The sequence below is a fragment of the Photobacterium piscicola genome (assembly GCF_900166965.1).
Classification (GTDB): domain Bacteria; phylum Pseudomonadota; class Gammaproteobacteria; order Enterobacterales; family Vibrionaceae; genus Photobacterium; species Photobacterium piscicola.
The window spans coordinates 1-57,671 of sequence record NZ_FUZI01000015.1 but is presented as its reverse complement, the minus strand read 5'-3'; the positions used below and the strand labels follow the sequence as shown (position 1 = coordinate 57,671).

The following is a 57,671-nucleotide window of genomic DNA, read 5'->3' as shown; positions in this document are numbered from 1 at the left end:
ATTATTTTCTGGGGCGGATTTAATACGGCCCTTGAAAAAACGAATACTGAAGAATTCTGTGTAAGCTGTCATGCCGATAATGTCGTGCCTGAATACGTTAATACTATTCATGATAAGAACCGTTCAGGTGTTCGAGCAACCTGCCCTGATTGCCATGTCCCTCATGATTGGACTGATAAAATTTCACGTAAAATTCAAGCAAGCAAAGAAGTCTTTGCCCATTTTGCTGGATTCATTGATACCCCTGAAAAATTTGAAGATCGCCGAATTGTGCTAGCACAGCATGAATGGGAACGCTTTAAAGCCAATGGCTCACAAGAATGTCGTGATTGCCATGATTACAAAGGTATGGACTTCGAAAAAATGTCCCCTGTTGCACGCGTTCAAATGAAAAATGCAGCAGAGCGAGATCAAAGCTGTGTTGATTGTCATAAAGGTATTGCTCACCACTTACCAAAAGATATGGATACCAGTGGTGGCATGGTGTCAGAGCTAGTCCAACTTTCTCATGGTACTGATTACAGCAAAGGTGAAGAGATTTATAGCGTTCGCTTCTTACCTGTTTATGAAGATAAAGCAATGACTGTTGAAGCGGGTATTCTAAATCCAGCATCTGGCGTTAAAGTCATTGATGAAACAGATAATGCAGTAGAAGTTGAGATTGCAGGTTGGCGTAAAGATAAAGGCTATGGTCGTGTGATTCAGGAAGATTTCGGAATGAATATTCCGGTTGCATCTCTACTTAAAGAATCAGCTCAAAATGATAAAGTTGTTGATAAATATGAAGAGAAAGTCGATGACCTAACAGGCCTTCCTTGGCAGCGTGTTACCGCTAAAGTATGGATGCCTAAAGACTCATTAGTGAATGACATCACACCAGTATGGGCACAAGCAAAAACAGCTTACACCACCAACTGTTCTGTATGTCACACCCAACCGGCTGAAGCGCATTTTGATGCAAACACATGGCCGGGCATGTTTAACGGTATGCTAGCATTTGTAAACTTTGACCGTGATAGCGAAGCTATTGTGTTGAAGTACCTACAGAAGCATTCATCTGATTTTTCTGATGCACAGCACTAAGTTTTGATGGAGTTAAAATAAATATGTCAGTATCAAGAAGAAGTTTTCTTAAAGGCCTTGCTACAACAAGTGCAGCGACAGTTATAGGCCCAAGCCTACTCGCATCATCAAAAGTGTTTGCAGACGATCAAATAGGTCAAGGAACATGGCGTTATTCTGGATCTCACTGGGGTGCTTTTCGTGCACAAATTTATGCAGGTAAAGTGCAACAAATTGAAGCGATTGAAATAGATAAAAACCCAACTGAAATGCTAAAAGGCATCAAGGGGATTATTTATAATCCATCACGCGTTCGTTACCCAATGGTACGTCTAGACTGGCTTAAAAAGCACAAGTTTAGTGGCGAAACACGCGGTAATAATCGTTTTGTACGTGTGACATGGGATGAAGCCTTAGATTTGTTCTACCGTGAATTAGAGCGTATTCAAAAAGATTACGGTCCATGGGCGCTCCACGCAGGTCAAACAGGCTGGCGTCAAACGGGTCAATTCCATAGCTGTACCAGTCACATGCAACGTGCTGTCGGTATGCACGGTAATTACATCACCAAAGTTGGCGACTACTCAACAGGTGCAGGCCAAACCATAATGCCTTATGTGCTAGGTTCGACTGAAGTATATGCTCAAGGTACGTCATGGTCTGAAATTTTAGACAACAGTAAGAACATTATTTTATGGGCTAACGATCCGGTTAAAAACCTCCAAGTAGGTTGGAACTGTGAAACGCATGAGTCTTACCCTTACCTTGCGCAACTAAAAGAAAAAGTAGCTAAAGGTGAGATCAATGTTATTTCGGTTGATCCGGTTAAAAACAAGACCCAGCGTTACTTAGAAAACACGCATCTTTACCTTCACCCGCAGACAGATGTACCGTTTATGTTGGGTGTAGCACACACGCTTTACACTGAGAATCTTTATGATAAAGAATTCATCAAAATGTATTGTTTGGGCTTTGATGAGTTTATTGGTTATGTCAAAGGTGACACTAAAGATAACATTGAGAAAACACCAGAATGGGCAGCTGAAATTTGTGGCGTACCCGCTGATCAAATCCGTGAATTTGCTCGCATGCTGGTTAAAGAGCGTACTCAAATTCTATTTGGTTGGTGTATTCAACGTCAAGAACACGGCGAGCAACCTTACTGGATGGGTGCCGTTATTGCTGCGATGGTAGGACAAATTGGCTTACCTGGCGGCGGTATTTCTTATGGCCATCATTACTCCGGTATTGGTGTCCCATCAACAGGCTTTGCAGCACCAGGCGGTTTTCCTCGTAACGTGGATGAGGGGCAAAAACCCAAATGGGATAACAACGACTTCAATGGTTATAGTCGTACTATCCCTGTCGCACGCTTCGTTGATTGTATTTTAGAACCGGGTAAAGAAATTAAATACAATGGTTCTAAAGTGATTCTGCCTGATTACAAAATGATGGTGATCAGCGGTAACAACCCTTGGCATCACCACCAAGATCGTAACCGCATGAAACAAGCGTTCCAAAAATTACAAACCGTGGTAACGATTGATTTTGCATGGACGGCGACCTGTCGTTTCTCTGATATTGTACTCCCTGCATGTACTCAGTTTGAACGTAACGATATTGACGTTATGGGCTCATACAGTGGCCGTGGCTTAATCGCAATGCAAAAGTTAGTTGACCCACTGTACCAATCAAAAACTGACTTTGATATTTTCACTGAATTATCACGTCGTTTTGGTAAAAATAAAGAATACACCCGTGGTATGGATGAAATGCAATGGGTTCAAATGCTGTATAACGATTGCCGAAAAGCTAATGCAGGCAAATTCGACATGCCAGAATTTGATGTTTTCTGGGAGCAAGGATTCCTAGATTTTGGCACCGGTAAGCCCTGGGTTCGACATGCCGATTTCCGTCAAGATCCAGAAATAAATGCGCTAGGCACACCGTCAGGTTTCATTGAAATATCCAGCCGTAAAATTGCTCGTTATGGCTATGAACACTGTCAAGGTCACCCAATGTGGTTTGAAAAGACAGAACGTTCACATGGTGGTCCGGGCTCAGATAAACATCCGTTCTGGATGCAATCTTGTCACCCTGACAAACGCTTGCACTCACAAATGTGTGAATCCGATGAATTCCGCGCGACGTATACCGTCCAAGGCCGTGAACCTGTCTACATCAACCCAAAAGATGCTACAGCTAAAGGCATCAAAGACGGTGACGTTGTACGTGTGTTTAACGATCGCGGTCAACTACTTGCAGGTGCTGTTATCACAGACAGCTACCCACAAGGCGTCGTTCGTATAGAAGAAGGTGCATGGTACGGGCCATTAAATGAGAAGATTGGTGCGATTGATACCTATGGCGATCCAAATACTCTAACCATGGATATACCAACATCCGAATTGGCGCAAGCGACCAGTGCCCAAACGTGTTTAGTCAATATTGAGAAATTCAAAGGTGAATTACCACCAGTAACCGCCTTTGGTGGCCCGATTGAAGTAAGTTAATTATTTGATTTTAGTGTGATATTTAAGCCCTCGTACTCTTAATCGATACGAGGGTTTATTTTTACCAACAAATCACCGTAATTAGCACTCATCAACATAGATTAATGCTTCACCCAACAGCATTATTACTGACTAATTTGTATCAAAAAAGAGACGTTTGTTTGTTTTTTGTCAAACTTATTGTGCATATATTGATCAATTTAAAAATGTAAGCGAAAATTATCTCATAGGCACGGAGGTTTATAACAATTATCTTTTATGGATATTTGACTTTAAAGGTACAAAATATGTCAGGTTTCTCCTACCCTCACACTTGCCCATTAATTGACAAAGAAATTGGTCGCGCCAAAGGTGACTTAACCACTTATGCTCGTGATTTATTACGTTCTTATAATATTGAAATTAGCGGCAAAGAAATGCTGCTTGCTGGAGAAGAATTGTTTAGTGCCCTGAGCGATATTTTTGAAAAAACACGAAAAACAAATGAAGATATGCGCACAGAAGCTCATAAACAAATAGTGGCGCTTGAAGCTGAAAATATGGAATTACGCGCATTACTCTATTGCCAACGTATAGCAAGTTAAATCTAGATTCATCACAATACATCATGCATAAAAAAAGCCACCGTAAAAACGATGGCTTAATTATATCGATTACTTAGACATTATACGTCGTAAGTAGTAGATGCTGTATTACCGCCAGTACCCGTCCAGTTCGTATGGAAGAACTGACCACGAGGCTGATCAATACGCTCATAGGTGTGAGCACCGAAGTAGTCACGCTGCGCTTGAATCATGTTCGCAGGTAAGCTTGCTGTTGTGTAGCCATCAAGGAAGGTTAATGCTGATGTCATTGTTGGCATTGGTAGGCCAATTTCCATCGCTTTTGATGCTACTTTACGCCATGCTGGCATGCTGTTTAATAGAATATCTTTAAAGTAAGTATCTGAACCTAGGAATTTGATTTCTGGGTTTGTATCGTATGCATCACGAATATTACCTAGGAATGCACTACGGATAATACAACCACCACGCCACATAAGTGCCACGTTGCCGTAGTTTAGATCCCAGTTAAACTCTTCTGATGCTTCACGGATTAACATAAAGCCTTGTGCATAAGAAATGATCTTTGATGCAAGTAGTGCTTGACGTAATGCATCAACCCACTCTTTCTTATCGCCATCAATTTTAGCAATTGTTTTACCAAATAAGCTTTCTGCTTCAACACGTTGCTCTTTCATTGAAGAAACACAACGCGCAAATACTGCTTCAGTAATAAGTGTTAGTGGAATGCCTAAATCTAGTGCATTAATACCTGTCCACTTACCTGTACCTTTTTGGCCCGCAGTATCAAGAATTTTTTCAACAAGAGGCTGACCATCTTCATCTTTATAACCAAGAATTTCAGCTGTAATTTCAACTAAGTAGCTATCTAGCTCAGTCTTATTCCATTCTTGAAGAATAGCTTGCATTTCATCATGAGACAGCTCTAAACCAGACTTCATGAAGTGGTATGCTTCGCTAATTAACTGCATGTCGCCGTATTCGATGCCATTGTGAACCATCTTAACGAAGTGACCAGCACCGTCTTTACCCACCCAATCACAACAAGGCTCACCTGCTGCTGTTTTTGCAGAGATTGCTTGAAAGATAGGTTTGATTGCAGGCCATGCTGCTTCAGAACCACCAGGCATGATTGAAGGACCAAAACGAGCACCTTCTTCACCACCAGAAACACCAGAACCTACGTATAGTAAGCCTTTTGCTTCAAGGGCTGCAACACGACGGTTAGTGTCTGGATAGTTTGAGTTACCACCATCAATAATGATGTCGCCTTTATCTAGTAGCGGTACAAGTTGGTCAATAAATGCATCGACAACATCACCAGCACGAACCATTAACATGATTTTACGTGGTGATTCTAGTTTAGAGACCAAGTCTTCTAATGATGTCGCACCGATAATGTTAGTGTCCTTTGCAGGACCTTCAAGGAATTCTTCTACTTTAGAAACGGTACGGTTAAACGCAACAACTTTAAAACCATGGTCGTTCATATTAAGGATCAAGTTTTGACCCATAACAGCTAAACCAATAACACCAATATCGCCTTTCATATTATTCTCCTTGTGCTAGCAACTTTGCAGCTGCTGCATCTAAATACCATTCTGTTTCGCCATGAGAGGCTTTAATTTTTGCGGCAGGATAAGCTAACATCTCTGCCGGCGTACTATTTATTTCAAATAAGACTTCAGCCTTACTTTCACCCAATACCAAATAAGTAATACGGTCAGCATTTTCAAGTAAACGCGCTGTTTTTGAAATACGTTGCTGGCCACTTTGTGGTTGAGTGGCAATCACTGCTAATGCAAGATCATCAAAATTGGTCTGATGTGGAAATAAAGAAGCAGTATGGCCATCACCACCCATGCCTAATAAAATCCAATCAAATGCTGGTAATCCCTGTTTATGTGGAATCACTGCATCCATCTCTGCTGCAAAACGTGCACATTCAGCAATAGGCTCTGCTTCACCACGAATACGGTGAATATTTGCTGCTGGAATTGTAACGTGCTTAAATAACAAGTCATTTGCTTCGCCAAAATTACTTTCAGCATCGGTTGGAGCAACACAACGCTCATCACCCCACCAGAAATGAAGATTATTCCATTGAATACTGTCAGCAAAAGGCGCTTGCGCTAATACTTTGAATAACAATTTAGGCGTACTGCCACCGGATAAGGAAATATGTACCGCTTGAGATTGTAAACTCATCGCTTGCATGGTTTCAGCAAGAGAAATCACTACATCTTGTGGCGTCGCAAATACTTTATAATTCATCATGCTTATAACTCACAATAATCAGTATTAGCTAAATTCTTACATGGGAAGCGCCATTGACGACCATCATTAATTAACAGTTCATCGGCTTCTTTTGGTCCCCATGTTCCTGCTGCGTAACCAAATAAATGCTCAGGTTGTTCTTTATGATCAAGAATAGGTTGAACAAATTTCCAACAAGCTTTTACTGCATCAGTACGGGCAAATAAGGTTGCATCTTGTTTCATGCAATCTAACAATAAACGCTCATAAGCTGTTAGCATATTCATTGATTCAAGTTTATCGTAATGGAAATCCATCGATACTTCTTGCGTCTCAAAACCTGCACCTGGTTTTTTCAAACCAAAACTCATTAAGATGCCTTCATCGGGTTGAATACGAATAATCAACTTATTTTCAGCTGATTTAGCTGCAAATACTGGATGCGGTGTTTTCTTAAAATGAATAACAACCTCTGTTACACGTGTCGGTAAACGCTTACCTGTACGAACGTAGAATGGTACGCCATTCCAACGCCAGTTCTCAATAAACATCTTCATACCAACATACGTTTCTGTGCGTGAATCAGTATTAACGCCATGCTCTTGACGGTAACCTGGTAGATGCTTACCACGAACATCAGATTCAGTGTATTGACCTAAGACTAAATTGTTAGTCAAATCATCTTCTGATAAAGGCTTAAAGCTTTGCATCACTTTAACCACTTCATCACGAATCGAATCAGCATTAATAGCTGCTGGAGATTCCATACCTACCATTGCTAGAACTTGCAATAGGTGGTTTTGGAACATATCACGTACCGCACCCGCACCATCATAATAACCACCACGATCTTCAACGCCTAAGGCTTCAGATGCAGTAATTTCAACGTAATCAATAAAATTACGGTTCCATAATGGTTCAAACATGCCATTAGCAAAACGGAAGACAAGTAAGTTTTGTACTGTCTCTTTACCTAAGTAGTGGTCAATGCGGTAAATTTGATGTTCTTGGAAACATGCGTGAATTTGTTTATCAAGAGAAATAGCCGATTCAAGATCATAACCAAATGGCTTTTCTACAATAAGATTTTTCCAGCCATCCGCTTCATCATTAAGACCATGAGCAGCAAGACACTCAGGAATTACACCATAAAGACTCGGTGGCGTTGCGAGATAAAAGACAGCATTGCCATGTGTATGGTGAGTATCTTTAAAGACATCTAAGCGCTGCTTTAATACGCTATATTGTTCAGCATCAGAAGTATTCAATGCCTGATAATATAAATGCTCACAAAACTTCGTTAATATCGCCGCATCTGTTTTTTCATTTTCTTCTAATGCAGAACGAAGCTTATCACGAAATTCCTGATCACTATATGCCGTACGACTAACACCTAAAATAGCGAAATCTTCTGGCAATAAACCATTAGCGTATAAATGATAGAACGCAGGGATTAGTTTTCGATGAGTCAAATCGCCTGACGCACCAAAAATTACAATTGCGTTATTTTCTGGTTTAACCATGTAATGTTCCCATTTATTTACAGATCATTCGATCTGGTACAGCAATCAATTGCTTGGTATAACGGGCGTTATTATGCCGTAATTTTCAATTTTTTATGCATTTTTCGTGATAAAAATTGAAAAATTTTGTTATACATTAATAATCTTATCAGTCAATATGTTACATCTAATCATTGTATTTATCGCTAATACACTAACATATCAGACAATTTATCATTATTTACTCTTTTATATATTGAGTATATTAACAATTATTATCAGCAGTGATAGACGAAAAAACCTATTAATTTAATAGGTTTTTTCGTCTATATAATAAGTGTAAGCAACACACCGTTTCACAGCGGTGTTTGATTAAAACCGTTTAAGTGTAGAAGAGATGATAATAACAATGCAATCGTTTACTTCAACAAAGACCAATGAAAAAACACCATATATCCTATTTTTGATCAGAACACCCACCGACTTTTATTACTGAAGCGCTTGCTCAACGCTTGATAACACACACAATGGCGGTTATTATGCCCGCAATTTCAGCCACCTTAACTTTGGTGGCTTTTTAGTTATTAAGCGTACCCATTCACGAATGATGCGCGAATATTTCATAGCAAGCAGGTTATCCCATGTCTAAATTTTTCTATAAAGGTCGCATCGAAAAGAAGCCAAAACACAGCAGCTGTGGCTACAACACGAAGCGCGAAACTAAACTTGGCACGGAAACCAATCCGCTCACATTGATAGTGAATACTGAAGAACGCCAACAAGAATTAGAAGTAGAGCTTGCAGAGCAACAGCTTTTTGCAACATTTACAATTAATGCTAACGTTGAAGAAGATATTGCGGATCTTACTGCAACATTAAACAAACCTACGACAACAGTGTTTGATAAAACACCTAACCGTAACGATCCTTGCTCATGTGGCAGTGGTCAGAAATATAAAAAATGTTGCGGTAAATAAAACGTCACTTAAAAACAGGGACCCTAAGTTCCTGTTTTGTTCTCTTCTAAATAATGGTACCTACTGCAAAAATATCGTCTTTAGGTATACAATCCCGCCACAATTTCTAAAGTAGATGTACATATGAGCAAAAAAAGTCAGGGTTACTCTTGCGTAGGCCTTTTTAACCCCAAAACACCTGAAAACGTCGGTTCGGTTATGCGAGCAGCGGGTTGTTATGGTGTCAACTCTGTCTTTTATACTGGCACTCGTTATGATCACGCTGCACAGTTTTGTACTGATACCAAAAATGTTGCGCTTGATATTCCATTAATTGGTGTTGAAGATCTAAAAGCAATTATTCCTGTCGGCTGTGTACCTGTTGCCGTTGATTTAATTGATGATGCAAAACCATTACCTGAATATAAACATCCAAAACGTGCATTTTATATTTTTGGTCCTGAAGACGGCACATTAAAAAAAGAAATTACTGACTTTTGTCGTGAAACTATTTACGTCCCAACAAAAGGCTGTATGAATCTGGCAGCAGCAGTTAATGTGATTTTATATGATCGCATGGCGAAGGGTGATAACTTCTCAAATCATAAATAAGTATTTTACTTATAAAAAACCACTGCAATAATCCATATTATCGCAGTGGTTATGTTTATTATCGTCCAATTCCTGTTTGTTCATAAAAATGACGTTTATCTTTATACATTGCTTTATCTGCAACTAAACAAACCTGCTCTGCTGAGTATTGATCAGTACTGGCATACCCAACAGCAAAATGTATTTCAACCTGTTTTCCATTTGGTAAACTAGCATAGTTAATTTGATCGCGTACTGTTTCTAATCGACGCCATAAAATGTCACAGCTGTCACAATCACCGGCCTCTAAAATAATGGCAAATTCATCACCACCAAGACGATAAACCTTATCTGTCAATCGACAGGTTTCAACTAATAACTTACTGGTTTCAATTAATAACGCATCACCCATACTATGACCATGTTGATCATTTGCTCGTTTCAGTCCATTAACATCAAGCATGAACAAACCAAAATGACGATCAGGATACCGATTAATTAATTGTATATGCTCTTCTAAGTCTTTATCAAAAGCTTTTCTATTTGCAAGTCCGGTCAATGAATCAGTAATCGCAATACGCGCTAATTCTTCATTTAATAGTCGACCTTCTAATTCAGTAGCTAATTGACGAATAAATAGAGAAATAACTTCAAAATCATCATGTTCTAATTGTATATATTGCATCACTATCATGCCAACAATGTCGTTCTGACTGTTTTTAACTTTAAAACAATGCAAATACTTACCGTTATTTGGTACACAATAATAATCACTATAATGACTTTCAGGCTGTATATCTTGATTTTCTAAGCGAGATTGGTCTATGTTTTCACAAGCCCATATTCCCTTATTCCCAGTATAGCTTTTCATTGCCCAACCAGCCATCGGGTATAGAGCAACCACTTGTGTCATTACTGTTTCTATAATATCGCCAGATTGAAGTTCATGGCTAAATGATAATAATGATTGCAACATCGATCGGCGATTTTCTTCTCGCAATAATGATCGACTCAACGCTAAGGTCTTTTCTTCAACTTTTCGTTCTAACTCATCATTGAAATTAACCAATTGCAAGTTAGCTTGTTCTTTTTCTAAATAAGCAGCATTTAACTCTTTATTCGTCGCGGCTAAATCGGCCATTTGAGCTCGAATCGTTTTTGCCATATTTCGAATAAGTCGCTCAACCATAAAAAATTCAGCAAAGCGTAATTGTTTATTTGAGCTTTTGTATTCACCTCGAGAATAAGCCCTCACAACATCCATTAGCCCACCCAATGGACGCGCAATCCAACGATAGGTCAAACCCGCACTAAAAAGTGACAAAAGAATAATAATCACACCAAATAATGATATATATTTTAAAGAATTTATATAAGGATTCTCACCTAGATATTTATCCATATATACTTTCATTGTGTATTGGATCGGCTCTGAAATATATTTATTTTCTAATTTTATATTGATTGTTTTATGTATTGTTGGTGTGTTTTGATCTATTTTTCCTTGAGCAATAACAATCTCACTCATATCACCATCATGATCCATCAAATCAGAGCGATGATTTTGAAAGACAACACGTTCCCCATCTTTTAAATAAGGTCGTAATACCTTAACGATATTTTCAATTGGGACAACTATTATTAAATACCCCAAAGGAATACGCTTTAAGCCATTCGTCATCGATTGAAAAATAGGAACGCCAATGATAATTCCTCGCCGTGTTGGATTAAACTTTTTCGGCATCAAATCTTCATCGTTATAATAAAATACCCACTGGCGACCTTTACCATTGTTAGTTGATAAACGATACGTAAGAAGATCTTTTAATTTTAAAAAAGAAGATAAACCATGAATCCCATTGTAGCTTTCAACTTCCGACCATTGATCATCAACTAAGTAAGCAGCTTGAATTAATGGTGTATTTTTAACCAATGTCCCCAGCGAAGAACTTACATGGCCCGCAAGAAAGAAATTATCAATCGCCTGCACAAATAGTCTATCTCGTGATAGCACATCTAAACTTGTCGACAATAAAGAAAAACGATAATCAAATTCTTGTTCAATAGTATTAGATAGTCGATCTAACATGCCAATACGGTAATTCGCTTCCACATCGGATTGCTGCTTTAGAAGTAATCCTCCAACAATTGCAGCAGGTACAACAGCAATTATTAACATTAACAATGCTAATGATGATTTTAAGCGTAACTTCATCAATTATAATCCAAGTGCTGAATCTGTTTTATTGCCATTTTCTGCATATGTGCCGCAGCATATTCAGCTGTTGCACCTGCTTGATAACGCTGAAAACCTATAGCGATAGCCTGCCATGAAATAGCCATATTCAACGTTGATGGCATAAGCTTTGTTAGTGCCATTTGATGAAACATAACTAAATTATCTCCGGTCGCTTTCTGTCTAAGTTGCCTATAATACGTCATTGAGATTGGTAATAACTTGGTTTTTTCATATACCGCATGCTGATTTTTGGGTTGTTGAACAAATGCAGCAAAATCTTTAATTAATTCCTGTTTTTCTTTTGAGTGTTGTGAATTGCTAGGTACGGCCAATACAAATGTGCTAGACATAGGATGCATCGTTTTACCATTTACTTTAGGTAATACGGCTACACCAAGATTATCACCAAGCATCACTTTTAAATCATGATATGCCCAATCACCATTAATAGAATATGCACTTTTTCCTTTGATAAAATCTAGCTGCGAACAACGGTAATCACAGTTACGATTAACAATCCCTTGCACAGCCAAAGAACGATAATATTTTAGCGCTTCAACCATAGCTGGCGTATTCAGCTCAATTTTCCCATCAATGATAGGCCAACCATTAAATGCAGATAAGAAAGGAATAAAATAATACATATCATTATAATTCCATCCTATTGGCATAATATTTTTATCTAGAAATTGTTTTTTTTCTGAAATAATATTTCTAAAATCTGTGGCTGGCTTTGTCACATATTTTTTATTGTAATACAAGAGTAAAAAATTACCCTGAATAAGAGGAATACCCCAATATTTACCATCTAATTCTACAGTAGCCTTCACTCTTGGAGTCAACGATTCTGTATACCAATCACGAGGGATTGTCGATAAATCCATCAGATTATGCAACCCTAAGAAATCTGAAGGGATAACAATAAGATCGGGTAAACCGCCATCTTGGGCACTTAATAAAATTTCCGCTTTTATTTCTGATGGATCAAGCTGTATAATTGTTATATTAACATCATGATTTTTTTTATATTTATCCGTCATTACTGTTAAAAAATCACGATTCTGATGTGAAGACCAAATAGTTAAACTCGGTGTCGCTAATACTGTTTTTGTAAATAATAATATTACCAACAAAAAAGAAAAATGAACAGTGTTTAATAAATTATTTGACATTATATTAATAGTACCCAAACACATCTTGTGACATTTATATATGTCATATAAAATTTCATAGTAAATAACTTTCACTTAGATAAAAGTTATACTAAACAATTATCAATCAATGTACGTTAATAATGATTATAGATTATACCTAACACTAAAATCTAATTTGATATTAATCAATAATAATAATAATGTTTAATATCTATTGTCAGCAACAAATAAATCTTTATTATCAAACTAATCACACATCAATCTTATAAATATAGAAACTATAATTACCATGAATAAATATTTCAAAATCATGTTACCTTTATCGTTATTACTCACTCTATCTTGCGAGTCAAATGTAAGAGCAAGTCCTCATATTATAAAAGAAATCAGTGTATTACCTAACAAAAACACAAACCAAGTGAAACCTATTACAACAATAGAACAACAAAAAATGATTAATTTCGCCAAGAAATATATTGGTACTCGTTATGTTTGGGGGGGAACGACACCCAAAGGATTCGATTGTTCAGGCTTCATTCAATATGTATACAAACACTCTCACATTTCAATTCCAAGAACCACCGCAGCATACACACAGTTATTCAATAAATCGATACCCTTAAAAAATGCACAAATAGGCGATCTTATTGTTTTTACTGGCACTAATTTAAAAATAAGAAAACCAGGTCATGCGGGAATTATTACAGAAGTAAAACCCGGATTAATTAAATTTATTCATAGTTCATCGTCTAAAAAGCACTTTGGTGTCACTGAAACGAGTTATTATCATAGCGGTTACCCAAAACGTTTCTTAGCTGTGATACAAATGCCTAAACCATAAAAAGGGAGTAATAATACTCCCTAAATAGCCTTTATGGCGCTACACATTCAGTTAATAGCCGTAAACAACCATAATCAGTTAACCAGTCATATTGCTGCTGATCTTTAACTAAAAAACATCCAGAGTAGTTAAGTGCATTAGCAAAAATATCACCAATATGATTCGTTAATCGAGGGATCACTAACATCCAATGCTCAGTTAATAGAATATTATAAGGCAAGCATTCTATCGGCTCATTAATATTCACAGTCACATTATTGGGCGTTAGTCCTAAATCATGCATTGCCGCCAGGTAACAAAAATACGCTTTCTCACTATTAATACGATCAAAAGTAAATAATTTATGCCTAAATGGTAGCTTACCAGACAGAATCATCTCTTCTAACGGTACTGCAGTCTTCATTAACTGCATATGTCGATGGCGCTGACTAGCACCAGCTTCTGATGCTGAGTTAAAAAAACCCAGTACATTGGGATATGTTACCCCTTGTATCCAAGCAGAAAAGTCATAAAGATCGAGTAGAGAAGATTGACTAACAAACGCCTTACTACAAATGAGTAAGTGTGGTTCTCCTATTGGGTATTTATTCAAGAGGCACACATGCTCATGCCCAACATTATCGACAAACATTTGCTCTTCATACGGCAGAAATGGATTATGTCCTGTCTGTCCTTGTTGTATTTTTTTAGTAAGATTACCATTCATGATCTTAATAAAAAAATCTATTCCCTGCTCAGAAACCACTGAGCTCATGGTCGCAATAGGCAGCAATACTTGTGCTTCTCTCGCATCTTTAGCAACTGTTAAAGCTTTATCCCATAACATCTACAACTACCTGCAACCATTCTAATTTATTAGAAAATAAAACAACCCTAATCACTCACCTAATAAAAAAACAGTAAGATTAGATCCCAAACATAGATTGTGTAATTTAATCTTTACACTTTTAGCAAAAAATCCACGTTGCTAAAAACGTCTTGATGATAGCCCTCATTACTGAAACTTTGTATGATTGCAGCAGCTAATTCTATCATCGTTTACGATATTACATCGTACTCCAAGCGGTTCATATAAATTAGTGATTTAACTTTATACTGGTCATATAAAGTGCTTTAAAGGGTATTTCAGATCGGTCAATCTATTACCCTACTCTCCTCATATTTCCAATTTTTATTTTAAAGATAAAAAACGCCCATTTATAACATCATGAGCGTTTCATGTCTGTTGCTCACTCACTAAATCAGTTGAGCGCCAATTAAGAAACAACCAAAGAGTAAACTCATCAACATTGCCAGTGAACCACCAGCAACTTGGTAGTCAGAGCTTTGCTCTACTGGTGTCGCTTGGCGAATATTGTGAATCATCAACATCGGTATGAAGACAGCGATAAAAACAAGAATCAGCCCTGCATAATTTAAGACAGCTAAAAATTGATTCGCGGCAAAGATCGCGCCAAGTAACGGCAAAATAAACGTCAAAACATAGGTTACAGCACGATTCTGTCTGAATAGATCCACATTCTGATCAAACAATGACATTGCCACACCTAAAAATGAAGTTAGTAAGGCTAAGCCAGTAAATACCGATAAAATGATATGTATACCAGAGAATCGCGTGCTTAATGCATCAATTAATACCGAAACATTATCAAATTTAACCAGTTGTTCTGCTGATAAACTACCAACAACCGCATATAACCACAGTAAATAGCAACTTAGAGGAATCAATGAGCCTAGTAACACCATATTTCTTAATTGCTTATGGCTTGCTTTATCATTGTATGACACTAATGACGGTATAACGGGAAAGAAACCAAAACTAGTGAACAATACTGCACTGGTCTTAATTAAATCAATATTACTATTATTACTCGCTTCAAAAAAATGATTAAAACTCATACCGGGAATCAAAGCGCATAAGGTAATGATTAATACTGCAACCATGATTAAAAATAAAACACGATTCAGCTTATCAACGACGCCAGTTCCTGCGGCAACAATAAAACCAGCAAGTACAGTAAAAGTGATCTGGCTTTGTAGCATTGACAGATCAAAACCAAAACCAGTCGCTAACTTTTGAACTAAATCACCAGCGCCAATAATGTAAGCCATTAATAAACAAACTAATAATGCATACAACAATCCATTAGTGACTAATTGACCACCTTTACCCAATGTTTTTCGGGCAATAGTGTTCATCCCTAAGCCACCACCCACTTTAATACTGGCTTCTAATAATAATAAAGCAGCGTAAGTCGTGCCACTCCATATAAGTAACATTAATAAGGAACCAGATAACAAACCAAACTGTGCTAATACCATCGGTATAGCAAGCATACCAGCACCTAGCGCTGTGCCCGCAATAATCAGCGAACTTCCTAATAATTTAGTATTCATATTTTTCTCTCTTCTTATTGTTAGATATAGCAATCCATATATCTATAATCAGATACATGAGTCATAACCTGTGATTTTTAATCAATAACAAGTGCGGTTACAGAGAACCGTTACTAAATCGGAAACTAAAATAAGAGGCAGAAAAAAAGGCCATTACAGTACATACCGCATTAAAAGAAGACATATGCGATATCGATGATAAGGGGGGTTCATATTGGTGGTATTGCGTCATTATCGTACTCCTAAACGATGAAACTCAGTTTATTAGCCATATTCGGTCAGAATATAATCGCTGTTTCGGTCAAAACAGTGTGGTCAGCTAATAGCATCATACTAAAGCACATTGTTCAGGAATGGAATGAATGATTCTATTTCTGTTTCTATTCAACAAAAAAACCCAATCCGAAGACTGGGTCATGTTCATTTAATTAAGATATCAACGAATTTAGACGCTTAGTGTTGAATTATCATTCTGTTTTGGATTACTACCAAAACGGTTACTGCCTTCGGCACTGTTTTGCACCATAAAATAAAGCAGAACCAAAATACCAACAATTGGGATTAACATAATTAACGCCCACCAGCCGGTACGATCTTGATCATGCAAACGACGAACAGTAACAGCTACTGTCGGAATAAAGGCAAAAACTGCATATAACGCGGCTAACACCCCATAGCCTTCCATCAAGGTTGGTAGCTGTAATGTTGTATCAACGAGACTGCATGCCATACTTATCAATGCGTTAATTAAGGTAAAAAACCAAAATTCTTTTCTGCGGGAACGCCCTTGAAATTGAGCATATTTACTAAGAACTAAAAAATACCAATTCATTCTTTTTCCTTGTTAATATTAATAACGCTTAATGCGAACAACTTTCATTATTTCAAATTCTAAGCCAGCAACAACAATGATGTCAGCGTAATAAGTCATATTGACTTTTGCACCAGTCAGCGTTTTATATTTTGACTTACGCTTAAATTTAAAAGGCACATTATAACCGTCTATCATCAACGAATGCTGTATCCATTCACCATCATCCCGTTGAGTATGAGAAGACACGGTTAAACCATCACTATGAATTAATTGTTCATGCTTAGCAATGAGCTTATCGCTTTCCGATTTCATTGATCTTCTCCCATTATTGGTGCTTTATTAGATGCAAAAACAGAGAGCTAGGCTCTCTGTTTATTTTAATTGCTTAGCGTGAATATATTACTCTTAAAGAGGAAGAAATAAACCTGCTAACGTTGCACTCATTAAATTTGCTAAGGTTGCGGCAAAAATAGCCTTCATACCTAAACGAGCGATTTCAGGGCGACGTTTCGGTACAATGCCGCCTAACCCACCCATTAACATCGCAATAGAGGTTAAGTTAGCAAACCCACATAATGCAAAAGTAACTATCGCTTGAGAATGCTCACTCAGTTTAGCAATCGTTTCTGGTTTCATTAGCTCAGCAAAGGCAATAAACTCATTAACAGCAATTTTAGTACCAATAAGGCTAGCTGCCGTTGTCGCTTCTGACCAAGGTACCCCAATTAACCAAGCAACAGGTGCAAACAGGTAACCAAAAATCAGATTTAAACTTAGATCATCAATACCAACCCAGTGACCAATATGACCAAGACCACCATTCACCATGGCAATTAAGCTGATAACAGCCAATAAACTTGCACCCACAGCCATTGCAATCTGTAAACCACTCAAAGCACCACGAGAAGCTGCATCGACTAAGTTAACGGGTTCATCTTCTTCACCGTCATCTTCTTCTTCCATGCTGTGTACACCTTCAGTTTGTGGCACGATCAGTTTTGCCATCATCAATCCTGCGGGAGCTGACATGAAGCTTGCTGCAATAAGATACTTTAATTGCACCCCTAACCCAGCGTAACCGACCATGGTGCCACCAGCAACAGAGGCTAATCCACCTACCATTACTGCAAATAATTCAGAACGTGTCATTCGCGCAAGGAATGGACGTACAACCAATGGAGCCTCTACAGAACCGACAAAAATATTCGCCGTCGCAGACATTGACTCAGTACGAGTAGTACCTAGTAAGCGTTGTAACAAACCACCAATACCACGAATCACCCATTTCATGATGCCAACGTAATATAATACGGAAATTAATGCCGAAAAGAAGACAATAGAAGGTAAGACATTAACCGCAAAAATAAAGCCTAATTTAAATTGGGCTAGTTGACCAAATAAGAAAGATGTCCCTTCATGGCCATAATCAATCACGCCAGAAACTGCGCCAGACACACTGTTTAGTACCACTCGACCAATGGGTACATAAAGAATAAAAGCTGCAAAGACAACTTGGATGCAAAAAGCACCGAGTACACTGCGCCAGTTCACTGCTGAGCGGTTTTCAGAAAATAAAAAACCAACTGTAAAAATAGTAATTATACCGAGTAGGCCGACGAGATAATGCAAAGTCATTCCCCAATGTTTGGTGTAGTAAACGATTGCGGAAAGAGTGTATTCATAAAAAAAAGTGTGACAAGGATCAAATTGTTATTACAAGCAACAGTAAATTAACAAAACACAGCTGAATTGCATTATTTTTAAGCTAAGCAAACGAAATTCATTAGATTAGTTCCTATGAGGGATACTATTACCCTCAATGTTTACAATTTGAAACATTCAAAGGTAAGTTTTAGCCAACCGTTTGCGCGTAATCGCTGTTTTTTACATCATTACCATTTACACAAAATATTACCCACATCGATATGGCGTCGAATAAATTCAATGAATAGATTTACTTTATTCGGTAAAAATTTATGCCTTGGATAAACAGCATATAAAGGCATATGTTGGGTTAATTGCCAATCTGGCATCAACCGAATCAACTTACCTTGGCGAATTTCATCAGTTAACAAATAGGTTGCTAAGTACCCAACCCCATTACCTGCAATTGTCGCATCTCGAATAGCATCAGCAGAGTCAACACGGTAATTCCCCGTCACTTTAATATCCTGATTATCATTTTGTTGACTAAAGCTCCAAACATTATCTTTACGCTCACGACTAAAATAAATAATGCAATTATGCTCAATTAAGTCACTAGGGTGATAAGGCACACCGTGAGTCGCTAAATATTCAGGACTTGCCACCAATACAAAGTCACAATTACTTAAATGCCGCGCCACAAACCCTTCTGGTGGAGAATCCATAAACCCAATCCAAAGATCGAGCTGCTCTGCAATTAAATCAACACGATGATCAAATAAACTCAACTCTAAGTTTAATAATGGATGTTGTTCATGGAACTCATTAATATAGGGTGCTACGTGGTTAGATGCGAAAGACTGCGCAATACCTACGCGTAATAAACCTTGGGAATTGTCTTCATTTCCTAATAATTCACTTTCAGCTTCATTTATTTCTTCTACTACTTTTTCACAATGCTTAGCAAACAAACGTCCCGCCTCTGTTAATGCAAAAGAGCGCGTTGTTCGTTGCACTAATTGTACTCCAAGTCGTTGTTCTAGTTGCTGGATAAGTTTACTCACTTGAGTGCGAGATATATCAAGTAACTGTGCTGCTTTAGTAAAGCTTTGTTGTTTAGTAAGTGCATTAAAAACAATCATTTGCTGTGCTTTTTTTAACATCTACAACCTTTATCTTTAAATAAAAAATCTAATAACACCTATACGGGAAGATTCATTTAATCCGTAATTCTGTTGTCATTGATAGTATATGTCAGCCCTTTATTAACTGAATATTAATTCCTACTTGTTATACATAGAAAATAACACGTAATAACAGCGAACATCGCTACATACCTCATCGTATTTTATTACAACATTCATCGAGTGTTCAAACTTCTGAAACATTACTGTCACATAACTTTCCTACTCTTTGTCATGTTCATTCAAACCTATTGGCATTTTGCCCAACAAGAAAGGATTAGGAAAATGAAAACAAAGATTATCGGCGCAGTTGTTGTTGCAAGTTCACTTATAACGAGTTCTGCAGTGTTTGCTGGCGAGACTATCTCTGTTGTAGGTTCTAGCTCTGTTTCTCCCCTCATGGAAGTTTTGGGTGAGACTTATGCAAAATCTAACGATGTTACGGTAGAAGTTCAAGGACCAGGATCATCAGCGGGTATTCGTGTTGCTCACGATGGCTCGGCAGATCTTGGCATGTCATCACGTAGCTTGAAAAAATCAGAAGAATCACCACAACTTAAAGAAGTTGTTATTGCACGAGACGGTATTGCCGTGGTGGTGAATAACAGTAACTCGGTCACCGATCTAACCAAAGAACAAATCACTGAGATCTACAAAGGCAATGTCACTAACTGGAAACAAGTGGGTGGTGAAGATAAACCTATCGTTGTCGCAACTCGCGATACAGCATCAGGTACCCGTGGTGCATTTGAAGACATTATGTCACTAAAGAAAAAAATTAACGGAATCAAAGTCTCTGCCATTTCACAAAAAGCACAAGTGGCAAGTGGCAATGGTCAGCTAAAAACAACGGTTGCGAATAATCCTTTTGCTATCGGTTACATTTCACTAGGTTCAGTTGATAACACAGTAAAAGCACTTACCATTGATGGCCATAAACCATCGGTTGCTTCAATTAAAGCCGGTGATTATAGCGTTCAACGCCCATTCATTGTGGTTTATAAAGAAGGTCGTCCATCAGCTGAAGCATTACAATTCCTTACATGGACACAATCGCCAGCAGCACAAAAGATTGTTGCAGATAAAGGCTTTATCTCAGTTAACTAATTTTTTTTAACGCTCAACATTTGAGTTGAGCGTTTTTGACTTCTCAGAAATAGACAATTATTGGTCTTGTTTCTGGAGTGTAGATTATGACCATCGCAAATATTGAAAAATCGATCAAGGATACACCGTTGCTAAAGTCGAAGAAACGTATTGACTGGCGAGAATTGTTCTTTAAATACCTATTTATGCTCAGCGCAGCTATCGGTATTTTATCCCTCGTAACCATTGGCTATTTTATTTTCCGTGAAGGCTATGCGGCTTTTGCCTATTCAGGCGTTACTGGCATTATCTTTGGTACGGATTGGTTACCTCCAGCTCTCTATGGTATCGCACCGATGATTGTTGCTTCATTAGTCTCAACGGCTGGAGCAGTGATGATTGGCGTGCCTATTGGCGTATTAACCGCAATTTTTATTGCTGAAGTCGCCCCAAGATCACTCGCTAACTTTATTCGCCCAATGATTGAGCTTTTAGCGGGTATCCCCTCTGTTGTGTATGGCTTTTTTGGACTGGTTATTATTGTACCGCTGATTCAAGAAATATTTAACGTGCCAGCGGGTAACACCATCTTAGCGGGAATTATTGTACTTGCAGTGATGATCCTTCCAACTGTGATTACGATTTCTGAAACCTCAATTCGTGCAGTACCTCGTGCTTATAAAGAAGGCTCTTTAGCACTAGGGGCTTCATCAATGTTTACTATTTTTAAACTGATCGTCCCAGCTGCGCGTTCTGGCATTATGACAGGTGTTATTTTAGGCGTAGCGCGTGCACTTGGTGAAACCATGGCCATTATTATGGTAATGGGTAATTCCCCTGCTATGCCTGAGGGGTTACTTGAATCTGCACGAACGTTAACAGCAAATATTGCCATTGAGATGTCTTACGCAACAGGAATTCACGCTAGCGCATTATACGCAACAGGTATTGTATTACTGGTATTTATTATGACGCTAAACGGTGCCCTCCTTTATCTTAACCGTGAGCGAGCAAGGTAATTTCTAATGACTAATAATCACTCATTATCATCTCAACACTGCCGATTAGAAAATGCTAATCCTGCAGCCCAAAAACTAAAAGATCGTCTGTCGCTCGCCATCATCTGGTTATCGGCAAGCATTACTGTTGGCTTTTTATTATGGGTAATGTGGTACATTCTTAGCAATGGCCTCGCTCATGTTGATTGGTCTTTCATTAGCTCTAACTACACCACTATAGGTAAAGAATCCGGTATTTGGCCGATGATCATTTCAACACTATATATGGTCATTGCCTCTATTTCGGTAGCGGCTCCATTAGGAATCATGACAGCCATTTATCTTACTGAATATGCCAAAGTGGGGAGCCGTTTAGTTAAAGTCATTCGTTTTTGTACTGAATCTTTAGCCGGTATTCCCTCTATTATTTATGGCCTTTTTGGTATGACCTTTTTTGTGGTTATTCTTGGATTTGGTTATTCCATTTTATCAGGAGCATTAACATTAAGTATCTTAATTCTCCCAGTGATTATTCGTACCACTGAAGAAGCATTAATGGCTGTACCACAAACTTACCGTGAAGGCTCATACGGTTTGGGTGCCTCTAAAATTTATACTATTTGGCGACTTATTCTTCCTAGTGCAATGCCAGGAATTGTAACCGCTATTATCCTCAGCGTCGGTCGTGTTATTGGTGAATCAGCACCGGTATTTATGACAGCAGGCATGGTAGCGCGTATCCCTGAAAGTGTGTTTGACTCAGGACGTACGCTTACTGTTCACCTGTACAAGCTAACGCAAGAGCTCTACACCGTACATGAATGGAACCAAGCTTATGGTACCGCTACCGTACTCATTATTGTTGTTCTTGTTATCAACCTGATTACCAAGCTTATCGCTAGCCGTTTTAACACTGCGACTTACTAAATTCTGAGGATATGAACATGAACAAATTTAATATTGAAAATCTTGATCTTTTCTATGGTCAAAACCAAGCACTGAAAAAAATCAATTTACCTATTCCTAATCGCCAAGTTACCGCACTTATTGGGCCTTCTGGCTGTGGAAAATCAACCTTATTACGTTGTCTCAACCGTATGAACGACTTAATTGAAGGTGTGTCGATTAAAGGCTTAGTGACTATTGATAATGAAAATGTCTATGGCAATATCGACGTTGCTCAGTTACGTATTAAAGTCGGCATGGTATTTCAAAAACCCAATCCATTTCCGATGAGTATTTATGAAAATGTTGCTTATGGTTTACGCGCACAAGGCATCAAAGATAAAAAAACTTTAGACACCATCGTTGAACAATCATTGCGTGGTGCTGCCTTATGGGATGAAGTAAAAGATCGCTTAAAGTCACATGCATTTGGCCTCTCTGGCGGTCAGCAACAGCGATTATGTATTGCGCGTACTATTGCGATGAAGCCTGAAGTAATATTAATGGACGAACCGACATCAGCGCTTGATCCTATCGCAACCAAAAAAATTGAAGATTTAATGGAAACCCTAAAGAAAGAATTCACAATTGTGATTGTTACCCACTCAATGCAGCAAGCACGTCGTATATCAGATCGTACCGCATTTTTCTTAATGGGTGAATTAGTTGAACATGATGAAACACAAAATCTCTTTAATAACCCAGCAGACGACCGTACTCGTGGTTATGTAAATGGTGATTTTGGTTAAAGCACTATGTAACGGATAATAATAGCGATGGTACAACTTGCCTCTTCTTTTTACGAAGGGGCTTTTTTTATTTAAAACTAAACGCATTGTATAAAAGTGATCATCACAACAATAATAAAGCCATTGCAACCTTAATATTAAAGATGTATTTTATAGTTATGTTTTATAGCATCACTACTGTTAATCAAAGGAGATTCCCATGACTACAATTCCAAGTGATTATGTTAATTATAAATCTACACCTATTTTTACCCCTGAAAATATCCCCAAAATGTTTCTGCACCTTCATAATACCCGTGCTGGTGTCTATGGCAAAATCTGTGTTTTACAAGGCCAATTGAAATTTTATGGTTTTAAAGATCAGCGTGGCGATATTGAGCAAGAAATTGTTGTCAATGCCGGAGATATGGCGATTAGTCCACCACAATATTGGCATAAAGTGGAATTTTTAACTGAAGATACCCAGTTCCAAGTGCGCTTTTACGCACAACAAAACAGCCAGATTGTACGTGATAATCTTAATGAACGTGCAACTCAAGCATAATGATGTAATAGCACAGGCTTACAATTGTTATCACTTCAATGTGAAATTAACCCTATAATGACAGTGCCTTAAAAATTATAAGCTAATCTTATCTATACCGACCAATCACTCAAGAGTGATGTATATTATAAGGTGTAAGAATGTGCTATAAGCTACCCATAAAACAAGTAACATCGTGGATAAACGTACTAACATCAACCAATATCCCAATAAAATCAGTCGCGTTATTGATCAATAATTCGCCAGTGCAAAATTTATTTATTGAACAGTTTAGTCATTTAAACATTAAAACATATCAATTAATAAAAGAAGCAGATCCTAACCAATTGCTCAAACAGATCCTTAATAGTGACTGTAATATTCTTATGGTCGATAGATCTAGCTACCCGCTATTGCGACAAGTCATGTCCGCTGATACACAACACAATATTATTATTGCCCTCACACAAGAATCTTGGATGCCAGATTGGACGTGGACTTTCACTCAATGCCATTTTTTAAGTCAGCAAGATCTTCCATAAACAAGCTCGAAATCTATATCGTCATTTAGAGGTCATCTATTTTAGTCTCATTTTTTTGATATAACATTGAATATCTATAGCCGTAAGCGCCGATTTAGCTATAATCTGCTCATATTTGTTTAACGACAATAAATAGCCTGTTATCAGTTATTGATAACGCCATATTTTTAATATCACCAGCAGGAGTTTATCGCAACATGCGCTTACTGGTACTAATGCTTCTCTTTGTTTCAACGCTAAGTTTTGCGAATACAAAACCACAGCCTGAAACTCCACAACAAGAAAATGTGGAATATCAACAGCTTCAAAAACTTAATGCTGAATTAAGCATATTAGCAAAAGAAGCAACATCAACCACAGGTTCATCACTTGATGTGGTTCGCTTACAATTACTTAATAAAAACAAAGAATTAAGACAAACATTAACTGATTTAATTGACGATAAACAAGCGGATAAAAAACGACTACTAAAACAAGTAGAACAACAAATAAAGTTTGCAGCCGAAGCTGAAAAATTTTTACAAACTAAAGTTGAACGCGATCAAAAAGATCTCGATAAAGCAAAAGATACGGATAAATTAGTTGCATTAAAAGCCCTCACTGAAAGCCGTGATTTTATCATTCTGGTGCTTAATGAAGAGTGGGAAAACTATCAGTGGATGGATCGTTTAGGTAAACCACAACCTAACTCGATTAAAGCACTTAAGAAAAATATTGAACATCGCCTAGACTTTATGTCGGCCTCACTAACTTTTGGTAGTCAAGCGTTAGAATTAAACGATAACCAAATAAAGACAGCAACGGGTGATGAACTAAAGACATTACAAGTTACTCAAATTTTGTCACAACGCCAAGTTGATAGTGATACTAAAAACTTAACAGATTTAGTTAAACTTGCTGACAATATGGGTATTGATACTGCTGAATATAAGCGATTATTGTTTGAACAAACAGGTAATGTGACCGATGACTTACTAAATAGTAAAGTTATGTGGTCAATCGTTACTGCATGGACGTCTGATTTTAGCTCATGGTTATTTGAAAACTTGCCACAGATGATCTTTAAAGTATTTATCTTTATTTTTATCATCTTCGCATTTAAAACATTAAAAAATATTGTCCGTAAAATGGTGACACGAGCGGTATCGACAAAGAACTTAAAAATGTCGATGCTTATGCAAGAGTTCTTTATTTCAATGTCGGGCAAAATTGTATTTGCTATCGGTATTTTGATTGCGCTTTCACAAGTAGGTTTAAACCTTGCACCAATTCTAACTGGTTTTGGTGTGGCAGGTATTATTATTGGTTTTGCCCTACAAGATACATTGTCTAACTTTGCCTCAGGTATGATGCTATTAATTTACCGCCCATTTGATGTCGGTGATTTAGTAGAAGCAGGTAGTATCACAGGTAAAGTAAGCCACATGAGCTTAGTCAATACCACCATTAAAACATTCAGTAACGAAATTATTATCGTACCAAACAGTAAAATTTGGGGTGATATTATCAAGAACGTTACTCATGAAAAAGTACGTCGTATTGATATGGTTTTTGGGATTGGATACAGCGATGATATTGAAAAAACAGAACGTGTTTTACAAGAAATTGTTGAATCTCATCCTTCTGTTTTACGTAGCCCAGAACCAAACATTAAGTTACATACATTAAATTCATCATCGGTTGATTTTATTGTGCGCCCTTGGGTTAAAACAGATGATTACTGGGATGTATATTGGGATATCACACGAGAAGTGAAAATGCGCTTTGATCGTGAAAGCATTTCAATTCCATTCCCACAGCAAGATGTACATTTGCACATGGTTGAAAAAGCAATTGAATCAAAAACTGCATAATCATTAGCAGTACATCATTAAATAGAAGGGCTCGTACTTACTGGCCCTTTTCTTTTTCTAATAACTCGTAAAAATATTTTATTTACTTATCTGTTTTTTAAACAAGTCACAAATATACCTTTAGTAACAAATAAATCGGCGTTATTAAGTCAAAAAATAGGTATAATCACGACGAGCAAGTATTGAACTAATCTAAATTTTTATTCAATATTCCCACAATTAGCATGAACGTTAACGAACATGCGTTAAAAATAAGTGTCCATTATTTGGTTAAGCAGATTTTTTTATATCTGTACTTTTGCTCACTCATACACATTACTGTTCAGGAATAACTATAATGAAAAAGCGTCTATTATCTGCACTGGTACTCCCAATGATGTTAGCTGCATGTTCTACAACGGGTATTACCAAAACACCACAACCAGTAACTAGCAATGATCTTGCTAATGGCAACTGGTCTTTAGTGCAGATTGATAATCAGGATCTTGCTCAACCAGAAGCCGCTCAAGCACCAACTCTAACACTAGCAGCAGATCTTGCAGCTAATGGTCATGCTGGTTGTAACCGTTACTTTGGTCAAGCTGAAGTAAAAGATGGTCAGTTCCGCATTGAAAAAATGGGAATGACAATGATGTTATGCCCAGATAGTGAAATGAAGGTTGAACAAACATTCACACAATCACTTTCTGATTGGAATAAAGTTAGCATTTCAGGCGACACAATGACGATGACTAACGCAAAGCATACATTAACATTTGCTCGTGACATGGCTGCAGCAACAGCAAAATAATCGCCTCTCAATAAAAATAAAAGCCGTTTACACACTTTCGATAACAAAGAAAGCTGTGTAAACGGCTTTTTTATTATTCACAGATTATGCAGCATTAACCTTGTGATATTTTTCACGCAGAATATGTGCCGCAGTCACCATATTGGTTAAGGCCGCTTCAGTTTCCGTCCAATTCCGCGTTTTTAAACCACAATCAGGATTGATCCATAAACGCTCAATCGGAATGAATGTCGCGGCTTTATCAATTAATGCCGTTATCGTATCGACGTCTGGAATATTAGGTGAATGAATATCATACACGCCAGGACCGATTTCATTAGGGTAAGCAAACACTTCAAACGCCTTGAGTAGGTCCATATCTGATCGTGATGTTTCAATCGTTATCACATCAGCATCTAATGCTGCAACAGACGCAATAATCTGGTTAAACTCGCTATAACACATATGAGTATGAATTTGTGTTTGTGGTGCAGCCCCTGCGGCTGAGATCTTAAACGCCTTGACTGCCCAATCGAGATACTCTTGCCATTGACTTTGTTTTAGCGGTAACCCTTCTCTTATTGCTGGCTCATCAATTTGAATAATTTTAATTCCAGCGGCCTGCAAATCAGTAACTTCATCCCGTAACGCTAAAGCAATTTGATTTGCTATCGCTTCTCGTGATAAATCTTCACGCGCAAACGTCCAACCTAATATCGTTACAGGACCAGTTAGCATACCTTTCACCAGTTGAGTCGTTAATGATTGGGCATAACGGATCCATTCAACGGTCATTGGCTGGGCGCGATAAATATCCGACACAATAATTGCAGGTTTTACACAACGCGAGCCATAGCTTTGCACCCATCCATATTGCGTCACTACAAAGCCCTCTAGTTGCTCTGCAAAATACTCCACCATATCATTGCGTTCGGCTTCACCATGAACGAGAACATCAAGCCCCAAACGATGCTGGCGAGTAATTGCCTCTTGAATATGTACTTGTAGCGCTTGATTATAATCAGACTCAGTGAGACGCCCTGCTTTAAAATCACTACGTTGACTACGAATCGTCGTTGTTTGCGGAAATGAACCAATGGTCGTAGTCGGTAATAATGGCAACTGTAACGCGTGTTGCTGTTGAATCGCCCGTTCAGAATAAGGAAGATCACGCTCAGCCCATTGAGGCGTAATTGCCGCTGTCCGTTGTTGTACTTGCAGATTATTCACTCGCTCACAGCTCAGACGATCTTTTATACTAGCGCTATAAGCTGCACATTCAGCAATCGCATTCTGATCACCATCAAGCGCTTGGGCTAATAACGTAATTTCACCACATTTTTGTTTCGCAAAAGCGAGCCATTGACGAACATCGGCATCGAGATCTGTTTCACTATCGACATCTAGCGGGCTATGTAATAACGAGCAAGAGCTTGCCAGCCATAAATTCGCTCCCAATTGTTGTTTAATTGGTTGTAAACACGTTAGCCATTCAACGAGATCAGCTCGCCACACATTACGCCCATTGATCACTCCAGCAGATAATACCCAATGATCAGGGATGGCCTCAGAAACAGCCGTTAATTGTGCAGGTGCTGCTGATAAATCAATATGTAAACCATCAACACTGAGCTGCGAAATTACAGCTAATTGGTGACTAATATCATCAAAATACGTGGTCAATAATAACTTAGGCCCACCATGTAACACTTGATAAGCTAGTTTAAAACTCGCCGCCCATTCATGCGGCAATTCAAGGGTGAGTGCTGGTTCGTCAATCTGTACCCACTCGACACCTAATGCCGCTAATTTAGTCAATATTTGCTGATAGGCCGTCAACAATCGTGGCAGTAATGTTAAGCGATCGAACCCTTGTTGTTTTTCTTTTCCTAACCATAAATAAGACACAGGGCCTAATAATACGGGTTTGACATTATGACCCGCTTTTTTTGCCTCAGCGACTTCTTCAAACAACTGTTGCCAACTGACATTAAAGCTATCTTCCGCTGTAAATTCAGGCACGATATAATGATAGTTAGTGTTAAACCATTTCGTCATATCAGCGGCAGCACAGGAGCATCCTGTTGGTGCTTTGCCACGTGCAACACTGAACAACGTATCTAAATCAGGAAAACCTTGTTGATGACGTGTTGGAATATGTCCAAGCAACATGCTGGTTCCTAATACATGGTCATACCAAGCAAAATCCCCAACCGCAACATAATCAAGTCCGGCTTTAATTTGATCATTCCAATGACGATGACGTAAGTCTTTTCCAACCTGTTTCAGTTGTACTTGATCACTCTCACCACGCCAATAACACTCTTGAGCAAACTTTAATTCACGTTGACTTCCAACCCGTGGATAACCAAGTATATGAGTAACTGTTTTTGCTGCTGTGGTCGTTTCATTTAATGCTATTGTCATTGTTACATCCCTATAATTCAATATTTTACCAACCATAAAACCATATAAAAACAATGGCTAAGATGACATCGATTGATTAACACAGTGACGGACAACAACACTGACAACAAGGTAATTTATCTCATAATGATCATGAATTTATTTCACATTTGAATACTGGTAATTCATCTAATCAACCATTAAAGTGGACATTTAGACGTCTAGATGTTTACAATCTCAAATTAACAGCGTAGATTAAAAAACAATCAATTTATGTCACAAAGATCCAAGGATGGAACATGATTGAACTTAAACATCTAAAAACATTAACAGTATTAAGAACAACGGGCTCTCTCACCGCAACAGCCAATAATTTATGCCTAACGCAATCAGCGCTCTCTCATCAATTAAAAGATCTGGAACAACGTTTAGGTAATCCGCTTTTTTTACGCAAAACACGCCCAGTATGCTTTACAGCAGAAGGAAAAGTACTATTGGCTTTAGCGGATAACGTTTTACCTACAATACAAGCAGCAGAACAAGAATTAGTTAGCTGTAGACACCAAACAGCCGGTCGATTACAGATAGCAATTGAGTGCCATTCTTGTTTTCAATGGCTAATGCCAGCATTAAAACAGTACCAAGTCTTGTGGCCAGATGTGGATATTGATTTTTCATCAGGGTTTAGTTTTGAGCCAATCCCTGCCCTTGCAAAAGGTGAATTAGATTTAGTCATCACATCCGATATTCAACCTCGTCATGAAATTCATTATGAGCCATTGTTTGATTTTGAAATGTGTTTAATCGTTGCGCCACAATCAGCATTAGCTTTTAAATCACATATTGTGGCGGCTGATCTTGCAGATCAAACCCTACTCAGTTATCCCATCCAGCGTAACCGACTAGATATAGTAAAACACTTTCTACAACCCGCAGGCATTGATCCATTAGCATGGAAACAAGCAGATAATAGTTTAATGTTAATTCAGATGGTATCAGCAGGAATGGGAGTCGCAGCGTTACCGAATTGGGCGGTTGATAATTTTGTGCATCAAGGATTAATTGTTAGTAAACCATTAGGTAAGGGATTATGGCGGCGTTTATTTGCAGGGGTACGAGCTTCAGAACAAAAACATCATTATTTAGAGGCTTTTTTTGCAACGGCGAAACAACAATGTCAGCAACATTTACAAGGCATTAAAACGGTTTAACACCTTGTATAATGCCATCGCTATTTACTTAAACTGATTATTCAACGGATCGTAGTGATAACCTTGTTGAGCCAGTTTTTCAGAAAGCTCGGTCTCACTTAATTCATAACGAGATGCTAATTCTGCCATTGAATGACACTCTAATCGTAAACGCTCATTAACGATACCAATCACAATATGGGTATCCATACCAAGTAAATTATTGATTTCCATTATTCCCCCTTACTGCTTAATGATCACAGCCAACCTTTGTTTTATTAAGCATAGACGACTTATTACTGTTTCTCCTTTCCATCAATAACAGATAAAAAAAAGCCCTTATCTCAACCAAGATAAAGGCTCATAACACTGATAAATATTTAGTATTAAAATAACGTTAATTGCATTACCGCAGAAAATGTAAGTAGCGCAGCCGCCACTAATAACTGCCATTTATTTACTGTCTTATGCAATAAAATATGCCCCGCCCACACCAATAATGCGGCAACCAAACACAATAATGCAACAACAATTTCAACAGTATAAGGGGCTGTTGCTGCCTCACCCATGAAGATAATTTTCCAAACTAAGAGTAATACCGACACTATCGCACTGATAAAACCAACAAATGGCAATATACGGTGAAAAGCCTGTAAACGTGTACGTGAGAACGTCAATAAAACATGAGCAAGTAAACTACCATATAAAGCCATCGCCACTAAACTTAGCAATACTTCCGGCATATCCATTATAGGAAATAGAAAAATCCAACTAATAAAACCTAGTAAATTAGATCCATAAAGTACCTTTAACGGTCCTGAATCTCGCGTTTTACTGGTTTTCACTTTGACAGTAAAGAATAACAAACTCAATAAAGGCAGTACTGCCCATACTTGGCTAATGGCAGCCAATAACCAACCAATAAGCAGTACTGGCAGCATTTTATGCACTCGACCTCGTTGGCCAGGGCAAATCTCCCCTTTAGTGAGTACTAACGTAAGAATACATTGCGCACCAAGCAGTGCTGGAATTAAAAATGCGAGATAGCCGATCATAATAAGCATCAATTAAAAATAAAAGGAGCACAATTATACTCAAGTCACAGCAAGATGCGAATGAGAGCTTTCTATTAACAATTAACCTCCACGAATTGATTCGCAACTTATGCCAACCAAGACTTTATATTATCTAAACGACACTTCAACGAACAAAAAGGAACGTATAAAATGTTCGTTCGCTCATTTGTGTGCGATGGCTCACCAAACGTTATGTAATTTAGTGGCATATTAACCCTATTAAAATAGTGGGCGTTATCAACGCTAATAATATATTCAATAACGATAAGCGAAACGAACATGACGACTTGGTTAGAAACAGAGGTTGTGATCATCGGTGGTGGCGCAACAGGAACAGGAATTATGCGTGACTGCGCCCTGCGCGGTATCAAATGTATCTTGATTGAAAAAGACGATTTAGCCTCTGGTACAACCGGCCGTAATCATGGCTTACTTCATTCTGGTGCTCGCTATGCGGTTACTGATCCAGAATCAGCCAAAGAGTGCATCATTGAAAACCGTATTCTTAAAAATATTGCCCGCCATTGTGTGGAAGATACGCAGGGATTATTTATTTCCCTTCCCGATGACGATCTGCAATTTCAACAACAATTTATCAGTTCCTGTCAAAGTGCTGATATTGACGTTGAACAATTAACACCACAGCAGGCATTACGATTAGAGCCTAATTGTAATCCACAGCTTATAGGTGCAGTAAAGGTCCCCGACGGTACAATTGACCCTTTTCGCCTTGCTTCTTCCAACGCGCTTGATGCGATCGAACACGGTGCACAACTTTTTAATCACACTTTTGTCACCGCGCTTATTCAACACAATGGCGTCGTTAAAGGGGTTAAATGTTTAAATTTAAAAACCAATACCCACTTTGAAATTAGAGCTCAACAAGTTATCAATGCCGCCGGGATCTGGGGACAACAAATCTGTGAGTATGGCGATCTTAATATCACTATGTTCCCAGCCAAAGGATCATTATTGATCTTAGATTATCGAATTAACAACTTAGTGATCAACCGTTGCCGTAAACCTTCTGATGCCGATATTTTAGTTCCTGGTGATACCATCTCATTAATTGGTACAACATCTGAACGTATTGATTATAAAGATATTGATGATTTGCATGTCACTAGCAGAGAAATTGATATTCTCTTAAAAGAAGGTGCCAAACTAGCACCTATCATGGCTAATACTCGGGTATTACGAGCTTATGCTGGCGTACGTCCATTAGTTGCTGTAGATGGCGATACTAGTGGGCGTAATATCAGCCGCGGGATCGTGCTATTAGATCATGCTGAACGCGATAGCATGGACGGTTTTATTACTATCACGGGCGGTAAGTTAATGACTTACCGCATGATGGCTGAATGGACAACCGATCTTATCGCTAAAAAGCTGGGTAACACCACCCCTTGCACCACTCATCAACAACCATTACCCGGTTCTGAACAACCCAAAGCCATTAAGCATACCGCTAGTTTAGCTAAACCTGTTTATCAATCAGCTTACTATCGTCATGGTGAACGTGCTGAGCAATTTTTAACTGACAGCAAAAAAAGCCAAGCCATTATTTGTGAATGTGAAATGGTGACCTGTGGTGAAGTTGAGTATGCCATCAAGCAACTGGATGTGCATAATTTAGTCGATTTACGCCGCCGTACCCGTGTTGGAATGGGGCCTTGTCAAGGTGAATTATGTTCTTACCGTGCCGCAGGTTTATTTGCTGAATATGGTAATACTGATGGCAACCACGCTAGTCATATTCTCAGTGATTTTCTTGAAGAACGCTGGAAAGGTATTAAACCTGTTTTTTGGGGTGATGCGCTGCGCGAAGGTGAATTCTCTTATTGGATCTATGAGGGTTTATTTGGTGTGAGTGATATTCCACCAGCATCTACATCTACATCTACATCTACCAACACTATCAATCCAAGCTGTGAGGAAAAATAATGAAATTTGATAATATAATTATTGGTGGTGGTGTTGCTGGCTTAACCTGCGCTATTCGTTGTGCTCAAGCTGGACTCAAAACAGCCGTTATTGCAGCTGGTCAAAGTGCACTGCATTTTTCTTCAGGCTCAATTGATGTCTTAAGCCGTTTACCTAACGGCACAACAACACATTACCCTTTTGATGAATTTGATACTTTATCTCATCAATCACCACTGCATCCTTACAGTAAGTTAGGACTTGATGTTACTCGTCAAGCAATTGATTGGTATCAACAAACAATGGCAAATATTGGTATTAAACTGCACCATCAAGCAGATGATTGTAACCATTTACGCATTACACCAATGGGGACATTTAAAGCAACGTGGTTATCACAAGCAACGGTACACCCTTTTCCGATGTTTGAACCCGCTAAATCATTACGTAAATTAGCATTAGTTACAATTGATGGTTTCCGTGATTTTCAACCCCAATTAGCAGCCGATAATTTACGTCTACTGCCCCACTTTGCTAACGTGGACATTACCACTGCCGCTATTGCATTGCCTGAAGCGGAATTAATGCAACGTAATCCGTGTGAATATCGTTCAATTGATATTTCTCGTGTTTTAGCTGATGACAATAAACTACAACGTTTTGCCTTAGCCATGAAGAATACTATTGGTGAAGCTGATTTAGTCGTTCTTCCTGCCGTGTTTGGTAATGGGACTGGTCTTAAAGTTATTAGCAAACTGGAACAATTAACAGGTTACACATTATGTGAAATTCCAACGATGCCGCCATCATTACTGGGTATACGTTTGGAAGATGCAATGAAAGGTTATTATAAATCATTAGGTGGACTTATTCTGGCGGGTGATGAAGTCACTCATGGCGAATTTGAAAATAACCAACTCCAACGTATTTTTACGCGTCATCATGGTGATATGCCGTTAATTGCTAATCATTATTTATTAGCCAGTGGTAGCTTCTTTAGTCGAGGTTTACACGCTGAACGTCATCATATTGAAGAAGCTATTTTTGGATTAGACACTGCGACATTAGCATCAACGAACCACCAGCACTGGTATCAACCACAATTTTTCAGTGATCAACCACATCAATTTCTAGGAATGGGTGTTGAAACGAATCAACAATTACAACCAAGCCTTAATGGCAATGTGATTACTAACCTTTATTGTGCTGGTGCTATTTTAGCCCATTACAACCCTGTTTTTGAAGGTAGTGGCAGTGGTGTTGCTATCAGCACAGGGTTTCATGCTGCACAATCAATGATCGCGTTACACGACAAACACACATCCACAGCAATTTTTCCATCATTAGCAGAGGGCAATATCTAATGCTCAAGCAAGATACCAGTTTTGACCAATGCATTAAATGCACCGTATGTACCGTTTATTGCCCTGTTGCTAAAGCAAACCCTAATTACCCCGGCCCTAAACAATGTGGTCCAGATGGTGAACGATTACGGATTAAAAGTGCTGAGTTTTATGATGATATGCTTAAGCTTTGCACTAACTGTAAACGCTGTGAAACCGCTTGCCCTTCAGGAGTAAAGATCGGTGACATGATTGCCGTTGCACGTAGTAAACACGCTAAACATGACCTCAATATTAAAACAATTCGAGATTTCGTGTTAAGTCATACTGATTTAATGGGTTCTGTGGCAACCCCTTTTGCGCCTATTGTTAATGCGATTACAGGCATGAAACCCGTTAAAAAGATCATGCATAAAACCATCGGCGTTCATGATCATAAAACATTACCTAAATATTCTCATGGCACATTCCGCCAATGGTATAAAAAGCACTGTTCGAATCAAACCCACTATCCACAACAAGTACATTACTTTCACGGTTGTTATGTCAATTATAATAATCCACTGTTAGGCCAAGATTTTGTAAAAGTCATGAATGCAATGAATATTGGGGTACAGTTATTGGATAAAGAAAAATGCTGCGGCGTACCATTAATTGCCAATGGCTTCTTTGATAAAGCAAAGAAAAATGCATTACTTAACACGCAAAGTTTTGAAGCGGTTATTGAAAAATATAATTCAACCATTGTTTCAACCTCTTCAACCTGTGCCTTTACTTTACGTGAAGAATATCCGCATGTATTAAAAATTGATAATGCAAAAGTTGCCGATCGAATTGAATATGTCACCCGTTTTTTACTCAAAGCATTTATGAACGGCAAGACTCCTAAACTAAAACCCGTTAATAAAAAAGTGGTTTATCACACACCTTGTCACCTTGAACGTACTGGCGGTAGTTTATATACCATTGAACTACTTAAAATGATTCCAGGGCTAGAGCTTGAAGTTTTAGACAGTCAATGCTGTGGCCTAGCGGGTACTTATGGTTTTAAAACTGAAAACTACGATACTTCAATGAGAATTGGTGAAGATTTATTCCAAAAAATACGCAGTGCTAACGCTGATTATGCGATAACTGATTGTGAAACCTGCAAATGGCAAATTGAAGAAAATGCAAATTTAACCACGATCCACCCAATCAGTTTACTCGCAATGGCACTCGCTGATTAAACATGACTTTACCAATCTTCTATTTTTGATAATACTCATCATATACGCAGTATTTCCCCCCGATTAAATACTGCGTTCTTTTAACTCGTGCAATAGCTAACACGAGATCGGTTCATCAAAGATATAAGAAGTCATATTATGTTATACATCAAACAATTAGGTTTGCTCTTTGTCACCCTCATTTTAAGTAGCTGCTCGTTTATGGCCATTGCTGCAGATAGCCATGAAACGATCCACTTTAAAACAGGGGCCACCAGCGGTGAATATGTCGCAACAACAGCGGGCTATGATGTCAATAACTATGTTTTTTATGCCCAAAAAGGCCAGCATTTAAACGTTACTCTTGATACTAAAAGCACAAAATTATGGGTCGTGCTCTTAGACGAAAAACTTGAGAGACTTGCCGATTTAACTCCATTTTCAGCAGATCTAAATGATAAAGGTGATTATGTATTACCTTATAGCGGTAAATACAGTGTTCGTATTGGTCAATACCGTGCCTTTGCTCGTCGAGGCGAAAGCAGCCATTATAAATTGATTATCAGTATTGATTGATCGTTATTAATTCGGCTGTAATTCTAAAACGGACTGCTGTTTCGCTTTAATTAATAGTCCACAACAAACAAACATCAGCATATATAACAAAGAGCCACCAATCACAACGGTATCCCAACCACCATGTAGCCAACAATATATCAAGAAGAAACCGCCTAAACTGCCACCAATGTAATAGTGGACTAAATACAACGCAGTGGCGGTTGCCTTCGCAACTTTAGCATGCTGACTTACCCAAGCATACGCTAATGAATGAGTAAAAAATGCGCCAGAGCTTAACAATAATAAGCTAATAAATATTGTAATACGCGATTCAACTAACCCTAGCCACATTCCAACTAAACTTAAAACACCCCCTAAAATCATGCCTGATAATGGGCTATATTTACTCGCCCAACGCCCACTCAAACGCGATGTTATGGTACCAGTGAGGTAACAAAGGAAGATTAATGACGCCCAACTTAAAGGTAAATTAAACGGTGCAGCAACCAATCTAAATCCTGTCACTGAATAAAGGTTAACAAATAAAGCAAAATTAACCCCACCAATCAACATTGCTAACCATAATATCGGTTGTTTAATATGCGCAACCACTTGATAAGCATGAATACTAAGACGGTGATGATGATGAATAAAGTGTTGTTGTGGCGGTAGTAATTTAATCACAATAAGCGCCCCAATGAGACTCATTACAGCCATACCCAACACAGCCCAATGCCAACCTAATTGTTCCCCTATAATACCGCCATATAATCGTCCTGCTATTCCACCTAATGAATTAGCGCTGATATAACCACCAACCGCGAGCATTAATGCTTTAGGACTAAATTCTTCTGCCATATAAGCAACAGCAACAGCAACATAACCAGCGACTGATATTCCCATTACCGCACGAGCTAAGGTCAGTGCAAACAAATCATGAGTAAACATCATTGCAATACCAACGATGGGCATCAGCAATAAACTGATCACCATAATAATGCGTCGTCCAACAATTTCTGATGCAATTGCCCACGGAATAAGACATACCGCTAACATTAATGTTGTTGCCGCCAATACCCAATTAATCTGAGTAGCAGACACTGCAAATTCCGTCGCCATTAATGGCAACAACGGCTGGAACAAATACAAATTACAAAAAACGATAAAAGAGCCTAATGCCAATGCAAAACTGGTTTTCTTATAAGCTAATGTATTTGTTTCTATCATGATTTCACCACTAAAAAAGATCCATGTTTAGTGTGCACATTATTAAGCGCACAATGTTGCATTTGATAAGACTAAACATAACGTGACAAAACGATAACAACAGCAGCATAATAAAGAAAATATATAATTAATATCACGGCAATAACTAAAGACTATAGCTATGGATACTCGTTTACTGACTTATTTTACGCAATTAGCGGTGACTAAAAACTTTACTCGTGCCGCTGAACAATTACATATTGCGCAGCCTGCTCTAAGCGTTGCTATAAAAAAATTAGAGCAACAATTAGATCTAACATTATTTTATCGAAATGAGCGTAAAGTCACACTGACTCAAGAAGGTGAAGTATTACTGGTACATGCGAAACAAATTCTACAAAAAATAGATGATGCGACACTCGCAATGAAAGAGTTGCGCGGCTTAGAAAAAGGAGAAGTAAGACTAGGTGTACCTAGCATGTTGGGATCGTATTTTTTCCCTCAAATATTAATGGGGTTTAAAAGCCACTATCCTAATTTAAAATTGACCATTGTCGAAGCGGGAACGCAATCTATTCGGCAAATGCTTATTGATGGTGAACTAGATTTAGGCGTTATTATTAATCATAACGTTCCCTCGACGTTACATATCGAACATCTTTTACGTTCACAGATGGTCGCTGTAGTCAGTGAACAACACGACTTTTCTACAAAAAAAAGCCTAAGTTTTGATGATTTTTTTGGACAAGAGTTAGTTGCATTTAAGTCAGGTTATTTCCATCGTGAAATGTTAGATCATGTCTGTGAACAACATAACTTAACGCCTAAAATTTCATTTGAAACCAACTTATTACCAATGATTTTGCAAATTGTTCGTCATGATTTTGCCATTACAGCACTGCTTGAATTAGTCACCGATCATGAACCACATCTGACCCCCATCCCTTTTTCAGATCCGATCCAATTAGACCTTGCTATGGCATGGCGTAAACAAGGTTATTTATCACTAGCCGATAAAGCTTTCATTGAATATGTAAAACAACAATGCCAACAATAAAGGAATGAATGTAAAAAACACATTTCACAAGGCTAAATTTAACAGATAAAAAACAGTTAACTGCTAGTTTTTATTTAAAAACAAAACCAAACCATTAACATTATCAATAAAAATATGGATGAGATCATATATTGATCGGTTAACAGTCGTTCATAAGCTTTTTTTTCGCTACATTACTCACGTAATTTATGAAAAACAAACTGAAAAACGTCATAAATACACATATTTTTATTTTTAAGGAGAGGAGTTTCCATGACGGAATTGTTAATTGGGCTGGTGATCACCATTGCCGTTGGCTATTACATAGTAAAAGGATATAAAGCCGCAGGTGTACTGCTTGTTGCTGGTATTCTTTTATTAATTTTAGCAGGATTTTTAGGACACACGGTATTACCAAAAGGCATCACATCGACAGGAAATCTACTAACAGATTCGCTTGAGTATGTTAAATATATGCTCCAATACCGTAATGGTGGCCTTGGTTTACAAATTATGTTGCTATGTGGTTTCGCTACATATATGACCCATATTGGCGCTAACAATGTTGTAGTAAAACAATTTTCAAAACCTCTTTCTTTTATTAAATCACCTTATGTTTTATTAGTTGCGGCTTATATTGTTGCCTGTCTAATGTCATTAGCAGTAAGCTCGGCAACAGGTCTTGGGGTGCTATTAATGGCAACCTTATTCCCAATGATGACCGCAATGGGTATTTCTCGCCCAGCAGCCGCTGCTGTATGTGCCTCACCTGCCGCAATCATTCTTTCACCAACCTCTGGTGATGTAATTGTGGCCGCTGAAAAATCAGGCTTACCATTACATGTTTTTGCAGTAGAAACCGTATTACCAGTTTCTATCTGTGCCATTATCGTGATGTCAGTCGCGGCTTTTTTCTGGAACAAATACCTTGATAAGAAAAATAATACGCCAATGGAAAAGTTGGATATTTCTGAAATAGAAGTCAAAGCACCAGCTTATTACGCTATTTTGCCCTTCTTACCTATTGTTGGTGTTTTTCTGTTCAACGGTGAAACCATTCCAGGTCTAACTCTTGATATTTATACTATTGTAGTACTTTCTATTGTCATTGGTGCCGTGGTTGATTTCCTAACAAGTCGTTTCAATGGTAAAGAAACCCTTGAAAACCTTGAAGCTTGTTACGCCGGTATGGGTGATGCTTTTAAAGGCGTTGTGATGTTATTGGTCGCTGCAGGTGTATTTGCGCAAGGCTTAATGTCAATTGGAGCAATTGATAACCTACTCGCTCTTGCTGATAAAGCAGGCGCTGGCGGCGTGGCACTGATGCTATTACTAACAGCGTTAACGGTTGCTGCTGCAATTGCAACAGGTTCAGGTAATGCACCTTTCTATGCTTTTGTTGAGTTAGCGCCACAGTTGGCGGTTAAGCTTGGTTTAAGTCCTGCATTCTTGATTATTCCAATGCTACAAGCATCAAACTTAGGTCGTACTATTTCACCGGTATCAGGTGTTATTGTTGCAACATCGGGTATGGCACAAATCAGTCCATTTGAAGTCGTTAAGCGTACTGTGGTTCCGGTGCTCTGTGGCCTCGTTACCGTTATTATCGGCACGATGATATTAGTACCTATGTACGCTTAATAATTATTACAGCGTAATTTAACGAACGAAGCCCACTGATAATATATTCTCAGTGGGCTTTTTATATGGCATCACTCACAACCGACAGCCGTTATAACAATATTTTTCTTTTCTGTTATTACACACTATTTTATTGCACGCATTAGTTGAACAATATCATTTACAATGCAAATTGCGTAAATTTTAATTGATATAAAGACTGTTCCATTACTTGCTTAGAGACATTATCAAGAGACGCAATAAAGAGCAAAAGAGATGTAATTAATTGATACGTTTTATCCATTTCATCTTGAGTAAACTGACCATACAACGATGGTAATTTCCCTCGATAGTCTGTTAATTTAACCTGCAATACGGTTAATTTAGAGGCGTGTATTGTTGAAATGTTTTCACAGATCATTGTAATCCCTGTGATCGTAATAAGTTCTTGAACACACTCAACAATAAATATATCAATATTTTCATTATATTGCGTTGCTTGCCATTGTTCATAGCTATCTGTAAATGAACGATAATAAAAACACGACCGATAACCCAAATTAAGTAATGTAGTTACCTGCGCTTTATCAATCTGTTCATAATTTACCCAATTAATCTTCGTGCTTGCCATTTCTGCAAGCGATACCGCTTGTACTGGTGCAGAAATACTTAATGAAAAGAATTTATTGGTATTTTTATTAACCAGTTTTTTTAATCCGAAATGTAATCGAATTCGAAATTGACTAAGCTGACGTAAAAACACATATTCAGGCTGACTTGAATAGATACCATTATAAACCCAAAAAATAACCAACAAACCGATAAATAGTAGCAGTATTGTTAACAGTGATGTTTCAACACTGTATGTTGGCACTAATTGAATCGCGCTGGTTGTCATCAACATCAAATTTTGACAACCTAATAACCGATGGAAGACTTGTTGAGGTTGGTTAAAATAAAACCAAAGTACAAAGACATTAATAAAATAAAATAACCCTAATTGCCAAATCTGACTTAAATGAGGCAGAATAAAAATATATTGCAATAATGCTAATACTGACCAAACGATCATATGCATTAATATATAGCGAGGGCTCACAAAGGGTAACGATAAAGCAACACTACCAAAAATAAGGCTTAACATAACTACCATTACTCCCCCTTGCATGGGAATAAAAAGCCACAAACCAACGCTGATCCAAAAAATCACTAATATCTTAAAAACGTTAATAAGCCGTTCTGAATCTAAAGATATATTAAACAAAGCAGATGATGCTTTCTTGGTTGTTTTTATCTTTGATGGACTTTCACTCAAAATTGCTTGAGTTAAATGTTGGTATATCGACGCTTGTAGCGTATCCATCTTCACTAAATTTTGTGCCAACATCATAAAAGCGCCATGATGTAATTCTTTATGATGAAGTAATGATGGCAATGAAAACTGATCCACTGATAAAGTATTCTCTACCATATGCTGACGAATACAATTATTGGTCGCTTGTGGATTTTCAACGACATAACTTAATAATGTGATTGTATTTACATATCTATTTTTGAGCGCTGTTAATGCCACTATTAACTGCTGCTTTTGTTCTGTAGTAAACCGTTCTTCAATAAGATTAATCGCTTCAGATAAATGCCCACCAAGTAGAACCCATTGATTTTGTTCATCTCTGATGGTTTCCCATATAGGAAATTCACTGTTTATTTGATAACTATCCGTTTTTGCAGCTTGTAGTAAATCATCAATACGGGCTAAATATTTTAAGCTATCACTCCAAGAAACATTACGGCTTAACATTTCATTAGATTGAATATCTATAATCGCTTGTTCTATCTTTTCTTGCTTAGTTCTAGCATTACTTAATAATGTGTTAAGCAATACTACGCGACTAGATACAGGGCTAAAAAGACTAAAAACAAAACTAAAACAAATAACACCAAGAATAGTTTCTTGTAGTCTCAGCGCTGCAATATCAAAGGTTTGTTCTGCTGATAATTTCCCCATCACAATAATGACGCATGACACCATCAACCCGATAGTCCACGCATAGCCATTTTTAGGATTCGTCTGTTGATAGATGCACACAGCAATAATCAAAGAATAAGCCAGCAATAAAGCTAATGGATGCTGCGCAAATAAATCAACTAAAACAAAAGCAATAATAACGCCAGCAAACGTACCAATAATTCGGTGGCGACCTTTTTTTAAAGAATGACCATTGGTTTCTGTTGCAGCCATTACAATCACCGCAAAAGCAGCCCAATAAGGCTTATTCCACCCCAAAGCTAAAGCAATGACGATGGATAGCGTTAAAGCTGTAGCAACTTTTAATGGCATTACCCAGCGTCTTGTAGTCATATCATTCCCTTAACCATTTTAATTAAGCTCTGATTTTTTTGTTTTTTATGAATAACAATAGAAGCAGAAGAACCAATACGGAATTGAATACCATCAGGGATATGATCTAAATGAATTTGAACGGGAATACGTTGAGCTAAACGGATCCATTGAAATGTTGGGCTCACATTAGGCAACAAAGAAAGCCCTGTACTCCCATTTTTATGAGAAATACCGTAACCAATACTCTCAACTAAGCCTTTTAACGGTTGATCGCCATATGCCATTAACGTTACTGTTGCTTTATCACCTGAGGCAACATCTTTAATATCCGTTTCTTTAAAAAAGCCCTCAACCCAAAAACTATGCTTATCAATAAGAGCGACTACTGGCTGGTTAGCGACAACTTGAGAGCCGATATTTAAATTTAGATTAGTAATATAGCCATCAACAGGAGCGATCACTTGGGTAAAACTTAAATCTAATTTACTTTGATCATATGCTGCTTGAGCTGCTTCAACGCCCGCTTGAGCTAATGTCACTGAAATTTTCTGTTGTACTAATGTCATTTCAGAAATAGCACCAGGTTGGCGTTGTATTAATTCGCGCTCTCTCGTTGCTTCATCTTGTGCTCGTTGTAATTGTGCTTTTGTTTGATCTAGATTTCCCTTCGCTTTTTCTACAGCGATTTTATAAGGTCGAGGATCAACAACAAAGAGGACTTGGCCTGCTTTTACTTCACTATTATCTTTTATATTTAAGCTAATAATTGGACCGGTAACACGCGGAGTAATTTGTACTATTTGCGCACGAACTAAGCCATCTCGTGTCCACGGATTTATAATATATTGTTGATATTTCCAGCCAATTGCAGCAAGCGCAATAATGACGAAACTACTAGTAATAAATAAGCGTTTAAACATGGTTATCTCTATTATATTCAAATTACCACAGAGTATTAGAACGATCTCTTAACATAGTTTGAAATCATTATGACGGAAAAATAAACGTACTAATGAGCACGGTATAAATAACTGCAATCGATAACTCAACTAACGGCGGGTTTGATACATATCGATACCATTTAACCGTATTAAAAAGACGGACAGTTAAAGAGGTACAAATAATTGCGATAAAACCTGAAATCAGAAGAGGCGGGAAGTAAATTTCTCCGATAGCAATCTCTTTAGGTACGAGATTTAGCATGGTTGTTGTCCGCTACTGTGAGTTTATATATAAGTAATAAAAATTTTATTTACAATAAAACGTGATGATAGTCATATTATTGGCTTAGATAAATATCCGAATAGGGAATACAATCACAACTGTGAGTTTCTAATAATAGAAATTATCATTGATTTTGGTTAGGAATCATTCAATGGATCGTATAACAAGTATTGAGATTTTTGTAAGAGCGGTTGAGTTAGGTTCATTTGCGGCAGTAGCAGAAGAGCGTGATATTAGTGCACAAATGGTAGGCAAGCATATTCATGGCTTAGAAACATCATTAGGTGTTAAATTACTCGCTAAATCAACACGTTTTCAAGCATTAACCACTGCTGGCGAACAATTTCACCTACGGTGTATTAATATTCTATCGGAGCTAAAAGCAGCTCAAGAAGACATCTATCTAGATCTCAATGAACCGATGGGTAAACTAAAAATATATTGCGGTGTCAATTTAGGTATTAGCCTACTCTCCCCTTTATTAGGTAAATTTATTCAACAATATCCGCAATTAGAGATTGATTTAACATTAGATAATAATCCACCAGATATTTATCGTGATGGTTATGATCTTATTTTCCATGATCGAATTGAGGGATATGAATTTTTAGTCGGCCACCAAATTTGTAGCTACGATATGGTCGCATGTGCGACACCTGAATATTTACAGCAACATGGCATACCACTAGAACCCAAAGCATTAGAGCATCACCAATGTTTAAGACACACAACGGCTTATCATGCCCATCGTTGGTGCTTTAAAAACGCAGCTGGTGATTATTTTTCACCACGTATTTCATCTCGATTTACGATCAATAGTGGACAAGCGATGCTAGCGGCGGCAATGGAAGGTACAGGAATTACAATACAGCCCTACTTTCAAGTTCAAGCTGCGTTAGATTCAGGGGAATTAGTACAAGTGTTAACAGATTATCAATTGCCAAAAATTGAGTTGTTTATGCTTTATAAGCCGTCATTACGACAAACGTCTCGACTAACGTTATTAAATGATTTTCTACAAAGAGAAATAAACAACCAATTAAATATTAAATAGTTATCTACGTTAATAAAAATAACTCAATTACAAATTATTCCGTTAACACTACGATTAATTTATAACTGAGCAATAAATATTCCAACGCTTAATTAACCTGCACGAAGTGCAAGTAAAGTAGGTAAATCATAAGGTGGTTGATATAAACAAAAATCAATAACTTTAGTATCGACGGCTAAAATTGACATTCGATCTGCAAGTTCATTGCCTTCAATACCAACATGACCATTAACATGGTAGATCACAAGCTGTGATTTTAGTGCTTGGTAACGGGCAAACATTTGTTGAATTAATGCTAAGTTTTTGATTTCCCCTCCCGCTTTTTTCCAACCATTTTTTTTCCATGTTATCGCCCATTGAGTAATACATTGAATCGAATATTTTGAATCACAAAAAATCGCTACTGTAGGCCCTTGTGTCAAAGCTTGTTCGGCTAAAATCAGAGCTTGATTAAGTGCATTTAACTCAGCGGTATTATTAGTTCCCATTGGCTCATATAGGCCATACCATAACTCACTTAGTTGATTATTAAGGTATAACGCCAATCCTGATCCCGCTTTACCAGGATTAGGATCACAACCACCATCTGTGAAAATTTTAATTTCCGCGGTTAATGCATGAACTTGTTCACTGGTTAATGACCCTTTACTTACGGTGGTGCGTTTTGCTGATGCTTTTTTAACTTGTGGTGATGAACCAGAGATCTGTGCAGGTTTTCCAAAAGCCGCGACTGCTTCAGCTTGGGTTGGAAATGATTTATATCGTGCCCCTGCAAATTTATCCACTTGCTGCTTACAACTTACCCAATCACTGTAAATTCCTGGTTCACGACCGCTCCAAACAACATAATATTTTTTGGCCACCATTTTCTCCACACTCTCTTTAATATCGTACTGCTTGTTCAAGCGAACATACAGACTTGGTATTCTAAGATTCTACCACTAATGTACCTTTCTGATTATGCTAAGATAAACATCACTATAAAAAAGTACTCGTATTCACCGTCGATTGTGTTCCCAAACCAATGACGATATCGAGCCATGTATATTTTTATTCACAGGTGAGTTTGGAGTTCCATTTTGAGTCATAAAATACGCTTGGACATTGCCAATGGCATGTCACAGCTTGGGATTAATGTTCAACCACAAGACAGCATTTCAACAGCCATCTTCATGGTGCTTTGTTGTGTGGTTGCCTTTTTAGCTTATGTCTTTGTTCGCTGGGGATTACTCGCGATATTACGTTCCGCTATTAAACGTTCCCAAGCGACATGGGGGCACGTTATGGTGCGGCACAAAGTCTTTGAAAAGCTATCATTAACCATCCCTGCAATGGTGCTCAATCTGGTTATACCGCTGGTCTTAGATAAACATGCGATCCTGAGTAGTTTTATTGACAGAACATTAAGTCTATGGCTTATTATTGTATTAGTAAGAAGTACTTATGCCTTCCTTGATGCCACTAATGATATGGCAGATATTAATCAAATAAGTCGAAATTTACCGGTAAAAAGCTTTGTGCAACTATCAAAACTCATTATCTTTTTTATCGGGTTTATTATTGCGATTTCAGTGCTGACTAATCGCTCACCAATTTACTTTTTAAGTGGCCTTGGTGTTGCGACAGGTTTAGTGTTATTAGTCTTCCGCGATACTATTTTAGGTTTTGTTGCAGGTATTCAGCTATCAGCCAACCAAATGGTCAAGGTCGGTGATTGGATTCAAATGGATAAATATGGTGCAAATGGCAGTATTGATGAGGTTTCTTTAACAACCGTTAAAGTAAAAAACTGGGATAATACCGTAACCAATATTCCTGCTTATGCCCTCGTACAAGATTCATTTATTAACTGGCGTCAGATGCAAGAATCTGGTGGACGTCGCATTAAGCGTTCAATTTTAATTGATATCGAAACCATTAAATTCATTGATGAGCAGCAACAGCAACAATTATCAACTATCCCTTATGTGGCGGATTTTATCGCAAAAAGAAACGCAGAAATTGTGACAGGTGATGCTCATGCACTTCAATTAACCAACATCACTGTCTTTCGAGCTTATTTAGAAGCTTACTTAAAACAAAATAATAAAATTCGCCAAGATATGACTTTTCTCGTACGCGAATTAGAGCCAAGTGCTCAAGGATTACCCGTTCAAATTTATGTTTTTGTTAATGATACACGTTGGGCTTTTTATGAAGCGGTTCAATCCGATATTTTTGATCACGTATTAGCTATTTTACCTCAATTTAATCTCGCGGTTTATCAAAGCCCTGACGGCTCAGATGTACGTAGTTTACTATCGCCGATAACATCAGCGTAATGCATCATTTATGACGTATTGAACGACTATATCCCTTAACGTCAATACGTCATTTATAACAAATAAAATCATTTTTTAACGACACCTATCACACAATAAACCGCTATAGTTAAGCGTCAGAATAGAGATTTATTAAAAACTTTGTTTAACATCAAGATTTATAATCACTAGCCAGCCTTTTTATGAGCCGCTATAATTCCCGCCTCAAAATATAGAGGTCAAAACATGCACACGAAAGTAACACCTATTGATAGCTATCCTAAGTATTGGGCTGAATGCTATGGCACAGCTCCATTCTTGCCAACATCTAGAAAAGAGATGGATGCTCTTGGCTGGGACAGCTGTGACATTATCATTGTTACTGGTGATGCCTATGTTGACCATCCTAGCTTTGGTATGGCCGTGATTGGTCGCCTACTTGAATCTCAAGGTTTTCGTGTTGGTATTATTGCGCAGCCTAAATGGGACAATAAAGATGACTTTATGGCGCTGGGTAAACCCAATCTTTATTTTGGTATAACCTCTGGCAACATGGATTCAATGATCAACCGTTATACCGCTGATCGTAAACTACGTAAAGATGATGCTTACACGCCTAATAATGAAGGCGGTAAACGTCCCGATCGTGCAGTATTAGTTTATTCTCAACGTTGTCGTGAAGCTTATAAAGAATCACCTATCGTTTTAGGCGGCATTGAAGCTAGCTTACGTCGTCTTGCTCACTATGATTACTGGTCAGACAAAGTTCGTCGTTCAGTATTAATGGATGCTAAAGCGGATATTTTATTATTTGGTAACGCTGAACGTGCGCTAGTTGAAGTATCGCACCGTATTGCCAATGGCGAAGATATTAAGTCATTAACTGATATTGCAGGCACTGCGGTAATGATCAAAGATATTCCTGAACGCTATCAGGAAATTGATTCATCACGCATTGAAAAACCTGGCCGTCCGATGGTAATGCAAAATCCATACGCTACCGAAGAAACATGTGCGTCTAATAAAGAAGAAAAAGAAAAACAGCCACAAGTTATTCATGTTCGCCCATCACGCCATGACGCTGAAAATACAGTAGTACGGTTGCCATCATATGAAAAATTAGCAAATGACCGTATTTTATATGCACATGCTAGTCGAGTAATGCACCTAGAAACTAACCCCTACTCTGGACGTGCATTAATTCAAAAACACGCTGATCGTGAATTATGGATCAACCGCGCACCGATTCCATTGTCGACTGAAGAAATGGACTTTGTATTTGGATTACCTTTCGCTCGTGTACCTCATCCAAGTTACGGCAAAGCAAAAATTCCTGCTTATGACATGATCAAAACCTCGGTTAATATCATGCGCGGCTGCTTTGGTGGCTGTTCATTCTGTTCAATTACCGAACACGAAGGCCGTATTATTCAAAACCGTTCTCAAGAATCAATTCTTAATGAACTAGAAGAAATTCGCGATAAAGTCCCTGGCTTTACTGGTACTATTTCTGATCTAGGTGGCCCAACGGCGAACATGTATCGTCTTGGTTGTTCAGATCCTAAAGCTGAAGCTAACTGTCGCCGACCATCATGTATTTTCCCTAAAATCTGTGAAAAACTAAACACTGATCATAAACATTTAATTGATTTATATCGTAATGCTCGCAATGTTAAAGGCATTAAAAAGATCATGATAGCTTCAGGTGTCCGTTATGATTTAGCGGTAGAATCACCAGAATATGTACGTGAACTTGTGACTCACCATGTGGGTGGCTACCTTAAAATTGCACCAGAACATACAGAGAAAGGTACACTTGATCTGATGATGAAGCCTGGTATGGGCACCTATGATCGCTTCAAATCGATGTTTGAGCAGTACAGCCAAGAAGCAGGGAAAAAACAATACCTTATTCCTTACTTTATTTCAGCGCACCCAGGTTCAACTGATGAAGACATGTTGAACTTAGCGTTATGGCTTAAACAAAACGATTATCAGTGTGATCAGGTCCAAAACTTCTACCCATCACCAATGTGTAATGCAACGGCAATGTACCACTCAGAAACAAACCCGTTGAAGAAAGTGAAATACAAAGGCCGTGAAGATTTATTTGTCGCTAAAGGTGAACGTCAACGCCGCCTTCATAAAGCGCTATTACGTTACCACGATCCACTCAACTGGCCTCTTATCCGTGATGCGTTAATTACCATGGGTAAAAAATATCTGATCGGTAATCGTCCTAACTGTTTAGTCCCAGACGCTGGCAGTGAAGCAGAAATGACACCAGCTGAACGTCGTGGTTCAGGTCGTCACGGTTCTAAACGTTTTGCAACCAAGAACCCGAATCAACCTGATATTCGCACTGATGGTAAACGCCCTCAGAGTAATCGTAATGGTAAGCCCGTTAATAATGGAAAACCACAGGCGAACAGCTCTCGTAATGGTAGTACGGCTAAAGCAGGCACTAACAGTAACCGTGGTGGCAGCAATAATAACACGACCAATACGAGTAATAATCGCAATGGTAAACCAGCTCAAGCAAGTGGCCGCCCAGCAAATCGTAATGGCAAACCTAGTGGTCAACGACCTAATGGAAAGCCAACACGTAGTCGTACAGGTGCCTAATTTACACTGAATATAAAACGCTAATGATTTAATAATAAACGCCGTCTTTTTTAAGACGGCGTTTTTGTTTTACAAATTTCTAACTTAATGTTATTCCTTTGGAAGATTTATTAGGTACACTAATGGAAACAAAAAAAACACACAGAATTAGTAACGTCTTATTTTCCATTTTTTAGGGATAACCCATCATTGTGAGATGCATTTATACCGTTTGCTTTACTTCTTCATTATTCATAGCAAGTACAGCTATTGCTAGTACATCTCCAGATTATGATGCTTGCCTGCTAAATGCCGTGAAAACACAAAATGGCACACTAACATTGAGTGACATTCGCTCTCATTGCTCTGACAATATAGCTAAAGCCGCGCCTGTCACGATTACAGCCCCTTCACAATCATCACCATCTCTTATGGCTCAACGATTACAAGATGAGCGAGATACTGCTTTAAATCGTTTTGTTATTACGCCACACCGTATGAATTATTTTCTTCCTATTGTAATGACAGACAACATTAATAACGCTGCATATAAAAACAGTGAATGGGCGGGGAAAATGAAAAATGCAGAAGCCGAATTTCAAATAAGTTTTAAAACACCGTTAAGTTATGATGACTTACTTATTCATAATGATGGTTTATTTGCCGCTTTTACATTGAAATCATATTGGCAAGTGTATGCCGAAGATATTTCACGTCCTTTTAGAGAAACCAACTATCGCCCTGAATTATTTTACCTCGCACCAACACCTTGGACACCTTTTGAAGCAAGCACATGGGTAACATTAGGCATCGAACACCAATCCAATGGTCGAACTCAAGGGTTATCTCGTAGTTGGAACCGTATTTACACCGATTTAATTGTTGAAAAAGGAAATTTTGTCTTCTCACTGCGTCCTTGGTGGCGTATACCTGAAGATAAAAAAGAAGATCCTTTATCGCCTAAAGGTGACGATAACCCAGATATCAGTGATTATATGGGGCACTATGAACTCAATGCTGTCTACAAATGGCAGGATTACGAATTTAGTTTTACTGGACGTCAAAACTTTGCAACTCATAAAGGTTATGGTGAATTTGGTCTAACTTTCCCTCTATGGGGTAAGTTACGAGGGTATACTAAATATTCGACGGGGTATGGTGAGAACCTAATTGATTATAATCATAAACAACAACGGTTAGGTATCGGTGTTGCATTAACGGATGTGCTCTAACGAAATAATTCAAATCCAATAAAAATGATCGCAGCAGAGCCTAATACGGCCACTAATCCCGTTACTATCTGGTTTTGCTGCGATTTAGATAGATACCGAATAACCCAATACGCGAAAGCTAGTAATCCAAAAATAACCAATAACTTGAACATTTTGCACTCCTTTAGCTTGAACTGACACTTTTATATACATTGATACAATAATGATTTACAGCTATTACTTTTTGATCTTATCTATAAAGTGTAGGTGCTTATCCCAATAAAAATAGCACCCTTAAGTGCTATTTTTATTATGGTTAAGCTTTGGTCGCAATTACATTTTAAACATAGGTATATTTTGCAACTGTGGAATTATTTGCTGAAGTTGTTGTTCTTGCTTTGCTAACCCTTCAATTGAACCACACAAATCATTGGCTTTAACTTTCATTTCACCACTATGCTGAGCCACAGTATCGGTGATCTGAGTCTTTAACTGTGAAAATTTTGTCTGCATCTGGCTAAAATCTACATCGCCATTTTTCATTTCATCAGCCAGTGCTGCTAATACACTTGATATCGATTCAACGGTTACTTGTTGCATTGCATTTTCAAATTCAGTTTTCCACGTCGTATCCATACTAGTAAATACATCAGCAGGCATCACAAATTCACCTTGCTGATTATAAAATTTATGCTGTGCTTGTTCACTTAATTGATTAACGAGTGCTTGCACTTTTGCAAATGCTGTTTGTGAATCAAAGCTATTTGATACATCTTTCAATACAGCTAAAGCTAACCCGGTTCCTTGTTGGGCCAATGCTGCCATTTGTGGTAAATAGGTCTGCATATCATCACTGTATACTGTTAATGCTTTTTGTTGCATCGCATTAAGATCAACCTGTTGACCATTAATAAATAAATTATTGTTATCATCAATCAATAATTTAGGTTTTCCTGCTTCATAAACAGAGACACTGCCTTTATCAATATGAATAGGGTTAGGCACATCAACAGGACAGCTCTGTGCATATACAGTTCCTGAACTTAATAATAGTAAACCGCCAATTAGCCCTTTTTTCATCACTATTTTCTCTTTATTTATAAAAAAGCAGCTAATTAAAGCTGCTTTTTCAAGTTAATTAGTCGTTAATTATTATTATCGACATGAAACGCATTATGGTTAAATAAGGATGACACAATATCAGCAGAAGATGCACCATCAGCTAAACCTAAGTCATTCTGTGGGTTAATATTTTCTAACACTATGTGTTGTGATTTACCGTCAAGGCTACTTACTTCAAGATTAACATTGCCTTTATTGTCTACATCAGCACTCACATGACTTAATAGATCATCCATCTTTAAACTAGCATTTTCATCATCAGTCAGTAAATCATGAATATTGATTTGATCTTTATCTAATTCAAAATCAGCAATGGTATCAGTATTTGCTACAGTAGAAAGCGACGTTTCATGCCATGTAAATACATCATCACCATGTCCACCCGTTAAAATATCGTTACCTTGCCCTGCAACTAGAATATCATTACCATCAAAACCAAATAATGATTCACCTTGATTATCAGCAGTTAAGGTATTGGCCTGTTGATTACCAAAATTATCGCTCAATTCAAGATTGCCGCTATTAAGTAACGCATCCAATTTATCTTCATTAGACATACTAGTTGCATTGTTACCAAAGAGATCATTATGGCTAATACCATTCAATATGATGTTTTGCACTACTTGATGTTGGTCATCAAAAATCTGAATTTCAGTATTGCCCTGTTGCTCAATAATATTCAACCGATTATTGAGATCATCCAAAGATTGAATATTTTTTACGTGTAATGAATCACCTAATTCAATAGTATCAATACCTTTTTCAAAATCCATGATAGTGTCAATTGCAGGTATAGCATCGGTACCAAAATTGTTTTCTGACCATAGGAAAGTATCTTTACCCTCTCCACCAATCAAATTATCATTACCAAAACCACCATTTAAAAAATCATTTCCAAGGCCACCATTTAAAGAATCATTACCACCATCACCGATAAGAATATCATTACCTTTACCTCCCGTTAAATGATCGTTACCACCATATGCATTATTACCAAATTTATCTAAATGATTTGCAATAAAATGGTTTAAATCGGAGGTAAGAACCTTATCAACATTTCCATCATAATCTTTATCTGCTAAATACTGCTTCAGTAAATTAGCGGGCTTAGTTGACTCATCATCACTCTTTGGTTCTTGATACGTCCCGCTAAGTAAACCGTCATCGTACATCCACTTGATATTCAGTGCATCACCGGCAAGCACATCGTTATCATCACTACCAATAATGGTGTCACTTCCTGGAATAAAATGCTGACCTATATCATGAAAGGCATTATTTAATTCATTTGCATTAGTAATCACTTGAGAATAACTTGGGGCTGTAGAATTATTATCATCATAACCCACGCCCAATTTTGCAATTTCATTTACTTGTGTTCCATCACCAGAAGGACCAACAGCAATAGAGACAATTTCTGTATTAGGTAAAAAATGTATTCCATTAGGATGGAATGAATCTTCATCTTTACCATCACTTAAAAAATAAACAATATTTCTTTCATTGCTGTCAACAATGTTTGCACTTGCCGCTTTTAATGCGCCTTCAAATTGCGTACCACCGCCAGCCGTAAGATTATTAATATAATTATTAATCAACACATTATGACTATTCACAAATTGATGTGTTTTTTCATCATAATGAAACGATTCATTTCCTTGCACTGAACCATTAAATGTCACTATATTAAATTTTAATAAACTTTTATCGTTGGTACTATCAAGGATACTCGTCGTTAAAGTGTCGTACGCTTGCTTTGTCATATCAAAAATAGACGGCAACGATTTAAATGTATGACTAAAGTCTACTCCATCTGACGACTTAATATAAATATCAGAATAACCGCCAGCGTCATATTGTAAGCCATCTTTAAGTTGATCGTACGTTACCGTTACCCAACCCTGAGAATTTGAAATTCGAGTACCATCAGCCGCTGTTAATTCTGAGTTACCCGCAACATAGATACGATAATAATCGGCTTTATGCCCTTCCACCGCATCTAGCGTTAATAAACGACCAAAAAACATACTGCCCGAAGTATCAATAACAAAATTCACATTTGTTGATGTTTCAACTACTTTTGCAGGATCTAAATCACCGATTAATAAGTCAGTACCAGCAGTGCCCGTTATAGTATTATCACCATTATTACCTTGAATAACAGCACCATCAATTTGATAAGCTTTCTCTGCAGTATCTGATGCCGTATGATTTGCACCATCAGAGGTTGTTACCGATGCATCTACAATTCGATCACTATCGTTTAGTAAAGCCTCACCATCAACATTAATTTGATAATGACCATCTTTTGCTTCACCCGTAAACTGTTGACCATCAATAGTCAATGTAACCGTATCACCATCCTTAACATCCTCACCAACAGAACCTTTAATGGTTACCGTACTCTTACCTTCAGCTTGAGTAACAATGTTATCGTCTGCAATAGAGTCAATAGTAACTAACGCACCAATGTCTACTGTATACGGCTCATCAGCTTCTGTTGTCACATTATGTGAACTATAAGATGTTGTAACACTTGCTATTGCCTTGTGGGCATGCAGGATATCAATACCAGCGATAGCAACGATCCAAGTAAGATCTGTCTGAACATGAGTAACATATTTATTACCATTAATTGTAACAGTAACTTCATCTCCTTCACGGGCTTGACCACCGACTTTTCCCGTGACATTTATTGTTTTCTCATGACCTTCTTGTTGAGTAATGATGTTATCGCCAGTGATCTTATCGATATCGATAGTCGCGTTAACATCCACCGTATAATTATGCTCAGCCGTGGCGGTTTTGCTGTTGCCTGCGGTATCAGTGGTGGTCACTGTTGCGCCAACATGATCCGTCTTCGCATCCAACAAGACCTTGCCATCAACAGACAAACGCCATGACTTATCCGCTTGTACTTCGGCGGTGCCTAACGTTTTACCATCAAGGGTCACTGTTACCCAATCGCCCGCTTTCACATCGCCGCCAACCGTACCGATGATCGCTTGGGACTGTTCAGAATCAGGTCCGGTTACATTATCATCGGTAGCAATCGAGGTAATAGTGATCGCTGCCGCAATGTCAGTATCAATGTTGTAAGGGTGATCGTCCGTCGCCGTGGCACTGTTGCCCGCCTCATCCGTGGTGGTGACGGTTGCCGTCACACTATCAGCCGTCGCACCGTCTAAAACACTGCCGTCGACTTCTGCCGTCCACGTTAACTTGCCGTCCTGCTCCACAACTTTTGTGGTGCCCACGGTTTGACCATCAACAACGACCGTAACGGTATCGCCGACTTTAACATCTGCGCCCACGGTACCCGTGACCGGGACTTTGCTGTGCGCTTCATCTGCGTTAATAACACCATCGGTAGCAATCGAGGTAATAGTGATCGCTGCCGCAATGTCAGTGTCAACGGTATAAATATGATCATCTGTCGCCGTGGCACTGTTGCCCGCCTCATCCGTGGTGGTGACGGTTGCCGTCACACTATCAGCCGTCGCACCGTCTAAAACACTGCCATCGACTTCTGCCGTCCACGTTAACTTGCCGTCCTGCTCCACAACTTTTGTGGTGCCCACGGTTTGACCATCAACAACGACCGTAACGGTATCGCCGACTTTAACATCTGCGCCCACGGTACCCGTAACAGGGACTTTGCTGTGCGCTTCTTCTGCGTTGATAACACCATCGGTAGCAATCGAGGTAATAGTGATCGCTGCCGCAATGTCAGTGTCAACGGTATAAATATGATCATCTGTCGCCGTGGCACTGTTGCCCGCCTCATCCGTGGTGGTGACGGTTGCCGTCACACTATCAGCCGTCGCACCGTCTAAAACACTGCCATCGACTTCTGCCGTCCACGTTAACTTGCCGTCCTGCTCCACAACTTTTGTGGTGCCCACGGTTTGACCATCAACAACGACCGTAACGGTATCGCCGACTTTAACATCTGCGCCCACGGTCCCCGTGACCGGGACTTTGCTGTGCGCTTCATCTGCGTTGATAACACCATCGGTAGCAATCGAGGTAATAGTGATCGCTGCCGCAATGTCAGTATCAATGTTGTAAGGGTGATCGTCCGTCGCGGTGGCACTGTTGCCCGCCTCATCCGTGGTGGTGACGGTTGCCGTCACACTATCAGCCGTCGCACCGTCTAAAACACTGCCATCGACTTCTGCCGTCCACGTTAACTTGCCGTCCTGCTCCACAACTTTTGTGGTACCCACGGTTTGACCATCAACAACGACCGTAACGGTATCGCCGACTTTAACATCTGCGCCCACGGTCCCCGTGACCGGGACTTTGCTGTGCGCTTCATCTGCGTTGATAACACCATCGGTAGCTATCGAGGTAATAGTGATCGTTGCCGCAATGTCAGTATCAATGTTGTAAGGATGATCGTCCGTCGCCGTGGCACTGTTGCCCGCCTCATCCGTGGTGGTGACGGTTGCCGTCACACTATCAGCCGTCGCACCGTCTAAAACACTGCCATCGACTTCTGCCGTCCACGTTAACTTGCCGTCCTGCTCCACAACTTTTGTGGTGCCCACGGTTTGACCATCAACAACGACCGTAACGGTATCGCCGACTTTAACATCTGCGCCCACGGTCCCCGTGACCGGGACTTTGCTGTGCGCTTCATCTGCGTTGATAACACCATCGGTAGCAATCGAGGTAATAGTGATCGCTGCCGCAATGTCAGTATCAATGTTGTAAGGGTGATCGTCCGTCGCGGTGGCACTGTTGCCCGCATCATCCGTGGTGGTGACGGTTGCCGTCACACTATCAGCCGTCGCACCGTCTAAAACACTGCCGTCGACTTCTGCCGTCCACGTTAACTTGCCGTCCTGCTCCACAACTTTTGTGGTACCCACGGTTTGACCATCAACAACAACCGTAACGGTATCGCCGACTTTAACATCTGCGCCCACGGTCCCCGTGACCGGGACTTTGCTGTGCGCTTCATCTGCGTTGATAACACCATCGGTAGCAATCGAGGTAATAGTGATCGTTGCCGCAATGTCAGTATCAATGTTGTAAATATGATCATCTGTCGCAGTAG

The 57,671-nt window shown here is 38.5% G+C and carries 47 protein-coding genes (1 of these 47 running past the window's edge); 25 read left to right on the top strand and 22 right to left on the bottom strand.

The genetic code is table 11. From position 1 onward, the window contains the following. The 3 genes from torC to CZ809_RS19505 all read left to right on the top strand — a co-directional run. A protein-coding gene (torC, locus tag CZ809_RS19515; protein WP_080159190.1) for a pentaheme c-type cytochrome TorC crosses the window boundary here: on the top strand, positions 1 to 1,083 show its 3' portion. 96 nt of this gene lie to the left of the window's left edge; only the last 1,083 of its 1,179 coding nucleotides appear in the window; its start codon lies off the left edge, out of view; the stop codon is at positions 1,081 to 1,083. A 23-nt stretch (positions 1,084 to 1,106) separates the two neighbouring features. Further along, positions 1,107 to 3,575 (top strand): trimethylamine-N-oxide reductase TorA, encoded by a 2,469-nt coding sequence (torA, locus tag CZ809_RS19510; RefSeq protein ID WP_080159189.1) that lies wholly within the window; start codon positions 1,107 to 1,109, stop codon positions 3,573 to 3,575. Positions 3,576 to 3,862: 287 nt separating this feature from the next. Continuing rightward, positions 3,863 to 4,159 (top strand): hypothetical protein, encoded by a 297-nt coding sequence (locus tag CZ809_RS19505; protein ID WP_045040663.1) that lies wholly within the window; start codon positions 3,863 to 3,865, stop codon positions 4,157 to 4,159. An 80-nt stretch (positions 4,160 to 4,239) separates the two neighbouring features. Here CZ809_RS19505 and gnd read toward each other — a convergent pair whose 3' ends face one another. From gnd to zwf, 3 genes are read right to left on the bottom strand one after another with little or no spacing between them, the layout of a single operon-like run. Further along, positions 4,240 to 5,688 (bottom strand): decarboxylating NADP(+)-dependent phosphogluconate dehydrogenase, encoded by a 1,449-nt coding sequence (gnd, locus tag CZ809_RS19500; RefSeq protein WP_080159188.1) that lies wholly within the window; start codon positions 5,686 to 5,688, stop codon positions 4,240 to 4,242. 1 nt (position 5,689) lies between these two features. Then, entirely contained in the window at positions 5,690 to 6,415 is a 726-nt protein-coding gene (pgl, locus tag CZ809_RS19495) for a 6-phosphogluconolactonase (RefSeq protein ID WP_080159187.1), read from the bottom strand. Positions 6,416 to 6,417: 2 nt separating this feature from the next. Beyond that, positions 6,418 to 7,917, bottom strand: coding sequence for a glucose-6-phosphate dehydrogenase (zwf, locus tag CZ809_RS19490; protein WP_080159186.1), 1,500 nt, complete (start codon positions 7,915 to 7,917; stop codon positions 6,418 to 6,420). Between the two features lie 620 nt (positions 7,918 to 8,537). Between zwf and CZ809_RS19485 the strand changes: the two genes are divergently transcribed. Beyond that, the gene (locus CZ809_RS19485; RefSeq protein ID WP_080159185.1) at positions 8,538 to 8,873 is read left to right on the top strand and encodes a PBPRA1643 family SWIM/SEC-C metal-binding motif protein; all 336 of its coding nucleotides are present in this window, start codon (positions 8,538 to 8,540) and stop codon (positions 8,871 to 8,873) included. A gap of 123 nt (positions 8,874 to 8,996) precedes the next feature. Continuing rightward, entirely contained in the window at positions 8,997 to 9,464 is a 468-nt protein-coding gene (locus tag CZ809_RS19480) for an RNA methyltransferase (protein WP_080159184.1), read from the top strand. A gap of 58 nt (positions 9,465 to 9,522) precedes the next feature. Here the strand turns inward: CZ809_RS19480 and CZ809_RS19475 are convergent, their stop codons facing one another. Together CZ809_RS19475 and CZ809_RS19470 are read right to left on the bottom strand one after the other, a co-directional pair. Next, positions 9,523 to 11,658, bottom strand: coding sequence for a diguanylate cyclase domain-containing protein (locus CZ809_RS19475; protein WP_235865984.1), 2,136 nt, complete (start codon positions 11,656 to 11,658; stop codon positions 9,523 to 9,525). Beyond that, positions 11,658 to 12,854 carry a sugar ABC transporter substrate-binding protein gene (locus CZ809_RS19470; protein ID WP_080159183.1) on the bottom strand — a complete coding sequence of 399 codons (1,197 nt, stop codon included), beginning with the start codon at positions 12,852 to 12,854 and terminating at the stop codon, positions 11,658 to 11,660. Before CZ809_RS19470 ends, CZ809_RS19475 begins: the two co-directional genes overlap by 1 nt. Positions 12,855 to 13,125: 271 nt before the next feature. On the opposite strand from CZ809_RS19470, the gene CZ809_RS19465 reads away from it, so the two are divergent. Continuing rightward, a complete protein-coding gene (locus tag CZ809_RS19465; protein WP_235865983.1) occupies positions 13,126 to 13,677 on the top strand; it encodes a C40 family peptidase in 552 nt (183 codons plus the stop codon). A 31-nt stretch (positions 13,678 to 13,708) separates the two neighbouring features. On the opposite strand, the gene CZ809_RS19460 is transcribed toward CZ809_RS19465, so the two are convergent. The 6 genes from CZ809_RS19460 to CZ809_RS19435 form a co-directional block, all read right to left on the bottom strand. Then, the gene (locus CZ809_RS19460) at positions 13,709 to 14,503 is read right to left on the bottom strand and encodes an ATP adenylyltransferase family protein (RefSeq protein WP_080159181.1); all 795 of its coding nucleotides are present in this window, start codon (positions 14,501 to 14,503) and stop codon (positions 13,709 to 13,711) included. Between the two features lie 410 nt (positions 14,504 to 14,913). Further along, entirely contained in the window at positions 14,914 to 16,074 is a 1,161-nt protein-coding gene (locus CZ809_RS19455; protein ID WP_080159180.1) for an amino acid permease, read from the bottom strand. Between the two features lie 445 nt (positions 16,075 to 16,519). Continuing rightward, entirely contained in the window at positions 16,520 to 16,906 is a 387-nt protein-coding gene (locus CZ809_RS19450; RefSeq protein ID WP_080159179.1) for a DUF805 domain-containing protein, read from the bottom strand. Positions 16,907 to 16,924: 18 nt separating this feature from the next. Then, positions 16,925 to 17,200 carry a hypothetical protein gene (locus CZ809_RS19445; protein ID WP_080159178.1) on the bottom strand — a complete coding sequence of 92 codons (276 nt, stop codon included), beginning with the start codon at positions 17,198 to 17,200 and terminating at the stop codon, positions 16,925 to 16,927. A gap of 93 nt (positions 17,201 to 17,293) precedes the next feature. Further along, on the bottom strand, positions 17,294 to 18,523 hold the full coding sequence (locus CZ809_RS19440) for a NupC/NupG family nucleoside CNT transporter (protein WP_370738025.1): 1,230 nt from the start codon (positions 18,521 to 18,523) through the stop codon (positions 17,294 to 17,296). A 257-nt stretch (positions 18,524 to 18,780) separates the two neighbouring features. Beyond that, positions 18,781 to 19,695: a LysR family transcriptional regulator gene (locus CZ809_RS19435; RefSeq protein ID WP_080159176.1), complete on the bottom strand. Its 915-nt coding sequence runs from the start codon at positions 19,693 to 19,695 to the stop codon at positions 18,781 to 18,783. 306 nt (positions 19,696 to 20,001) lie between these two features. Between CZ809_RS19435 and CZ809_RS19430 the strand changes: the two genes are divergently transcribed. From CZ809_RS19430 to CZ809_RS19395, 8 genes are all read left to right on the top strand, one after another. Then, positions 20,002 to 20,823: a phosphate ABC transporter substrate-binding protein gene (locus tag CZ809_RS19430; protein WP_080159175.1), complete on the top strand. Its 822-nt coding sequence runs from the start codon at positions 20,002 to 20,004 to the stop codon at positions 20,821 to 20,823. A gap of 86 nt (positions 20,824 to 20,909) precedes the next feature. Next, positions 20,910 to 21,821, top strand: a complete 912-nt coding sequence (pstC, locus tag CZ809_RS19425; RefSeq protein WP_080159174.1) for a phosphate ABC transporter permease subunit PstC — start codon at positions 20,910 to 20,912, stop codon at positions 21,819 to 21,821. 6 nt (positions 21,822 to 21,827) lie between these two features. Then, positions 21,828 to 22,727, top strand: a complete 900-nt coding sequence (gene pstA / locus CZ809_RS19420) for a phosphate ABC transporter permease PstA (protein ID WP_080159173.1) — start codon at positions 21,828 to 21,830, stop codon at positions 22,725 to 22,727. 17 nt (positions 22,728 to 22,744) lie between these two features. After that, the gene (gene pstB, locus CZ809_RS19415) at positions 22,745 to 23,494 is read left to right on the top strand and encodes a phosphate ABC transporter ATP-binding protein PstB (protein ID WP_080159172.1); all 750 of its coding nucleotides are present in this window, start codon (positions 22,745 to 22,747) and stop codon (positions 23,492 to 23,494) included. A 199-nt stretch (positions 23,495 to 23,693) separates the two neighbouring features. Next, a complete protein-coding gene (locus CZ809_RS19410) occupies positions 23,694 to 24,038 on the top strand; it encodes a TehB family protein (protein WP_080159171.1) in 345 nt (114 codons plus the stop codon). Positions 24,039 to 24,178: 140 nt separating this feature from the next. Next, positions 24,179 to 24,559 carry a hypothetical protein gene (locus CZ809_RS19405; RefSeq protein WP_080159170.1) on the top strand — a complete coding sequence of 127 codons (381 nt, stop codon included), beginning with the start codon at positions 24,179 to 24,181 and terminating at the stop codon, positions 24,557 to 24,559. Between the two features lie 197 nt (positions 24,560 to 24,756). Further along, positions 24,757 to 26,412: a mechanosensitive ion channel domain-containing protein gene (locus tag CZ809_RS19400; RefSeq protein WP_080159169.1), complete on the top strand. Its 1,656-nt coding sequence runs from the start codon at positions 24,757 to 24,759 to the stop codon at positions 26,410 to 26,412. 337 nt (positions 26,413 to 26,749) lie between these two features. Then, positions 26,750 to 27,202 carry an META domain-containing protein gene (locus CZ809_RS19395; protein WP_080159168.1) on the top strand — a complete coding sequence of 151 codons (453 nt, stop codon included), beginning with the start codon at positions 26,750 to 26,752 and terminating at the stop codon, positions 27,200 to 27,202. Between the two features lie 84 nt (positions 27,203 to 27,286). Here CZ809_RS19395 and metE read toward each other — a convergent pair whose 3' ends face one another. Further along, positions 27,287 to 29,608: a 5-methyltetrahydropteroyltriglutamate--homocysteine S-methyltransferase gene (gene metE, locus CZ809_RS19390; RefSeq protein WP_080159167.1), complete on the bottom strand. Its 2,322-nt coding sequence runs from the start codon at positions 29,606 to 29,608 to the stop codon at positions 27,287 to 27,289. 278 nt (positions 29,609 to 29,886) lie between these two features. Here metE and metR point away from each other — a divergent pair, with 278 nt between their 5' ends. Next, positions 29,887 to 30,798 carry an HTH-type transcriptional regulator MetR gene (metR, locus tag CZ809_RS19385; RefSeq protein WP_080159166.1) on the top strand — a complete coding sequence of 304 codons (912 nt, stop codon included), beginning with the start codon at positions 29,887 to 29,889 and terminating at the stop codon, positions 30,796 to 30,798. 24 nt (positions 30,799 to 30,822) lie between these two features. Here metR and CZ809_RS19380 read toward each other — a convergent pair whose 3' ends face one another. Together CZ809_RS19380 and CZ809_RS19375 are read right to left on the bottom strand one after the other, a co-directional pair. After that, positions 30,823 to 31,011 (bottom strand): DUF4250 domain-containing protein, encoded by a 189-nt coding sequence (locus CZ809_RS19380; protein WP_080159165.1) that lies wholly within the window; start codon positions 31,009 to 31,011, stop codon positions 30,823 to 30,825. A gap of 152 nt (positions 31,012 to 31,163) precedes the next feature. Next, a complete protein-coding gene (locus tag CZ809_RS19375; protein ID WP_080159164.1) occupies positions 31,164 to 31,832 on the bottom strand; it encodes an HI_1241 family integral membrane domain in 669 nt (222 codons plus the stop codon). Between the two features lie 300 nt (positions 31,833 to 32,132). On the opposite strand from CZ809_RS19375, the gene glpA reads away from it, so the two are divergent. The 4 genes from glpA (at position 32,133) to CZ809_RS19355 (ending at position 36,903) form a co-directional block, all read left to right on the top strand. Beyond that, on the top strand, positions 32,133 to 33,797 hold the full coding sequence (gene glpA / locus CZ809_RS19370; protein ID WP_080159163.1) for an anaerobic glycerol-3-phosphate dehydrogenase subunit A: 1,665 nt from the start codon (positions 32,133 to 32,135) through the stop codon (positions 33,795 to 33,797). Further along, on the top strand, positions 33,797 to 35,140 hold the full coding sequence (gene glpB / locus CZ809_RS19365) for a glycerol-3-phosphate dehydrogenase subunit GlpB (RefSeq protein ID WP_080159162.1): 1,344 nt from the start codon (positions 33,797 to 33,799) through the stop codon (positions 35,138 to 35,140). Before glpA ends, glpB begins: the two co-directional genes overlap by 1 nt. Then, entirely contained in the window at positions 35,140 to 36,348 is a 1,209-nt protein-coding gene (glpC, locus tag CZ809_RS19360) for an anaerobic glycerol-3-phosphate dehydrogenase subunit GlpC (protein ID WP_080159161.1), read from the top strand. Before glpB ends, glpC begins: the two co-directional genes overlap by 1 nt. A gap of 138 nt (positions 36,349 to 36,486) precedes the next feature. After that, positions 36,487 to 36,903 carry a hypothetical protein gene (locus tag CZ809_RS19355; RefSeq protein WP_080159160.1) on the top strand — a complete coding sequence of 139 codons (417 nt, stop codon included), beginning with the start codon at positions 36,487 to 36,489 and terminating at the stop codon, positions 36,901 to 36,903. A gap of 6 nt (positions 36,904 to 36,909) precedes the next feature. Here CZ809_RS19355 and CZ809_RS19350 read toward each other — a convergent pair whose 3' ends face one another. Next, on the bottom strand, positions 36,910 to 38,112 hold the full coding sequence (locus tag CZ809_RS19350) for an MFS transporter (RefSeq protein WP_080159159.1): 1,203 nt from the start codon (positions 38,110 to 38,112) through the stop codon (positions 36,910 to 36,912). A 160-nt stretch (positions 38,113 to 38,272) separates the two neighbouring features. On the opposite strand from CZ809_RS19350, the gene CZ809_RS19345 reads away from it, so the two are divergent. Together CZ809_RS19345 and dcuC are read left to right on the top strand one after the other, a co-directional pair. Continuing rightward, a complete protein-coding gene (locus tag CZ809_RS19345) occupies positions 38,273 to 39,148 on the top strand; it encodes a LysR family transcriptional regulator (RefSeq protein ID WP_080159158.1) in 876 nt (291 codons plus the stop codon). A 252-nt stretch (positions 39,149 to 39,400) separates the two neighbouring features. Continuing rightward, positions 39,401 to 40,768: an anaerobic C4-dicarboxylate transporter DcuC gene (gene dcuC, locus CZ809_RS19340; protein ID WP_080159157.1), complete on the top strand. Its 1,368-nt coding sequence runs from the start codon at positions 39,401 to 39,403 to the stop codon at positions 40,766 to 40,768. Positions 40,769 to 40,928: 160 nt separating this feature from the next. On the opposite strand, the gene CZ809_RS19335 is transcribed toward dcuC, so the two are convergent. The 3 genes from CZ809_RS19335 to CZ809_RS19325 form a co-directional block, all read right to left on the bottom strand. Then, complete coding sequence (locus tag CZ809_RS19335; RefSeq protein ID WP_080159156.1) at positions 40,929 to 43,109, bottom strand: FUSC family protein; 2,181 nt, start codon at positions 43,107 to 43,109, stop codon at positions 40,929 to 40,931. Further along, positions 43,106 to 44,011: an efflux RND transporter periplasmic adaptor subunit gene (locus CZ809_RS19330; protein ID WP_080159155.1), complete on the bottom strand. Its 906-nt coding sequence runs from the start codon at positions 44,009 to 44,011 to the stop codon at positions 43,106 to 43,108. The genes CZ809_RS19335 and CZ809_RS19330 overlap by 4 nt, the downstream gene beginning before the upstream one ends. A 67-nt stretch (positions 44,012 to 44,078) precedes the next feature. Further along, the gene (locus CZ809_RS19325; protein WP_080159154.1) at positions 44,079 to 44,294 is read right to left on the bottom strand and encodes a DUF1656 domain-containing protein; all 216 of its coding nucleotides are present in this window, start codon (positions 44,292 to 44,294) and stop codon (positions 44,079 to 44,081) included. Between the two features lie 172 nt (positions 44,295 to 44,466). Here CZ809_RS19325 and CZ809_RS19320 point away from each other — a divergent pair, with 172 nt between their 5' ends. Continuing rightward, positions 44,467 to 45,369 carry a LysR family transcriptional regulator gene (locus CZ809_RS19320; protein WP_080159153.1) on the top strand — a complete coding sequence of 301 codons (903 nt, stop codon included), beginning with the start codon at positions 44,467 to 44,469 and terminating at the stop codon, positions 45,367 to 45,369. Positions 45,370 to 45,461: 92 nt separating this feature from the next. Here CZ809_RS19320 and CZ809_RS19315 read toward each other — a convergent pair whose 3' ends face one another. Further along, a complete protein-coding gene (locus CZ809_RS19315) occupies positions 45,462 to 46,232 on the bottom strand; it encodes a ribonuclease H family protein (RefSeq protein ID WP_080159198.1) in 771 nt (256 codons plus the stop codon). A gap of 216 nt (positions 46,233 to 46,448) precedes the next feature. Here CZ809_RS19315 and CZ809_RS19310 point away from each other — a divergent pair, with 216 nt between their 5' ends. The 3 genes from CZ809_RS19310 (at position 46,449) to CZ809_RS19300 (ending at position 51,505) form a co-directional block, all read left to right on the top strand. Further along, positions 46,449 to 47,690 carry a mechanosensitive ion channel family protein gene (locus tag CZ809_RS19310; protein ID WP_080159152.1) on the top strand — a complete coding sequence of 414 codons (1,242 nt, stop codon included), beginning with the start codon at positions 46,449 to 46,451 and terminating at the stop codon, positions 47,688 to 47,690. 225 nt (positions 47,691 to 47,915) lie between these two features. Continuing rightward, entirely contained in the window at positions 47,916 to 50,294 is a 2,379-nt protein-coding gene (locus CZ809_RS19305; RefSeq protein ID WP_080159151.1) for a YgiQ family radical SAM protein, read from the top strand. A 191-nt stretch (positions 50,295 to 50,485) separates the two neighbouring features. Next, positions 50,486 to 51,505: a phospholipase A gene (locus CZ809_RS19300; protein WP_107275721.1), complete on the top strand. Its 1,020-nt coding sequence runs from the start codon at positions 50,486 to 50,488 to the stop codon at positions 51,503 to 51,505. Here CZ809_RS19300 and CZ809_RS21280 read toward each other — a convergent pair. From CZ809_RS21280 to CZ809_RS19290, 3 genes are all read right to left on the bottom strand, one after another. Next, the gene (locus tag CZ809_RS21280) at positions 51,502 to 51,657 is read right to left on the bottom strand and encodes a hypothetical protein (protein WP_162841613.1); all 156 of its coding nucleotides are present in this window, start codon (positions 51,655 to 51,657) and stop codon (positions 51,502 to 51,504) included. The genes CZ809_RS19300 and CZ809_RS21280 overlap by 4 nt on opposite strands. Before the next feature lie 160 nt (positions 51,658 to 51,817). Beyond that, positions 51,818 to 52,564, bottom strand: a complete 747-nt coding sequence (locus tag CZ809_RS19295; protein WP_080159150.1) for a DUF2884 family protein — start codon at positions 52,562 to 52,564, stop codon at positions 51,818 to 51,820. A 65-nt stretch (positions 52,565 to 52,629) separates the two neighbouring features. Further along, positions 52,630 to 57,671, bottom strand: a 5,042-nt coding sequence (locus CZ809_RS19290) for an Ig-like domain-containing protein (RefSeq protein WP_144396212.1), incomplete at its 5' end; no start/stop codon positions are given.

Coding starts and splice junctions, on each gene's coding strand:
- CZ809_RS19330 (WP_080159155.1), bottom strand. CDS start 44,011: ATGTTTAAACGCTTATTTATTACTAGTAGTTTCGTCATTATTGCGCTT.
- glpA (WP_080159163.1), top strand. CDS start 32,133: ATGACGACTTGGTTAGAAACAGAGGTTGTGATCATCGGTGGTGGCGCA.
- glpB (WP_080159162.1), top strand. CDS start 33,797: ATGAAATTTGATAATATAATTATTGGTGGTGGTGTTGCTGGCTTAACC.
- CZ809_RS19430 (WP_080159175.1), top strand. CDS start 20,002: ATGAAAACAAAGATTATCGGCGCAGTTGTTGTTGCAAGTTCACTTATA.
- metR (WP_080159166.1), top strand. CDS start 29,887: ATGATTGAACTTAAACATCTAAAAACATTAACAGTATTAAGAACAACG.
- CZ809_RS19475 (WP_235865984.1), bottom strand. CDS start 11,658: ATGAAGTTACGCTTAAAATCATCATTAGCATTGTTAATGTTAATAATT.
- CZ809_RS19380 (WP_080159165.1), bottom strand. CDS start 31,011: ATGGAAATCAATAATTTACTTGGTATGGATACCCATATTGTGATTGGT.
- CZ809_RS19305 (WP_080159151.1), top strand. CDS start 47,916: ATGCACACGAAAGTAACACCTATTGATAGCTATCCTAAGTATTGGGCT.
- gnd (WP_080159188.1), bottom strand. CDS start 5,688: ATGAAAGGCGATATTGGTGTTATTGGTTTAGCTGTTATGGGTCAAAAC.
- CZ809_RS19455 (WP_080159180.1), bottom strand. CDS start 16,074: ATGAATACTAAATTATTAGGAAGTTCGCTGATTATTGCGGGCACAGCG.
- pgl (WP_080159187.1), bottom strand. CDS start 6,415: ATGATGAATTATAAAGTATTTGCGACGCCACAAGATGTAGTGATTTCT.
- CZ809_RS19355 (WP_080159160.1), top strand. CDS start 36,487: ATGTTATACATCAAACAATTAGGTTTGCTCTTTGTCACCCTCATTTTA.
- CZ809_RS19345 (WP_080159158.1), top strand. CDS start 38,273: ATGGATACTCGTTTACTGACTTATTTTACGCAATTAGCGGTGACTAAA.
- CZ809_RS19505 (WP_045040663.1), top strand. CDS start 3,863: ATGTCAGGTTTCTCCTACCCTCACACTTGCCCATTAATTGACAAAGAA.
- CZ809_RS19400 (WP_080159169.1), top strand. CDS start 24,757: ATGCGCTTACTGGTACTAATGCTTCTCTTTGTTTCAACGCTAAGTTTT.
- pstA (WP_080159173.1), top strand. CDS start 21,828: ATGACTAATAATCACTCATTATCATCTCAACACTGCCGATTAGAAAAT.
- CZ809_RS19485 (WP_080159185.1), top strand. CDS start 8,538: ATGTCTAAATTTTTCTATAAAGGTCGCATCGAAAAGAAGCCAAAACAC.
- CZ809_RS19465 (WP_235865983.1), top strand. CDS start 13,126: ATGAATAAATATTTCAAAATCATGTTACCTTTATCGTTATTACTCACT.
- glpC (WP_080159161.1), top strand. CDS start 35,140: ATGCTCAAGCAAGATACCAGTTTTGACCAATGCATTAAATGCACCGTA.
- CZ809_RS19295 (WP_080159150.1), bottom strand. CDS start 52,564: ATGAAAAAAGGGCTAATTGGCGGTTTACTATTATTAAGTTCAGGAACT.
- CZ809_RS19405 (WP_080159170.1), top strand. CDS start 24,179: ATGTGCTATAAGCTACCCATAAAACAAGTAACATCGTGGATAAACGTA.
- CZ809_RS19410 (WP_080159171.1), top strand. CDS start 23,694: ATGACTACAATTCCAAGTGATTATGTTAATTATAAATCTACACCTATT.
- CZ809_RS19460 (WP_080159181.1), bottom strand. CDS start 14,503: ATGTTATGGGATAAAGCTTTAACAGTTGCTAAAGATGCGAGAGAAGCA.
- zwf (WP_080159186.1), bottom strand. CDS start 7,917: ATGGTTAAACCAGAAAATAACGCAATTGTAATTTTTGGTGCGTCAGGC.
- dcuC (WP_080159157.1), top strand. CDS start 39,401: ATGACGGAATTGTTAATTGGGCTGGTGATCACCATTGCCGTTGGCTAT.
- pstC (WP_080159174.1), top strand. CDS start 20,910: ATGACCATCGCAAATATTGAAAAATCGATCAAGGATACACCGTTGCTA.
- CZ809_RS19320 (WP_080159153.1), top strand. CDS start 44,467: ATGGATCGTATAACAAGTATTGAGATTTTTGTAAGAGCGGTTGAGTTA.
- CZ809_RS19435 (WP_080159176.1), bottom strand. CDS start 19,695: ATGTTAAAAAAAGCACAGCAAATGATTGTTTTTAATGCACTTACTAAA.
- CZ809_RS19395 (WP_080159168.1), top strand. CDS start 26,750: ATGAAAAAGCGTCTATTATCTGCACTGGTACTCCCAATGATGTTAGCT.
- torA (WP_080159189.1), top strand. CDS start 1,107: ATGTCAGTATCAAGAAGAAGTTTTCTTAAAGGCCTTGCTACAACAAGT.
- CZ809_RS19350 (WP_080159159.1), bottom strand. CDS start 38,112: ATGATAGAAACAAATACATTAGCTTATAAGAAAACCAGTTTTGCATTG.
- CZ809_RS19375 (WP_080159164.1), bottom strand. CDS start 31,832: ATGATCGGCTATCTCGCATTTTTAATTCCAGCACTGCTTGGTGCGCAA.
- CZ809_RS19335 (WP_080159156.1), bottom strand. CDS start 43,109: ATGACTACAAGACGCTGGGTAATGCCATTAAAAGTTGCTACAGCTTTA.
- CZ809_RS21280 (WP_162841613.1), bottom strand. CDS start 51,657: ATGTTCAAGTTATTGGTTATTTTTGGATTACTAGCTTTCGCGTATTGG.
- CZ809_RS19450 (WP_080159179.1), bottom strand. CDS start 16,906: ATGAATTGGTATTTTTTAGTTCTTAGTAAATATGCTCAATTTCAAGGG.
- CZ809_RS19445 (WP_080159178.1), bottom strand. CDS start 17,200: ATGAAATCGGAAAGCGATAAGCTCATTGCTAAGCATGAACAATTAATT.
- CZ809_RS19325 (WP_080159154.1), bottom strand. CDS start 44,294: ATGCTAAATCTCGTACCTAAAGAGATTGCTATCGGAGAAATTTACTTC.
- CZ809_RS19480 (WP_080159184.1), top strand. CDS start 8,997: ATGAGCAAAAAAAGTCAGGGTTACTCTTGCGTAGGCCTTTTTAACCCC.
- pstB (WP_080159172.1), top strand. CDS start 22,745: ATGAACAAATTTAATATTGAAAATCTTGATCTTTTCTATGGTCAAAAC.
- CZ809_RS19440 (WP_370738025.1), bottom strand. CDS start 18,523: ATGACTTTGCATTATCTCGTCGGCCTACTCGGTATAATTACTATTTTT.
- metE (WP_080159167.1), bottom strand. CDS start 29,608: ATGACAATAGCATTAAATGAAACGACCACAGCAGCAAAAACAGTTACT.
- CZ809_RS19470 (WP_080159183.1), bottom strand. CDS start 12,854: ATGTCAAATAATTTATTAAACACTGTTCATTTTTCTTTTTTGTTGGTA.